We start from the raw sequence: 57,489 nt of genomic DNA on the forward strand, positions 1-57,489 counted from the left end.
TCGGCCGGGACGTCCACGAGGACCGTCGGCGCGAAGAAGTGGCCGGGTGCGGCGGGCAGCTCGGCGCGGTGGCTGACGCGCGCGCCGGCCCGCACCGCCTCGTCCACCACAAGGCCCAGGGTCTCGACCGCCGTGGTGGAGATGAGGGGGCCGACCGTGGCGCCGCTGCGTGCCGGACCGACGGTCAGCCGCTCGACCTCGGCGCCGAGGCGCTCGACGAACGCGTCCACGACGTCGGCGTGCACGTAGAAGCGGTTCGCCGCCGTGCAGGCCTGGCCGCCACCGCGGAACTTCGCGACCATCGCGCCGGCCACGGCCGCGTCGACGTCGGCGTCGTCCGCCACGACGAACGGGGCGTTGCCGCCCAGCTCCATCGACGCGTTCACGACGCGCTCGGCGGCCTGGCCCAGCAGGATCGAGCCGACGCGGGTGGACCCGGTGAACGAGATCTTGCGGACCCGCGGGTCGGCGAGCCAGTGACCCACGACCCCGGCGGCGTCGGTCGTCGGCACCACGTTCACGACGCCGTCGGGCACGCCGGCCTCGGTCAGCAGACGGGCGACGGCCAGGGCCGTCAGCGGCGTCTCGGCGGCGGGCTTGAGCACCACCGTGCAGCCGGCTGCGAGGGCCGGCGCGATCTTGCGCGTGGCCATCGCGGCCGGGAAGTTCCACGGCGTCACGAGCGCGGCCACGCCGACGGGTCGGTGCGTCACGATCGTGCGCGTGCCACCGGCGGGGGAGGAGCCGTAGTCGCCGTGAGGGCGCACCGCCTCCTCGGCGAACCAGCGGAAGAACTCGGCGGCGTAGACGACCTCGCCGCGCGCGTCGGTGACGGACTTGCCGTTCTCGCTGACGATGAGGTCGGCCAGCCGGTCGGTGTCGCGGATCATCAGCTCGAACGCCCGGTGCAGCACCACCGACCGCTCGCGCGGCGACGTGCGACGCCACGCCACGAAGGCGTCCGCGGCGGCGTCGACGGCCGCGGTGGCGTCGCCCAGGTCGCCGTCGGACACCTGGGCGACGACCGAGAGGTCGGCCGGGTCCACGACGTCGAAGGACCCCGAGCCCCCGGCCCGCCAGACGCCACCCACGAGCACGCCACGGGTCGGGTCGAGGGCCTCGACGTGGGCGGACGTGACCTGCACGCTCATCGGGTCTGCCCGGACCGCGGCGCGGCCGCGAAGGCCGCCTCCAGCACGTCGAGGCCCTCGCCGAGCAGGTCGTCGCCGATGGCCAGCGGCGGGAGGAAGCGCAGCACGTTGCCGTAGGTGCCGCAGGTCAGCACGATGACGCCCTCGGCGTGGGCGGCCGACGCCACGGCCTTGGCGAGGTCGGGGTCAGGGTCGGTCGTGCCCGGCCTCACCAGCTCGACGGCGATCATCGCGCCACGGCCGCGCACGTCACCGAGCCGGTCGTCGCGCGCCTGCAGGGCTCGGAGCCGCTCCGTCATGAGCGTCCCCACCTCGCGGGCCCGCTCGACGAGTCCCTCGGCCTCGATGGTCTCGATCGCGGCCAGCGCCGCGGCGCAGGCGAGCGGGTTGCCGCCGTAGGTGCCGCCGAGCCCGGCGACGTGCGCGGCGTCCATGATCTCGGCGCGGCCCGTCACCGCCGACAGCGGCAGGCCGCCGGCGATGCCCTTGGCCGTGACGATCAGGTCGGGGACCACGCCCTCGTGGTCGCAGGCGAACAGGTCGCCCGTGCGCGCGAAGCCGGTCTGCACCTCGTCGGCCACGAACACCACGTCGTTCGCGCGGCACCACGCGGCCAGTGCGGGGAGGAAGCCCGGCGCCGGCTCGATGAAGCCACCCTCGCCCTGGACGGGCTCGATGACGATCGCGGCGAGGTTGGCGGCTCCCACCTGCTTCTCGACCACGTCGAGCGCGCGGGCGGCCGCGGTCGCTCCGTCGAGGTCGCCGTCGCGGAACGGGTAGGAGAGCGGGGCGCGGTAGACCTCGGAGGCGAACGGGCCGAAGCCGTGCTTGTACGGCATCGACTTCGCGGTCATGGCCATCGTGAGGTTCGTGCGGCCGTGGTAGGCGTGGTCGAACACGACGACGGCCTGCCGCTTGGTGTGGGCGCGGGCGATCTTGACGGCGTTCTCGACCGCCTCGGCGCCGGAGTTGAACAGGGCGGTGCGCTTGACGTGGTCGCCCGGGGTGAGCCGGTTGAGCGCCTCCGCGACGGCCACGTAGCCCTCGTAGGGCGTGACCATGAAGCAGGTGTGCGTGAACGCGGCGACCTGCTCCTGCACGGCCGCCACGACGCGCGGCGCACTGTTGCCGACCGTGGTCACGGCGATGCCGGACCCCAGGTCGATGAGGCTGTTGCCGTCGACGTCCACGACGATGCCGCCCCCGGCCTCGACGGCGAAGACGGGCATGGTCGTGCCCACGCCGGCGGCGACTGCGGCGTGCTTGCGGGCCATCAGCTCGCGCGAGCGCGGTCCGGGCAGCTCGGTGGCCAGGTGGCGCTTCTGGACGACGGGCGGTCGCACGGACATGGGTTCCTCCTGGGACGCGGTGACCACGCCAGTCTCCCGCCGGTCACATCATGCCGTCCAATGCCGATGTCGGATCAAGTCGATGTCTCACAGGCATATGATGGGCGGATGGAGCTGCGCACCCTCACGTACTTCGTCGCGGTGGTCGACGCGGGGACCGTGAGCGCGGCGGCGGACCGCGTGCGGGTGACCCAGCCGTCGCTCTCGCGACAGGTCCGCCAGCTCGAGCGCGACCTGGGTGTCGACCTGTTCGAGCGGCACGGCGGAAGGCTGGTGCTGTCCTCCGCGGGTCGCAGCCTGCTGCCGCTGGCCCGCGACGTCCTGGCCTCGGCCGACGCCCTGCGCACCGCTGCCCGGGTGCGGGCCGAGGGCGGTCTGGACCGCGTGACCATCGCCGCGCCCGCCACCACGCTCACCGACGTCGTGTCACCCTTCCTCGCGAGCCTCGCCCCCGACGACCCGACGCCGTCGGTGGTCGAGACCGACCCGCTCGACGTCGACGAGGCGCTGCGTCGGGGTGCCGACCTCGTGGTGACCACCCGACGCCCGCGCCGACCGCTGCGCTCGGCCGCGCTTCCGGAGCTGCCGGTGTGGGCGTTCGTGCCGGCCGACCACCCGTGGGGCGACCGCGAAAGGGTCGGGCTCGCCGAGCTGCTCGAGCAGGTCGTGGTCACCGTGCCCCGGACGTTCGCGGCCCGGCAGGTGCTCGACGCGGTGGTCGAGCGCGAGCAGCGCTGGCCGGCGTCGCTCGTGGAGGCGAGCAGCGGCACCGTGGCGCAGGCGCTCGCCGCCGCTGGTCGCGGCGTGGCGGTGGTCTCCGACGACAGCAGGTACGGCCTGCACGGACTGCGTGTCCGGGCCGGGGGAGCCGACCTCACGGTCCGGCTGTTCGTGGCCTGGTCCTCGACGCATCCCGCGCAGGAGACGCTCGCCGCCCTGGCCGACCGTCTGCGGACCTTCGTCGTGGACGCCTACCCGGGCGCGGGTCCCGCCTGATCACAGTTCCGAGCTTCCAGTGCCCGGCGCGGGTCAGACCAGCACCGTGAAGGGCAGTCCCGGGCACGGGACCTGCGCCGTGAAGTCGCCGCGGTCGACCGGCTCGCCGGCGAACAGGTGCACGTGCGAGGACAGGACCACGCGGTCGTGGTCGTTCACGAGCGTCGCGTCGGCGGCGCGGAAGACCTCGAGCAGCGACCGCTCGACGGTCTCGGCCAGCACGTCCGCCCCCATGACCCCGAGCATGCGCCCGTCCCGCTCCACCGGGACCGTCGAGGTGAGCATGAACTCGTCGGTGCACACGTAGTCGATGTACGGACCGGTCACGTGCGACGCGTGGGTGCGCTGCGGGGTGCGGAACCACTCCTGGCGGCTGTAGTCCGTCGACTGCACGAGGGCGATGGAGTCGGGGATGAGCCCCTGGTCGTCGCCCTGCCACCACGCGAGCAGGTAGGTCTCGTCGGTGAGGATCCCCGGTGACACGACGAAGCCGGCGCCCACGGTGTGCGGGTCGGCGAGCACCTCGAGGGCGTGGGGGCGCGACGCGGTGAGCACCCGTGCCGCGTCGACGGGGCCGTCGAAGAGCGGGGCCAGGGCCTCGCCGCTCTCGCGCAGCGTCACCAGCAGCGGGTGGAACAGGTCCTCGACGGCCTGCACGCAGGCGGCGACCTGCGGGGGCACCGCGGTGTCGGGGCCCGGTGCCTGGGCATCCGGGCGTTGCGCGTCCGAGTGCTGGGCGTCGGAGTGCTGGGACATAGCGCTCACCTGATCCTTGCGTGGAGCTCGGCGAGCTCGCCGAGCAGTCGTCGCACCCGGGCGCGCACCACGCGTCGGGCCTCGTTCCCGTCGTGGCTCGCGATAGCGGCGAGCAGGGCTGCGTGGTGGTCGCGCAGGGCGGCCTGCTGGTCCGCGTGCCCGAACCCGAGTCGCAGGAGCCCGCCGAACTCCATCTCCAGGCGCATCACGTCGCGGGCCAGGTGGGCCGAGTGCGAGAGCGCCGCCACGGCGAGGTTGAGCTCGGTGTCGACGTGGCGCCACGTGGCCGCGTCGTCGGTGTCGTCGGGGGGCAGGATCGCCCGCAGGTCCTCGATCTCCTCGACGTTGGCCCGCTCGGCGGCCAGCTCGGCACAGCCGCTCAGCACCGTGGCGTAGTGGATGCCGTGGTCGGCGATGTCGACGCGGGTCATGGCGGCCACGCGACGCTCGAGGACGTCGTCGGCCGCGCCGACGGGGCGGGTGACGAACGAGCCGCCGCCGCGCCCGCGCGTGGTGGTGACGAGGCCCTGCGCGCGCAGCGACACGAGCGCCTCGCGCGCCGTGACGGTGGCGACCCCGAGCATGCTCGCCAGCTCGGACTCGCTGGGCAGTCGCTCACCGTCCTCGAGGATCCCCGAGCGGATCGCCTGCGCCAGGCGCTGCTCCACGCGGACCGCGCGGCCGAGCTCGCCGATCGGCGCGAACACGGCGGTCCGCGCCCGGGTCGAGCGTCGACGGACGGCGGCCATGGATCTCCTCGTGTCCTCGGACCGGCCGGGCTGCCGGTGCGCACATGTTTACCGGATCGTGACACGAAGGTGTGGACATTTAACATCCAAGACCATATGTTTTGCGGCGGAAGGTGATCCGCACCACTCCTCCCGACCGTCAGGACGGACGGGGAGAACCCGTCGAAGGAGCCCGATGACCGGCACCGGCGCCACCCCCGCGATCCGACTGAGCGGCCTGCAGAAGCACTTCGGCGAGGTCAGGGCCGTCGACGGCGTGGACCTGGAGATCGCCGACGGCGAGTTCTTCTCGATGCTGGGTCCGTCGGGGTCCGGCAAGACCACGGTGCTGCGTCTCGTGGCCGGCTTCGAGCAGCCGACCGCGGGCTCGATCGAGCTCGGCGGCCGCGACGTCACCGGCTCGGCGCCCTTCGAGCGCGACGTCAACACCGTGTTCCAGGACTACGCGCTGTTCCCGCACATGAGCGTGCTCGAGAACGTGGCCTACGGACTGCGGGTGCGTGGCGTCGACCGCCGCGAGCGCCGGTCCCGTGCGCTCGAGGCCCTCGAGACGGTGCGCCTGCAGCACGTGGCCGACCGTCGCCCCACGCAGCTCTCGGGCGGCCAGCGCCAGCGCGTGGCCCTGGCCCGGGCCGTCGTGGTCCGCCCGAAGGTGCTCCTGCTCGACGAGCCCCTCGGCGCCCTCGACCTCAAGCTCCGCGAGCAGATGCAGGTGGAGCTCAAGCAGCTGCAGCGCGAGCTCGGCATCACCTTCGTCTTCGTCACCCACGACCAGGAGGAGGCGCTCACGCTCAGCGACCGCGTCGCCGTCTTCAACGAGGGGCGGATCGTGCAGCTGGGCAGCCCCCGGGACGTCTACGAGACCCCGGTCGACGAGTACGTCGCGTCGTTCGTCGGCACGTCGAACCTCTTCGACCCCGACGCCTCGCGCACCGTCCTCGGACGGGAGGGTCGCTACGCGCTGCGGCCGGAGAAGATCCACCTCGCGGCCTCCGGCACCGCGAGCGACCCGGTCGACGGTCGCGACAGCGTCCGCGGCGTCGTCGCCGAGACCATCTACCTCGGCATCGGTCGGCGCGTCGTCGTCGACACCGAGCAGGGCGCCCGTCTGGTCGTCCTCGAGCCCTCCACCGCCCTGGCGGCGGTCGAGCGGGGCGACGCCGTCGTCGCCTCGTGGCGCCACGACGACCTCGTGACGCTCACCTGATCCCCCCACCACACCCACAGAAGAGAACGGAATCCGAGATGATCCCCACGACCAGCAGAGGCCGCGTCGGCGCCATCGCCGCCGCCGTCACCTGCAGCCTCGCTCTCGCCGCCTGTGGCGGGGGCTCCGACGACGACGCCGCCACGGGTGCACCCACGAAGCTCGGCAAGACCGAGGGCCAGGTCTCGATCCTGGCGTGGCCCGGCTACGTCGAGGACGGCAGCAACGACCCCGACGCCGACTGGGTCACCTCCTTCGAGGAGGAGACCGGCTGCAAGGTCACGAGCAAGGTCTACGGCACGTCCGACGAGGCGTTCAACCTCGCCAAGTCCGGCGACTACGACGTCGTCGCCGCGTCCGGCGACCTCACGCTGCGCATGATCGCCGCCAAGGCGGCCGCCGAGGTCAACACCGACCTGGTGCCGAACTACGAGAAGGTCTTCGACTTCCTCAAGGACCAGGAGTGGAACACCGTCGACGGCAAGAACTACGGCGTCCCGCACGGCTACGGCGCCAACCTGCTCATGTACAACGCCGACGTCGTGAAGGACGAGCCGACGTCGTGGGACGTCGTGTTCGACAAGTCCTCGCAGTACAAGGGCAAGGTCACGGCCTACGACTCGCCGATCTACATCGCCGACGCCGCCATGTACCTCATGTCGACGCAGCCGGAGCTGAAGATCGAGAACCCCTACGCCCTCGACGAGAAGCAGCTGGCCGCCGCGGTCGACCTGCTCAAGGGCCAGCGCACCAACGTCGGCGAGTACTGGTCGGACTACCTCAAGGAGGCCTCGGCCTTCAAGACCGGCGACTCCGTGGTGGGCACCACCTGGCAGGTCATCGCGAACACGATCGACCAGGACAACGTGAAGGTCACGGTGCCGAAGGAGGGCGTCACGGGCTGGAACGACACCTGGATGATCGCCGCCAAGGCCAAGAACCCCAACTGCGCCTACAAGTGGCTCGACCACATCGAGGACCCGGAGACCAACGCGCAGGCCACCGAGTACTTCGGCGAGTCGCCGAACAGCGAGGAGGCGTGCGACTTCGCGAGCGAGGGCTTCTGCGAGACGTACCACGCCGGCGACAAGGCCTACTCGGACAAGATCTGGTACTGGCGCACGCCGATCGCCGAGTGCCTCGACGGCCGCACGGACGTCGAGTGCACCGACTACTCGGACTGGACCAAGGCCTGGACCGAGATCAAGGGCTGACGTGACCCAGTCGACCACGTCCGAGGTGGCCGTCCCGTCCCTGTCCGGGACCGGGGCGGCCACCCGCCGGGCCTCCTCCTTCCTCGCCACGCGGCCGCGGCTGAGGCTCGGGCTGTTCCTGACCGCGCCGCTGACCTGGCTCGTGCTCGTCTACGTGGTGGCGCTCTCGGCGCTGCTCGTGACGGCGCTGTGGTCGGTCGACAGCTTCACCGGTGAGATCGACCGCGGCCTCACCCTCGACAACCTGCGCGAGGTCGTCACCAACTCGCTCTACCGCACGGTCACGCTGCGCACGCTCGGTGTCGCGGCCCTGGTGACGGTCGTCGACGTCGCGATCGCGCTGCCGATCGCCTTCTACATGGCCAAGGTCGCGTCGCCGCGTGCCCGACGTCTGCTGGTGGTCGCGGTCCTGACGCCCCTGTGGGCGAGCTACCTCGTCAAGGCGTTCGCCTGGCGGTCGCTGCTCAGCGAGGGCGGCCTCGTCGACTGGGTGCTGAACCCGTTCGGCGGCCAGACGCCCGGCTACGGGCTGACCGCCGTCGTGCTCACGCAGGCCTACATCTGGCTGCCGTACGTCATCCTGCCGATCTTCGCCGGCATGGAGCGCGTCCCCGACTCGATGCTGGAGGCCGCGGGCGACCTCGGCGCCTCGGCGGGCACCACCGTCCGGACCGTCGTGATGCCCCTGCTGCTGCCCTCGGTCGCCGCGGGCTCGATCTTCAGCTTCTCCCTCACCCTGGGCGACTACATCAGCGTCAACATCGTGGGCGGTGCCAACCAGATGCTCGGCAACCTGGTCTACACGAACGTCGGCGCGGCCAACAACCTGCCGCTCGCCGCCGCGATCGCCCTCATCCCCATCGTCGTCATGCTCGGGTACCTCGCGGCGGTCCGCCGCACGGGCGCCCTGGACACCCTCTAGGAGCGCGTCGTGACCCTCAGTCCTCTCGCGCGCCGTCTGCTGCTCGGCGTGACCGGCCTCGTGCTGGTGCTCATGTACGCGCCGCTGCTGGTCGTGGTGGCCAACTCCTTCAACCCCGACCCGTCGATGACGTGGCCGCCCGAGGGGTTCACCACCCAGTGGTGGGTGCGCGCGTTCCACAGCGCGGGCGCCCGCGACGCGGTGCTCACGAGCGTGCAGGTGGCGCTCGCCTCGACCGCCGTGGCGCTGCTGCTCGGCACGCTCATGGCCTTCGCGCTGCAGCGGTTCGCGTTCTTCGGGCGCAACACGGTGAACCTGCTCGTGATCCTGCCGATCGCCCTGCCCGGCATCGTCACCGGCGTGGCGCTGAACAACGCCTTCCGCGGGATCCTGGCCATCGAGCTGGGCGTGGCCACGCTGATCGTCGCGCACGCCACGTTCTGCATCGTCACGGTGTTCAACAACGTCATCGCCCGGCTGCGCCGCATGGGCGGCAACCTGGAGGAGGCCTCGGCCGACCTGGGCGCGGGTCTCTGGACGACGTTCCGACTCGTCACGTTCCCGCAGCTGCGCTCGGCGCTGCTCGCCGGTGGCCTCCTCGCCTTCGCGCTGAGCTTCGACGAGATCATCGTGACCACCTTCACGGCCGGGCCCGGCACCACGACCCTGCCGATCTGGATCCTCAACAACCTGTTCCGTCCCAACCAGGCGCCCGTCGTCGCGGTCGTGGCCGTGGTGCTGATCGTCGTCTCCGTGGTGCCGATCTGGATCGCGCAGCGCATCGCCGGCGAGGCGGAGACGGTTCGATGAGCGGCGCACCCGTGCCGCCGCTCGTCCCCGGGCCGAGGACCCGCGCACCGCGTAACGTCGGACTCCCGACCTCACGACCAGCCACCACCGTCCGCCCCTGATCGAAGGAGCCCCCGATGAGCCTCTACGCCGTCACGAACCCCGCCACCGGCGAGGTCGTCCAGGAGTACCCCACCGCCAGCGACGCCGACGTCGAGAACGCGGTCACGGCCGCCCACGAGGCGTTCCGCACGTGGTCGCGGTCCTCCACCGTGGCCGAGCGGGCCGAGCTGGTGCGCCGCGTCGGCGCGCTGCACCACGAGCGTCGCGACGAGCTCGCCGCCATCATCCAGCGCGAGATGGGCAAGCCGCTCGAGGAGTGCCTGGGCGAGGTCGACTTCTGCACCGCCATCTACGACTTCTACGCCGACAACGCCGAGGCGTTCATGGCCGACGAGCCGCTCGAGCTGCTCGAGGGCGAGGGATCGGCCGTCGTGAAGCGCACGGCCGTGGGCGTGCTGCTCGGCATCATGCCGTGGAACTTCCCGTACTACCAGATCGCACGCTTCGCGGGCCCCAACCTCGCGACCGGCAACACGATCGTCCTCAAGCACGCACCGCAGTGCCCGGAGTCCGCCGCGGCGCTCGAGCGGATCTTCCTCGACGCCGGCTTCCCCGAGGGTGCCTACGTCAACGTCTACGCCACGAACGAGCAGGTCGCCGACGTCATCGCCGACCCGCGGGTCCAGGGCGTCTCGCTCACCGGGTCCGAGCGCGCCGGTGCGGCGGTGGCCGAGATCGCCGGTCGCCACCTCAAGAAGGTCGTCCTCGAGCTCGGCGGGTCCGACCCGTTCGTGGTGCTGGGCACCTCCGACCTCGACGACACGGTCGACAAGGCCGTGGCGGCGCGGCTCGACAACACCGGCCAGGCCTGCAACGCGGGCAAGCGGTTCATCGTCGTCGAGGACCTCTACGACTCGTTCGTCGAGAAGTTCACCGCCAAGATGCTCGCGGCCGCCGAGGGCATCGCGCCGCTGTCGTCCGTGGCCGCGGCCGAGCGGCTGGCCGACCAGGTGGAGCGTGCCGTCGAGCAGGGTGCGCACCTGGAGAGCGCGGGGGAGCGCGACGGCGCCCACTTCCCGCCCGGTGTGCTCACGGGCGTGAAGCCCGGTGACGACGCCTTCCACGAGGAGCTGTTCGGCCCGGTCGGCATCGTGTTCAAGGTCGGGTCGGAGCAGGAGGCCGTGGAGCTCGCGAACGACACCCCGTTCGGTCTCGGCTCCTACGTGTTCACCGACGACGCCGACCAGGCCCAGCGGGTGGCCGACCGCATCGAGGCCGGCATGGTCTTCGTCAACGGCGTCGGCGCCGAGGGTGCCGAGCTGCCGTTCGGCGGCGTCAAGCGGTCCGGGTTCGGCCGCGAGCTCGGACGCTTCGGCATGGACGAGTTCGTCAACAAGAAGCTCATCCGCACGGTCGGCTGAGCACCGGACCTCGACGAGGTGGGCGGTCCCGCGTCATGGACGGGGTCCTGCTCCGTCCCAGTAGGTGCCGGTCCCGCTCGGCAACAGGGCGGGCGGGGCCGGCACCCCGGGCCACGGCAGCGTCGCCGCGACGGGCGTGATCGGCCCGGACTAGGCTGGCGGCCGTGGCCTACGACGCGCTGTTCTCGACGGTCTTCGCCCGCATGGATCCCGAGGTCGCGCACGAGCAGGCGTTTCGGGCGATCCGGCTCGGGGGTCGCCTCGCCGCTCCGCTCACGTCGGTGCCCCCGGCGCCCCGCACCGTGATGGGGGTGGAGTTCCCGAACGCGTTCGGGCTGGCGGCGGGCTTCGACAAGAACGCCCGCGCCGTCCCGGGTCTGCTGGGGCTGGGCTTCGGGCACGTCGAGGTCGGGACGGTCACGGCGCGCCCGCAGCCGGGCAACCCACGGCCGCGCCTGTTCCGGCTGCTCGAGGACGAGGCGATCGTGAACCGGATGGGGTTCAACAACGACGGTGCGGCCGTGGTGGCGTCCCGCCTGCACCGGCTGCGCCGCACCCGTGCGGGCGCCGACGCGGTGATCGGCGTCAACATCGGCAAGACGAAGGTCGTGCCGGCGGCCGAGGCCGTGGCCGACTACGTGGAGAGCGCCCGCCTGCTCGCCCCGTACGCGAGCTACCTCGTGGTCAACGTCTCGAGCCCGAACACCCCGGGCCTGCGCGACCTGCAGGCCGTCGACTCCCTGCGGCCCATCCTCGAGGCCGTCCGCGAGGTCACGGAGCGCGGCACCCCCGGCGGGGGTGCCGGGCCGTGGGCGGCGAACGGGCCCGGCGGGGGTGCCGGGCCGTGGGCGGCGGACGGGCCCGGCGGGGGTGCCGGGCCGTGGGCGGCGAACGGCAGGGTCCCGTTGGTGGTCAAGATCGCGCCGGACCTCGCCGACGCCGACGTCGACGCGGTGGCCGACCTGGCTCTCGAGCTGGGGCTGGACGGCATCAGCGCCACCAACACGACGATCGCGCGCCCGGACTCGTTGCGCACGCCCCGGGCGACGGTCGAGGCGGCCGGGGCCGGTGGCCTGTCGGGGCCGGTCCTGGCGGACCGATCGACCGAGGTGCTGCGCCGTCTGAGGGGGCGTGTGGGCGACCGGCTGGCCCTGGTCGGCGTCGGTGGCGTCACCACGCCGCAGGACGTCCGCGACCGCCTCGACGCGGGTGCGGACCTGGTGCAGGCGTACACCGGATTCGTCTACGGCGGGCCGCTGTGGCCGGCCCGTCTGGCCCGCGCTTCCAGGCTCTGAGCGACCTCGGCGGGGAAGGGGGACCCCCCGATTTCGTCCTGCGCCGACCATTGGGTACTGTTGGCTGTCGGCTTGCCCCTTTAGCTCAGTCGGCAGAGCGTTTCCATGGTAAGGAAAAGGTCTACGGTTCGATTCCGTAAAGGGGCTCTGAGAGACGGGGAGACTCGTCCCCTCGCGGCTGGGTAGCTCAGGTGGTTAGAGCACACGACTCATAATCGTGGTGTCGCGGGTTCGAGTCCCGCCCCAGCTACCGAAGACCGCACGTGCACGGCATCACCCCCAGACCAGAAGAGGCAGACCAGTGGCGAGCAAGAGCTCCGACGTTCGACCCAAGATCACCTTGGCTTGCACCGAGTGCAAGGAGCGCAACTACATCACGAAGAAGAACCGTCGCAACGATCCCGATCGTCTCGACCTCAAGAAGTTCTGCCCGCGCTGCAAGACCCACCAGGTCCACCGCGAGACGCGCTGAGCCTCCTGCACCACCGTCACGAGACCCCCGGCCGCACGGCCGGGGGTCTCGTGCGTCCTGGTCCGGTGCGTCACCTACCTCCGACGGCTGTGGGAGCGGGTCCTAGGCTCGACGCATGGATCTCGCGCAGCTGACCACCCTGCGCCTCGGGGGGCCGGCGCGCGACGTCGTCGAGGCCACCACCGAGCAGGAGCTCGTCGACGCGGTGCGGACGGCCGACGACGCCGGCGTCCCGCTCCTGCTGGTCGCGGGCGGGAGCAACCTCGTGGTCGGCGACACCGGCTTCGAGGGGACCGTCGTGCTCGTGCGCACGACAGGACGCCAGGTCGACGCCGACGCCTGCAGCGGCGCCATGGTCACCGTCCAGGCGGGGGAGTCGTGGGACGCGCTCGTCGCGGTGGCCGTCGAGTCCGGCTGGGTCGGGCTGGAGGCGTTGTCGGGCATCCCCGGGTCCGTGGGGGCCACGCCCATCCAGAACGTCGGTGCCTACGGCCAGGAGGTCGCGCAGACCATCGCCTCGGTGCGGGTCTACGACCGCACCGAGCAGCGGGTGCGCACCCTGTTCGCCGTCGACTGCGGGTTCGGCTACCGGCACAGTCGCTTCAAGGCCGAGCCCGGCCGGTTCGTGGTGCTCGCCGTGGCGTTCCAGCTGCGTCTGGGCGACCTGTCTGCGCCCATCGCGTACGCCGAGCTGGCCACCCGCCTGGGCGTCGACGTGGGCGACCGCGCCCCCCTGGCCGACGTCCGTGGGGCGGTGCTCGCGCTGCGGACCGCGAAGGGCATGGTGCTCGACGCCGACGACCACGACACGTGGAGCGCGGGGTCGTTCTTCACCAACCCCGTCCTCGACGCCGACGCGGCCGCGCGTCTGCCCGAGGGGGCCCCGCGGTTCCCGCAGGCCGACGGCACCGTCAAGACGAGCGCGGCATGGCTCATCCAGGCCGCCGGGTTCGAGCGCGGTCACACGGTGGCCGGTGGGCGGGCCGCGGTCTCCTCCAAGCACACCCTGGCCCTCACGAACCGCGGCGACGCCACGTGCGAGGACCTGCTCGCCCTGGCCCGGGAGGTGCGCGACGGCGTGCGCGACGCCTTCGGCATCACCCTCGTGCCGGAACCCGTGCTCGTCGGCTGCACCCTCTGAGCCGGCCTCGTGGACGCACGGTGCGTGCGTGGGCGTCAGTACCCCGTGTCCGCGGAGAGCTGCAGGTGGGCCCGTACGGCGAAGCCCACCAGGACGAGCAGGCCGACGACGACCAGTGCCGTGGCGAGCGCGCCGAGGACCATGCCGGCCGTGGCCTGTCGACGGCCGACCCACCGCGCGGGATCGCGGTCGATCTCGCGACGCGTCGAGACCCCCAGGTGCCAGACGTACGGGCCGAGCAGGGCGGGCAGCACGAACACGGCCCCGACGAGGGACAGCAGGCCCAGCACGTAGGCCCGGTCCGCGCCGGGGTGGACGGTGTGGACGGTGGGCCCGGGGTGGCCGAGGTCCGGCACGTCGATGCCGCTCACGACGTCCGCCACCGGTCGACGTCGGCCAGGGCCGCGGCCTTGAGGTCGTCGGGGGCGTGCGAGCGGCGCAGCGACATCGCGGCGAGGTCGGCCAGCTCGTCGTCGCTGAAGTCCTGCGCGGCGCGCAGCACGTTGTACTGACCGGCCAGGCGCGAGCCGAAGAGCAACGGGTCGTCGGCGCCGAGCGCGACGTCGACGCCGGCCTCGACGAGGGTGCGCACCGGCACCTCCTCGAGCGTGGCGTACACGCCGAGCGCCACGTTGGAGGTGGGGCACACCTCGAGGGCCACGCCGGCCTCGGCGACCCGCTCCAGCACCGCCGGGTCCTCGCTCGAGCGCACGCCGTGGCCCAGGCGGGTGGGGTGCAGGTGGTCGAGGCACTGCGCCACGTGGGCCGGTCCGCGCAGCTCACCGCCGTGGGGCACGAGCGAGAGCCCGGCCCGCTCGGCGATCGCGAAGGCCGGGGCGAAGGCGGCCGTGTCGCCCCGCCGCTCGTCGTTCGAGAGCCCGAAGCCGACCACGCCGCGTCCGGCGTACTGCCCGGCCAGGCGCGCCAGCGTGCGGGCGTCGAGGGGGTGGCGGGTGCGGTTCGCGGCCACCACGACCGCCATGCCGGTGCCCACGCGCTCTCCGGCGTCACGGGCGGCGTCGATCACGAGGTCGGTGAAGGCGGTGATGCCACCGAACCGGGCGCCGTAGCCCGACGGGTCGACCTGGATCTCGGTCCACACCGCACCGTCGCGGGCGTCGTCCTCGGCCGCCTCCAGGACCAGGCGCCGCACGTCGTCCTCCGTGCGCAGGACCGAGCGGGCCACGTCGTACAGCCGCTGGAACCGGAACCAGCCCTTCTCGTCCGTGGCCACGAGCTGGGGCGGCCACTCCTCGACGAGGGCCGGCGGCAGCCGGATGCCGTCGCGCTCGGCGAGCTCCACCAGGGTCGTGTGGCGCATCGACCCGGTGAAGTGCAGGTGCAGGTGCGCCTTGGGCAGCGTGGCGACGGACCTCACGGGGTGAGGGCCTCCGCCACGTACGAGCGGGCGCCGCGGGCCTCGAGCCCGGCCCGGACCCGCTCGATGGTGCGAGGACGCACCAGCACGTGGAACAGCATGGAGGGCACCCCGACGACGACGGCGAGGACGAACGGCCACGGCCCCTCGTCGAGGACGAACGACAGCGCCAGCGCGGCGATCAGCGGGGCCTCCGTCAGGACGAAGCGCAGGATCATCGTGGTCTGGAACGCCTGCACCGAGGCGCGCCGGGCGGCGGTCTCGTCGAGGCCGGGCTCCAGCGCGGCCACGCGGTAGCCGATCGTCTGCGCGGCGAGGAAGCCGAGCACCACGGCACCGAGGGCGGCGGCCGCGCCGACCACCGAGAGCTCGCCCTGGTCGGGAGGCAGCACGAACAGGATCGCGACCAGCACGATGAGGGGCGAGGTGCCCAACGTGAGCGCGAGGACCCGCAGCGAGCGGCCGGGGGACGGGGCGGGCTGGGCGACGCTCATGGCGTCACCGTATCGGCCGGTGCCGACCCCGCGCCCGTCCACCGCCGGGTGCGTCGCGCGTGCGCCGGGAGGGGGCCGCGGCTACTGCGAGGCGCGGGCGGCACGCTCGACCGCGTCGGCCACGCGGTGGTGGACCTCCGGGTGGAAGACGCTCGGCACGATGTAGTCGGCGTTGAGCTCGTCGTCCTCGACGCACGCCGCGATGGCCTCGGCCGCCGCCAGGAGCACCGGCACGTCGATGCCGTGGCTGTGCGCGTCGAGCAGCCCGCGGAAGATCCCCGGGAACGCCAGCACGTTGTTGATCTGGTTCGGGTAGTCCGACCGACCGGTGGCGACCACGCGCGCGTGCTCGCGGGCGAGGGCCGGGTCGATCTCCGGGTCGGGGTTGGCGAGGGCGAACACCACGGCGTCGTCGGCCATCGTCGCCACGTCGGCGGCACCGAGCAGGCGGGGCGCGCTGACGCCGATGAACACGTCGGCGTCGACGAGGGCGTCCTTCAGGGTGCCCGAGACGCCACGCGGGTTGGTGTTCTCCCCGATCCAGGCGAGCGTGGGGTCGGTGTCGCCGCGCTCCGTGGAGACGATGCCGTCGACGTCGCACACGACCACGTCGCGCAGGCCTGCCCCGAGGAGCAGCCGCAGGATCGCGGTGCCGGCGGCGCCGGCACCCACCAGCACCACGCGCACGTCCTCGAGCGACTTCTCGACCACGCGCAGGGCGTTGCGCAGCGCGGCCAGCACCACGATGGCGGTGCCGTGCTGGTCGTCGTGGAAGACGGGGATGTCGAGCCGCTCGCGCAGGCGTGCCTCGATCTCGAAGCACCGCGGCGCCGAGATGTCCTCGAGGTTGATGCCGGCGAACCCGGGGGCCACGGCGGCGACGGTCTCCACGATCTGGTCCACGTCCTGGGTGTCCAGGCACAGCGGCCAGGCGTCGATGCCGCCGAAGGTCTTGAACAGGGCCGCCTTGCCCTCCATGACCGGCAGGGCCGCGTGCGGGCCGATGTTGCCGAGACCGAGCACGGCCGAGCCGTCGGTGACCACGGCCACGCTGTTGCGCTTGATGGTCAGGCGCCGCGCGTCCTCGCGGTCGGCCGCGATCGCCTGGCAGATGCGGGCGACGCCGGGGGTGTAGACCATCGACAGGTCGTCGCGGTTGCGCAGCGCGTGCTTGGACGCGGTCTCGATGACCCCGCCGAGGTGCATGAGGAAGGTGCGGTCGGAGACCTTCTTGACGGCGACGTCGGGGATCGCCCGCAGCCCCTCGACGATGCGGTCGGCGTGGGCGGTGTCGCCGGCGGCGATGGTCAGGTCGATGCGCAGGGCGTCGGCGCGCGACGCGGCCACGTCGAGCGCGGTCACGATGCCACCGCTGGACTCCACCGTGGTCGTCAGGTGGCTCACGGCGGTACCGCCGGCCGGCACCTCGAGGCGCACCGTGATGGAGTGGGACACGTTCGGGGCGGGGGACGCGCCGACGGCACTTTCGGTCGTGGAATGGCTCACGATCCTCTGTTCTACGGGACCGGACCGGTTACCCGCGAGTCGTGCACATTGAGTTCACGCCGCCCGGCGGGGGTGCCGGGCCGTGGGCGGCGGAAAGCCCGGCGGGGGTGCCGGGCCGTGGGCGGCGGAGGACCGGAGCGGCGAGGCCTGGGTCGGGGGCGGGAGGGACCCCTGCCGGTCGGTTCGACTCGACCGGTGCGCACCCCGTACACTGGACGGACCGGTGAGATCTCACTCTGTTTCGTCATGCCCTCGTGTCCTGCACGCAGGACGGGGGAGACGGGCCGAAGCGCCGGTGGACGGCACTAGCTCAACTGGCAGAGCATCGGTCTCCAAAACCGAAGGTTGGGGGTTCAAGTCCCTCGTGCCGTGCCAGCACCATCACCACATCGCACCATCCAGACCAGCACGACCAACGAAGGGGACACCGTGAGCGATCGCCACGAGACGTCGGCCACGAAGGAACGGCGCACGTCGCCGTTGACCTTCTACCGGCAGGTCGTCGCGGAGCTGCGGAAGGTCGTGTGGCCCACGCGGCCGCAGGTCGTCAACTACTTCTTCGTCGTGCTCGTCTTCGTCCTGATCATGATGGCGTTCGTCGCCGGCCTGGACTACGGGTTCGGCAAGGCGATGTTCGCCGTGTTCGCGTGAACTGCAGAGGAAACCAGTGACTGAACAGTCCCCCGAGACGAGCAACGTCGAGGTCGAGGAGCTCTCCGACGTCGAGGCGACGGACGAGTCCGCCGCGTCGACCGACGAGGCCCCCGAGGTCGAGGACGCGCCCGAGGGCGCCGACGAGACCGTCGACGCCGACCAGGCCGCCGAGGCCGAGGTCGACGCCGAGCTCGACGCCGACGTCCCTGCCGACGAGACCGGTGACGGTGAAGAGGCCGGCGAGGACGCCCCCGTCGACGCGCTCGCGGAGTTCCGCGAGCGGCTCTACAGCCAGTTCGGCGACTGGTACGTCGTGCACACCTACTCCGGCATGGAGAAGCGTGTGAAGGCGAACCTCGAGAACCGCATCACCTCGCTCAACGCCGAGGACTACATCTTCGAGATCGTCGTCCCCACCGAGGAGGTCGCCGAGATCAAGAACGGGCAGCGCAAGCTCGTCAAGCGCACCGTGCTCCCCGGCTACGTCCTGGTCCGCATGGACCTCACCGACGAGTCGTGGGGCGTCGTGCGCCACACCCCGTCGGTCACCGGCTTCGTGGGCAACTCCCACCAGCCGGTGCCCCTCAGCCTCGCCGAGGTCGAGCAGATGCTCGCCCCGGCGGTGGAGGCCGAGGTCGCCCAGCAGGCGGCCGACGCCCCCGAGCAGCAGCAGACCGCATCGTCCCCCAAGGTCGAGTTCGCCGACTTCACGACGGGTGACTCCGTCATGGTCGTCGACGGTCCGTTCGCCACGCTCCACGCGACGATCACGGAGATCAACCTCGACGCGCAGAGGGTCAAGGCCCTCGTCGAGATCTTCGGTCGCGAGACCCCGGTCGAGCTGAGCTTCACCCAGATCCAGAAGGTCTGAGCCGGCTCCTCCGGCCTGCACCACCCATCCACAGAAGGACCCGAAGAACAATGCCTCCCAAGAAGAAGGTCGCCGCACTCGTCAAGGTGCAGCTCAACGCCGGCATGGCGAACCCGGCGCCCCCCGTCGGTACCGCGCTCGGCCCGCACGGCGTGAACATCATGGAGTTCTGCAAGGCGTACAACGCCGCCACGGAGTCCATGCGCGGCAACGTCGTCCCCGTCGAGATCACGATCTACGAGGACCGCTCGTTCACGTTCGTGACCAAGACGCCGCCGGCCGCCGAGCTGATCAAGAAGGCCGCCGGTCTGTCCAAGGGCTCGTCCACGCCGCACACCGACAAGGTCGGCAAGCTCAGCAAGGACCAGATCCGCGAGATCGCCACGACCAAGCTGCCTGACCTGAACGCGAACGACCTCGACCAGGCCATGAAGATCGTCGAGGGGACCGCCCGCTCCATGGGCGTCACCACCGACTGACACACCCACCCCGACCAGCAACACGTGGCAGGGCCGGCTGGGCCCGCGAGACCACACCTGGTGCACACCGAAGGAAGCCAGACATGACACAGCACAGCAAGGCGTACCGCGCCGTCGCCGAGAAGATCGACAAGGACGCCGTCTACACCCCGCTCGAGGCCACCACGCTGGCCAAGGAGTCGGGCAGCAAGAACTACGACTCCACGGTCGACGTCTCCGTCCGCCTCGGCGTCGACCCCCGCAAGGCCGACCAGATGGTGCGCGGCACCGTCAACCTGCCCCACGGCACCGGCAAGACCGCCCGGGTCCTGGTCTTCGCGACCGGCGCCAACGCCGACGCCGCCCGTGAGGCCGGAGCCGACCACGTGGGTGCCGACGAGCTCGTCGACAAGGTCAACGAGGGCTGGCTCGACTTCGACGCCGTCGTCGCGACGCCCGACATGATGGGCAAGGTCGGTCGTCTCGGCCGCGTCCTCGGCCCGCGCAACCTGATGCCGAACCCGAAGACCGGCACGGTGACCACCGACGTCGCCAAGGCCGTCGGCGACATCAAGGGCGGCAAGGTCCAGTTCCGCGTCGACCGTCACGCCAACCTGCACTTCGTGATCGGCAAGGCCTCGTTCTCGGCCGAGCAGCTCGCCGAGAACTACGGCGCGGCCCTCGAGGAGATCCTGCGTCTCAAGCCGGCCAGCTCCAAGGGTCGGTACCTGAAGAAGATCACCGTCTCCACGACGAACGGCCCGGGTGTCCCCGTCGACACGACGCACCTGCGGAACTTCACGTCGGCCGACGAGGCCTGAGCCTCCAGCCGACACCGGACCCCCTCCGCCCCTCGGGCGGAGGGGGTTCGTGCGTCCGGGGGCGCGACCTCAGTGGTGGGGCAGGATCAGCATCACGCGTGACTGCGGTGCGTCCTGCACGGTGACGTAGCCGCCCACCGACTCGGCGGTCACGGCAGCCTCGGCCAGGCCGCCGTCGGACCCGGCGTCGCCGTGCAGCACGCCGCTCGGCAGGCGGCGCGGTCCCTGGTCGGTCACGCGCACGCGCAGCACGGTGCGCAACGCCGACACGTCGACGGTGACCGTGCCCGTGCCGTGGTCGGTCGCCTGTGCCAGCAAGGCGTCGACGACCTGCTGCACCGGCTCGGGGGCCACCCTGGCCGGCACGGGCGCCCGCGACGTGAGGACGAGATCGCGACCCTGCTCGGACAGCCGGTTCCGCCAGCGCTCGGCGACGGTGGACGTGAGGTCCACGAGGTCCACGGCGACCTCGTCGTCGAGGGCGTCGTCGCGACGCTCCTCGAGCAGCTCGGTGACCGCGACGCCCAGTCGGTCCACGGCGGCGATCGCGCGGGTCAGCTCCGCTGCCACCTCGGGCGGCACCTGCTTCCAGAGCGTGAGGTCCTCCAGCGAGAGGCGCAGGGCGGTGATGGGCGTGCGGAGCTCGTGCGAGGCGGTCACGGCGAGCGAGCGCTCACGCTCCAGCAGGACGTCGAGCCGGCGACCGGTGTCGCGCAGCGCACGGCCCAGCTCGTCGGCCTCCCGGACCCGGTAGCGGGGGACCGGCGTGTCGAAGCGGCCCGCGCCGATCTCGGCGGCCACGATCGACAGCTCGCCGAAGGGCCGGGCGAAGCGACGTGCCATGACCACCGCCACGACGCCCGCGACCGCGGCCAGCGCGAGGGAGAGCAGGACCAGCGGCAGGACTCCGGCCGACACGCGGTCGGTCATCGACCGACCGGAGAGGCTGAGGGTCACGCTGCCCCCACCGTCGACCGCCCGGGTGCTGCGCGGGCCGTCGACGGTCACCGTCCCTGCGGTGATGCGCTCGCCGGCGGGGGGCTGGTAGACCACGCGCTCGTCGTCCTGCAGCAGGGACGTGACGTAGTCCTGGTCGACGGTGGCTCCCGCGGTCAGCCGGGCGCCCACCGCGGCCGCCACCAGGGCGGCGGTGCGATCGGCGCGCTCGCGCTCCTGGTCCTGCACGACGTCGGCGACCACGTAGGACGCCGCGACGGCGAACAGCGCCAGCACGAGCAGGGTCAGCCCGACGAACGTCGCGACCAGGCGGTCACGCATCCGCGGCGTCGATCTCCCAGCGGAAGCCGACGCCCCGCACGGTGACGACACGGCCCGGCGCGTCGGCGTCCTCGAGCTTCTGGCGCAACCGACCGATCGTGGTGTCGAGCGTCTTGGTGGAGCCGAACCAGTTCTCGTCCCACACCTCGTCCATCACGTGCTCGCGCGTGACGACGCTGCCGCCGGCGGCCTCGACCAGCGCCAGCACGTCGAACTCCTTGACCGTCAACATGAGCTCGGAGTCGCCCACCCAGGCGCGCCGGGTGTCGCGGTCGACGCGAACCCCGCCGGTCGGGGACGACGCGGGAGGCGCGGGGGCGACCTCGGGTCCTGGCCGGGCGCTGCGCCGCAGCAGGGCCCGGACCCGGGCGAGCAGCTCGGCCAGGGCGAAGGGCTTGGCGAGATAGTCGTCCGCGCCGACGTCCAGACCGACGACGCGGTCGAGCTCCCCACCGCGGGCGGTCAGGATCATGATGCCGCCCTCGAACCCGTCCGCCCGGGCCCTCCGGCAGACCTCGAGCCCGTCGAGGTCGGGCAGGCCGAGGTCGAGCAGCACCAGGTCGACGCCGCCGACGGCCAGCCGCACCAGGGCCTCGGTGCCGGTGGCCACGCGCTCGACCAGGTGCTCCTCGCGCTCCAGCGTGCGGATCAGGGGAGCGGCGATCTGGTCGTCGTCCTCGACGATCAAGAGAGTGTGAGACACCTCATCGAGCATAGAGGTCACCTGCGGGCGCGCGCTCCGGCTCGGGTGCCACCACCAGGGTCAGGACCACCGCGGCCGCCAGCGCAAGTGCGACCACCGTGACGTCGACCGGGTGCGGTGTCGAGCCGGGAGGACCCACGGTGCTCGCGAGCACGACGCCCGTCCCCGTCGCCAGGGCCACCGCGGCCGCGGCCACCCGCGACTCGATGCACCGGGCCGTGCCCAGGCGGGCCGCCGAGAGGAGCGCGATGCCGGCCAGGACCCCCAGCAGCACCGACGCGTACGGCTCGTGCGCGGTGGACGCAGCTGCCCGCGCGAGCAGCAGACCGAGCAGCGCCGTGCCTGCAGGGGCGAGGTGCGACGACCCGGGGCGCATCATCAGAAGTCCCGGTCGGCCGTGCCGGTCTCGACGGCCGGGGCCGCCGAGCACTTCTGGCCCGACACGTCGGTGGCGGTCGCGGACGGCGTCCACACCATGGTGGGCGTGCCGCTCACGGTGCGCAGCCCCGATCCCGAGGTCACGGCACCGATCCTCACGGTCACGACCGTGCGGGTCGAGGTGCCGACGGTCACGGTCGTGGCCGTCATGCTGCCGGCCCACTGGACGGTCTTGCCGCTCTTGACGTAGTCCGCCTTGAGGTTGACGGCGCCGAGGTTCGCCCCGGTCACGTCGATCGTGTCGTCCTTGGCGCCGCCACCGGCGAGGTTGCCGTCGCGCAGCCGGACGGTGACGGCCCTGGCGGTGCCGTCCCATCCGGCGACCACGGAGGCGAGGTCGAGCTTCTCGCTGTAGGTGAAGGTGACGGTGTCCCCGTTGTCGACCCGGCCCACGGTGCCGCCGCCGTTGGCGGACTGCACGTCGAGCGCACGCACCGGGCTGTTGTCGACGAGTCGGGCACCCACGACGGCGGAGGTCGTCGTGGTGCCGCGGACGTCGATGAGCTGGGCGCGCAGGTCGTAGCTGCCGTCGCCGACCGTCCTGGTGTCGAAGGCGCAGGTGTAGGGAGCGGTGGTGTCGGTGCACACGTCGGTCCACGTCGATCCGCCGGCCGGCGCGCGCTGGATCCGGACCGAGGTGATCCCGGCGGAGGCGTTGGCGGCGGCGGTCAGGGTGACGGTGCCGGTGAGGTACTGGCCGGGGTCCGCCAGGGAAACCGACGAGACCGTGTTGTCCACGACCCGGTTGGCGACGGTGGTCGAGGTGGTCTGCAGACCGGCCGCATCGGTGGCGACGGCCCGGAAGGCGTAGGTGCCGCCGGTCAGTGCGGTGGTGTCGTAGCGGCACGACCACGGCGCGGAGGTCACGGTGCACAGCGTCTTCCACGTGCCGGTGGTGCCCTGGGAGTACTGCAGCTCGACCGTCTCGACACCCGAGCCCGCGTCGGTCGCCGTGGCGGCGAAGGTGCGGGTGCCGCTCAGCGGCGTGCCCGGGTCGGTCATCGTGACGGCGGGCCTGGTGTTGTCGACGAGGACGTCGGTCTGGACCGTCGACGCGGAGCCGGAGTAGGTGGCGCGCAGGTCGTACGTGCCGTCGGGCACCGACGCGGTGCTCCACTGGCAGGTGGACGCCGTGTTGATCAGCAGGAAGGCGCTGCACGCCGTCGTCCACCGGGTCGTCCCGGCCGGTGCGTACTCGAGGCGGACGGAGCCGAAGCCGATGCCCGCGTTGTAGACGGTCATCGATGCGGTCGTGGTCCCGGTCAGGACCTCGCCGAGGGGCGCCAGGACGACCGCGAAGGTGTTGGCGACGTAGGTCCGCACGACCTCGGACGTGGTGCTGTAGCCCGCCTTGTCGGTGGCGATGGCCCGCAGGTCGTACGGACCGTCCGGGGTCGCGCCGCTCGTCCGGGTGTCCCACGAGCAGGAGTAGGGGGCGGTGGCGTCGGTGCACAGCGTGGTCCAGCTCGAGGCGTCGGCGGGCTGGTACTGCAGGACCACCTGGGCGACGCCCGACTGGGCGTCGCTCGCGGTGGCGGTGATCGTCGTGGTGCCGTTGACGGTGCCACCGGCCGGCTGCGTGACCGCGACCGTCGGCGGCGTCCAGTCCGACGCGGCCGACACGGTGCCGACCGGGTTGACGGTGCGGGCCGAGAAGCTGGCCGAGGAGAAGCCGGTCACGGAGAACGCGAGCGCGGCCAGGAGGACGACGACGCCCGCCAGCGGTGCGCGGCCCCGCAGGGGCGACGGTGCTCGGTGACGGGCGTTCATGCTCATGTCCTCAACGGTAGGGAGGTCGACTCCACGGGGACCCCACGCGAAGGTCACACGACCTCCACGGAACCGGTCAGGAGTGGACGGGCACGGGGACGGGGAGCTGGACGGGGACCAGCGGGGCGATCGGCTGGAGGGCCGGCTGGACGACCGGCTGGGCAGGCGCCTCGGCGCGGTCGCGACGTCGTCCGCCGCTGCGCAGGGCGCCGACCAGCTCGACGGCGCTGACGAGGGCGATGAGGCCGGCCGGCACGCCGATCACGAGCAGGCGTGTGTCGCGGTCGGCGAGCGCCACGAGCGCCCAGCCGACGTGCGGCACGTGGAACTCGACCACGGGCTGGTCCGGCGCGGTGAGCGAGAAGGACCAGGGGTCGGGCTGCGGGTTGGCGTCGCCCTGGGTGCGGAACAGGGGTGCGCCGCTCTCGGAGGTGGCGATGTCGATGATGCGGTGCGTCACCAGGTTGGTGACGCCGCTGTCGGCCGGAGGCTGGTAGGTGATGACGTCGCCCACGGCGAGGTCGGCGACGGGGACGTCCTTCTCGAAGGCGATCGCGCCCTTCTCGATCGAGCCGGACATGGACCCGCCGGTGATGACGTAGCGCTCGTAGCCGAGCAGCGTGGGGGCGAGGTAGGCGAGGCCGGCCAGCGTCGCCACGAGCAGGAGGGAGCTGACCAGGAGCGAGCCGAGCCGGCGGCCGAGGGCCTGTGCGGGTCGACGGTGCTGGGTGCTGCTCATGGTGGTCTCCTTCTCCTGCTCGTGGCGAGCGGTGCGTGGTCGTCCGTGTCCTCGACGGAGGACCCCCGCCGTGGTGCTGCCGGTCGCGGGTCGCGTTCCCCCCTCCGGAGCGCGGCCCATCCCTGGTGACCGGTGGTGGATGCCCGGACGTCGACTTCGCGAGGTCGACGACCAGGGCACGGTCACTGGTTGGTGGTGGTGGCCGAGAGCTGCGTGGAGTCCCAGCTGTACGCGGCGGAGGCGGTCTTGCCCTGCTGCGTGTTGTCGGCGGTGTCGGCGAGGCGCACCGAGAAGGTGTAGTTGCTCACGACGCCGGGCTCGACCGTGCCCAGGGTGTTCTTCTTGCCGTCGACGAGGCCGCCGAAGTTGCCGCTGTAGACCTGGGTGCCCGAGGTCGTGTTGGTGATGGTGAGCGTCAGGGCGTCGTCGGCGAACTGGTTCGTCGAGGTGGTCTCGGTCAGGCTGAACGCGGCCGGCAGCGAGCCGGTGTTGGTGATGGTCAGGCTGCCGTTGACGACGTCGCCGGGCTTGATGTTGGTGAGGTTGAAGACCGCGGCGTTGCTCTTGGAGTTGGTGTGCGACAGCGTGCCGGAGGTCACCGAGCTGATGGTGTTGGCCGTGCTCGAGGTGAACGTGGCGCCCGAGCCGATGGCGACGGCGCCGGCGGCGAGGAGCGTGGCGAGGGGGACGAGGACCTTCTTGGTGTTCATGGGGATTCTTCCTGTGTGGACCGGTGGGGCTCGACCGTGGTCGAGGTGATGGCTACGACGCTACGGAGCCCAGATCCACACGAGTCCCCCACGAGCTCCCCACGAGATCCACATCTCGGAACTCCCCGCCGGCTACCTCGCTGGGAGCTCGAACCACACTGCGGCGCCGCCGGTGGGCGACTCGTCCACGCCCACCCGGCCCCCGTGCGCATGGACCAGGCGACGCGTGGTGGCCAGGCCGATGCCGTGCCCGCCGGGGTCGTCGCCGCGGTCGTACAGGTCGAAGACCGCGCTCCGGCGAGAGGGCTCGATGCCGCGCCCGTTGTCGGCCACGACGACCCGCCAGGCGTCGCCGCGTCGCTCGGCGCTCACGACCACCTGGGCGGGCACGCCCTCGCGGGTGAACTTGAGCGCGTTGGTCAGCAGGTTGAGCACGACGGAGTAGAGCATGTCGGCGTCGACGGCCATGGTGGGCAGCGCCTCGACGGTGATCGTGGCGTCGCCGCGGCGCACCACGGGCTCCAGGTCCGCGAGGGCCAGCGTGAACACGTGCTCCAGGGGCGTCTCGACGAGCGACAGCCGTCCGCCGCGCACCGCGAAGTCGAGCATCTCCTCGATCATGCGGTTCATGCGTCGGCCCGCCTCCGACACGGCGCGCACGACGGCGCCGAGGTCGTCGTGGGTGACCACCACGGGCTCGGTCTCGAGCAGCTCGGCGTTGGCGAGGATGGCGGTGAGCGGGCTGCGGAGGTCGTGGCTGACCTGACCCGCGAAGAGCGCCAGGTGGTGGTTGGCCCGCTCCAGCTCGCGGGTGCGCAGACGCAGCTCGAGGACGTCCATCACCTGCCCGGCCACGGTGCGCAACGAGACCTCCTGCGCGGGCGTCAGGGTGCGTGCGGTCTCGTCGAACAGGCACAGCCGGCCGAGGTGCACGTCGTCGGGCGTGATCAACGGCGCCGACGCGTAGAAGCGCACGGCGCCGATGTCGCCGGTGACGAACGGGTTGGTGCGGAACCGCTCGTCCTGCGTCGCGTCGGGCACGACCACGTTCCCGGTCTCGGTCATCACGGCAGCGCACATGGAGTCCGAACGGGAGCAGACGGACGGCTCGATGCCGGCCGTCGCGACGATCTGGTGCTGCTGGTTGCGCGTGATGATGTTGATGGCTGCGCTGGGCACGTCGCACGCCTGCGCGACGAGGTCGACGAGCGCCTGCAGGTCGCGGCCCACGGGCTCGCTGAGCACGGCGTAGCGCTCCAGCTCGAGCTCCTGCTGCTCGATCGTTCCCCCGACGACGGTGCTCACCGGACCTCCTCGATCGCTTCGACCGACCATGTCACATCTGGCGCGTCCCGGCGCGGCCCGCCGCCGCGGCGATCCGTGCCGGTCGCCGGACGGACGTACGGAATTGGCCGACCGGACGCCGGATCGGACGAAGTGAGAGGTATGATCCAAACATGAACCTGCGCCTCAAGAAGTCCGCCGCCGCGGTGGCCATCGTCCTGACCGCCGGCCTCGGCCTCGCCGCCTGTGGTGGTGGTGACGACTCCTCCAGCGCCAAGGGAGACACGTCCTCGGTCGGTGAGAAGGCCGACACCGAGCTCACCCAGGAGAACTTCTTCACGGAGGTGACCAAGGCCCAGCAGGACGCCAAGACCAGCCACGTCGAGATGGCGTTCGGCGTCGGTGGCCAGGACATCAAGGCCTCCGGCGACGTGTCGACCGGCAAGTCCGCTGCCGACTCCGCCATGAGCATGACCATGACGCTCGGCGCCCAGGGCGAGATGGAGATGCGCCTCATCGACGGCGTGCTCTACATGAACATGGGCTCGATGACGCAGAACAAGTTCACGAAGATCGACCTCAACGACAAGGACAACCCGCTCGGCGAGCAGTACGGCGGTCTCCTCGACAGCGTCGACCCCTCCAAGCAGATCGAGCAGATGCAGGAGGCCGTCACCGGCTTCGAGCAGAAGGGCGACGCGGAGAAGCTCGACGGCGTCGAGGCCACCCCGTACGTCGTGACCGTGGACTCCAGCAAGCTCACCGAGCAGCTGGGTGCCACCGGCCAGGACGCCGCGCAGGTCCCCGACACCCTCACGTACACGATGTACATCGGTCCGGACAACCTGCCGCGTCGCATCCTCATGGACGTCGCGGGCACGAAGATGACCATGGACTACACCAAGTGGGGCGAGGACGTCACCATCGAGGCGCCGGCGAAGGACCAGATCTCCGACGTCGACCTCTCCCAGATGGGCGGTGCCTGAGTCCGAGCGGGCCCACCCGGCACCTGCCGGGTGACGCCGCTCGACCAGCGCTCCGCACGAGCCCCCGTCGCACCGATTTGGTGCGGCGGGGGCTCGTGCGTAGACTGACCACGCCGAAGACCGCTGGCCGGGCCCCGCAAGGGGCCCGCGAAGTGCCTCGAACGAGGCGGCCCGCGCAGGTGTCCTTCAGAGGTGGGTCCGTCAGGACCTCCCGACGACGTGCACCGCAGCGCGTGCGTCGGTCGAGGCAACGACCACCAGAAGGAGACCCATGGCAAGCCCGGACAAGGTTGCTGCCGTCGCCGAGCTCACGCAGAGCCTGCGCGACTCCGACGGCATCGTCCTCACCGAGTACCGCGGTCTCACCGTGAAGCAGCTGCAGGAACTGCGGCGCTCGCTCGGTGAGGGTGCGAGCTATGCCGTCGCCAAGAACACGCTGACGAGGATCGCGGCCAAGGAGGCCGGGGTCGACCTGTCGGACGACCTGCTCACCGGCCCGACCGCCATCGCCTTCATCAAGGGCGACGTCGTCGAGGCCGCCAAGGGTCTGCGTGACTTCGCGAAGGCGAACACCACCCTCGTCATCAAGGGAGGCTTCCTCGACGGGAAGTCGCTCGATGCCGACGAGGTCAAGAAGCTGGCGGACCTCGAGTCGCGCGAGGTCCTCCTCGCCAAGCTCGCCGGCGCCATGAAGGGCAGCCTTCAGAACGCCGCGTCCCTCTTCAACGCCCCGCTCGCCCAGACGGCCCGCCTCGTGGCGGCCCTCGAGGCGAAGAAGGCCGAAGAGGCTCCCGCCGACGCTTCCACCGACACTGCTGCCGAGGCCCCCGCGGCCGAGGCGGCACCCGAGGTCGAGGCTCCCGCCGAGACCGACTCAACCGAGGGCTGAACGCCCGATCTGATCGGGACCCCCTCGGGGTCTCACCAACGAAAGGACGCCACATCATGGCGAAGCTCAGCACCGACGAGCTGCTCGACGCATTCAAGGAACTGACCCTCATCGAGCTCTCCGAGTTCGTGAAGGCCTTCGAGGAGACCTTCGAGGTCACCGCCGCTGCCCCCGTGGCCGTGGCCGCTGCGGCCCCCGCTGCCGCCGGTGGCGACGCCGGTGGCGACGCCGCCGAGCAGGACGAGTTCGACGTCGTCCTCGAGTCGGCCGGCGACAAGAAGATCCAGGTCATCAAGGAGGTGCGCGGTCTCACGAGCCTCGGCCTGAAGGAGGCCAAGGACCTCGTCGAGGGCGCTCCGAAGCCCGTCCTGGAGAAGGTCGCCAAGGATGCCGCCGAGAAGGCCAAGGAGGCCCTCGAGGCCGCCGGCGCCACCGTCACGCTCAAGTGACCTGGCTGTCAGCCTGACGTCCACGTGACGTCGACGCAGACCCCCGCCGACCCGGTTCCGACCGGCTCGGCGGGGGTCTCGTCATGTCCGGAGGCGGCGATCGCGTCGGCCGTCGCGCTCCGTCGAGGGGGCCGAACGGCAGGGCCCAGGACGTGACCGAGGCCACCTTTGTGACTCGCAGTTGCATGAGGTACGGTCTCTGAGACCTGCGACACGTTACTCGCGGGTCATCACGACGGAGCGAACTCGTAACCGAGTCGCCCGAAATTCGTTAGGCTGGGTGGCCCGGGTCACATCGACTGCGGGCCCGGTACGGGGACCGGCCGAGCTGGAGTGGAGGAGGGGTCCGTGGGCGTCGAGGTCAAGGTCGAGAACCTGACGAAGAGCTTCGGCTCGCAGCTGATCTGGGGCGACGTCTCGTTGACCCTCCCCGCGGGTGAGATCTCCGTGATGCTCGGTCCGTCGGGCACGGGCAAGTCGGTGTTCCTCAAGACGCTGATCGGTCTGCTGAAGCCCGACGAGGGCCACATCTGGATCGAGGGCGTCGACATCGCGACGTGCAAGGAGAAGGACCTCTACGAGATCCGCAAGCTGTTCGGCGTGCTGTTCCAGGACGGCGCCATGTTCGGCTCCATGGACCTCTACGACAACTGCGCCTTCCCGCTGCGCGAGCACACCAAGAAGTCCGAGTCCGAGATCCGCCAGATCGTCATGGACAAGATGGACATCGTCGGCCTGGCCGGTGCGGAGAACAAGCTCCCCGGCGAGATCTCCGGCGGCATGCGCAAGCGTGCCGGCCTGGCCCGTGCACTCGTGCTGGAGCCGGAGATCCTGCTCATCGACGAGCCCGACTCCGGTCTCGACCCGGTGCGCACGGCCTACATCAACCAGCTCTTCATCGACCTGAACGCGCAGATCGACGCGACGTTCCTGATCGTCACCCACGACATCAACTCCACGCGCACGGTGCCCGACAACATCGGCCTGCTCTACCACAAGCACCTGGCGATGTTCGGTCCGCGCGAGATGCTCCTGTCGAGCACCGAGCCGGTGGTCGCGCAGTTCCTCAACGCCCAGCGCGTCGGTCCCATCGGCATGTCCGAGGAGAAGGACGCCGACGAGCTCGCCGCGGAGTCCGAGATCGAGATGCCGCCCCTGCCGCCCATCCCGCGCCAGCTCGAGCCCTCCGACGGCCGTCCGCGCACCGCGCAGCGCGAGCCGGGTGCCTGGTGCCGCGACAACGGCATCACGCCCCCGCCCGGGTCGTTCGACGAGAACATGAGCCTCGCTCCGGGCAGCACCGCGTGAGCGCAACCAAGATCGCGGCGCCCGCACGGATCGCAGGTGGCCTCTTCGCCTTCATGCTCGACGTCACCGTCGCGCTGTTCCGGCGACCCTTCCAGCTCAAGGAGTTCCTGACCCAGGCCTGGTTCATCGTCACCGTGACGATCGTGCCGACGGCCCTGGTCTCGATCCCCTTCGGTGCCGTCATCGCCCTCCAGGTCGGCGGGCTCATCAAGCAGTTCGGTGCGCAGTCGTTCACCGGCTCCGCCGCGGTGCTGGCCGTCGTGCGCGAGGCCGGGCCCATCGCCACCGCGCTGCTCATCGCCGGTGCCGCAGGCTCGGCCATCGCGGCCGACTTCGGCTCGCGGAAGATCCGCGAGGAGCTCGACGCCATGATGGTGCTGGGCATCGACCCCATCCAGCGTCTCGTCGTGCCTCGCGTGCTCGCGGCCATGCTCATCGCCGTCTTCCTCAACGGCCTGGTGACGATCGTCGGTGTCGCCGGCGGCTACGTGTTCAACGTCGTGCTGCAGGACGGCACACCAGGGGCCTATCTGGCCTCGTTCACGGCCCTGGCCCAGCTGCCCGACATGTACCAAGGCATGGTGAAGGCCGTCATCTTCGGCTACATCGCGGCCATCGTGGCCGCCTACAAGGGGATGAACGCCAAGGGCGGCCCGAAGGGCGTGGGCGACGCGGTCAACGAGGCCGTCGTCATCACCTTCCTGCTGCTGTTCATCGTGAACTTCTTCGTGTCGTCCATCTACATCCAGCTCGTCCCACCGAAGGGGATGTGACATGGCGACGAAGATCAGTGCCGTCTACGAGCGCCCCGCGGCAGCGCTGGAGGGCCTCGGCACCCAGCTGCTGTTCTACCTGCGCGTCCTGCGGGCCATCCCGTTCACGATCAAGAACTACAGCCGCGAGATCCTGCGCCTGCTGGCCGAGGTCGCGCTCGGCTCCGGCGCCCTCGCCGTCATCGGCGGAACCGTCGGCGTCATCGTGGCCATGTGCTTCTTCACCGGCACCGAGGTCGGCATCCAGGGCTTCGCCGCGCTTGACCAGCTCGGCACCGCTGCACTGTCCGGCTTCGTCTCGGCCTACTTCAACACGCGCGAGATCGCGCCGATCGTCGCCGGCATCGCGCTCGCCGCGACCGTCGGCTGCGGCTTCACCGCCCAGCTCGGCGCCATGCGGATCTCCGAGGAGGTCGACGCGCTCGAGGTCATGGCCGTGCCGTCGATGCAGTTCCTCGTCACCACGCGCGTGCTGGCCGGGCTCATCGCCGTGGTCCCGCTCTACGTCGTCGGCCTGCTGTCGTCCTACTTCGCGACCAGATTGACGATCACGCAGTTCCTCGGGCAGAGCACCGGAACCTACGACCACTACTTCTCGACGTTCCTGCCACCGGGTGACGTGCTGTGGTCGTTCGGCAAGGTGCTGATCTTCGCCGTCGTGGTGATCCTGATCCACTGCTACTACGGCTACTACGCCTCCGGCGGACCCGCGGGCGTGGGTGTGGCCGTGGGCCGCGCCGTCCGTACGTCGATCGTCGCCGTCAACGTCGTCGACCTGCTCGCCTCCATGGCGATCTGGGGCACGACTGTCACCGTCAGATTGGCGGGTTGACGATGGCTGCCACTCCCTTCGCCGAGCGCCCCACGAGCCTGAAGCTCCTCGGGGCCGGTCTCGTCGTCCTCATGGCCTTCTTCGTCTGGCTGACGTTCGCGTTCTTCTCCAAGACCTTCGTGGCCACCGACGACGTCACCGTCGACACCGGCAAGGCCGGCCTGAACCTGCCGCAGGCCGCCGACGTCAAGCTGCGCGGCATGATCGTGGGCGAGGTCAAGGACGTCGAGCCGCGCGACGGCGGCGTGCGACTCGTGCTCGGTCTCAAGCCCGACCTGATCGGCCAGGTGCCGGCCGACGTCACCGCGGAGATCGTGCCCAAGACCCTGTTCGGCGAGAAGTACGTCGCGCTGATCCCCGCCGACGACGCGGGCAGCGAGCGGCTGAAGGCCGGCGACACGATCCAGCGCGCCGAGGTGCCGATCGAGGTCGAGGAGCTGCTCAACGACCTCTACCCGCTGTTGCAGGCCGTGGAACCGGCCGAGCTGTCGTACACGCTCACGGCGGTCTCCCAGGCGCTCGAGGGACGCGGTGAGAAGCTCGGCGAGACCCTCGTGTCGGCCAACGAGTACCTCACGGCACTCAACCCCGACGTCCCGACGCTCGTCGACGACCTCACCAAGCTCGGCACCGTCTCCGACGGCTACGCCGCGCAGATGCCCACCCTCGGGCGCCTGCTGAAGAACACGGTCGTCACCGGCAACACGGTGGTCGCCAAGCGCACGCAGCTCGCGGCGTTCTTCGACGAGGGCACCCGGCTCGCGAACACGCTGACCGACTTCGTCGACGCCAACGGCGAGAACCTCGAGGTGCTCGCGAAGCAGAACCGTGAGCTGCTCGGCGTGACCGCCGACTACGCCAGCACCTTCCCCTGCTTCACCGGCGGCATGGCCACCGTGCTGCCGAAGCTCGACAGCGTCCTGCGCAACAACACCGTGCACATCGACCTGGAGCTCCTGGCCGAGCAGCCCACCGGCTACCAGCTGGGGGAGAACGCCGTGGTGCCCGACAACAAGACCCTCGACGAGGCCGAGCAGACCGACCCGAACAAGGTGAAGTACATCGACGCGCCGGACAAGGACAACGGTCGGCTCCCCAACACCCTGGGCGCCGTGTGCGAGGACCTCAAGGTCTTCAAGAAGAACGCCAACGACCCGAGCAAGTGGCCCTACAACCAGGCCGACCCGTTCCAGGTCGCTCCGGAGATCTACAAGCTCGTGGGCGTCGAGAACAGCCACAACGGCAAGTTCGGCAGCGAGGCGGACTTCGATCGCGCGGCCGTGGCCAACCTCGACTCGGCCGGCTTCTGGAACCCCAGCCTGGCCGACACCGACAGCGCCCAGCAGCGTGACGACGTGCGCCAGATGGCCGCCGCCGTGGCCGGTGTCGACGCCGACCGCGTCCCCGACGCCGCCTCGCTCCTGCTCAGCCCGATCCTGCGCGGCACGGAGGTGACCATTCGATGAGCAAGGCTCTGGACCGCGAGTCCATCTCCGCGATCGTCAAGCTGTCGATCTTCTTCGTCGTCACCGGTGCGGCCACGTTCCTGCTGATGCTGACCCTCAGCGGGGCCAACCTCGGCAGCAGCAACGAGTACAAGGCCGTCTTCTCCGACGTCACCGGCGTGGCCAAGGGCGACGACGTCCGCATCGCCGGCGTCTCCGTCGGGTCGATCAAGAAGGTCGAGATCCACGACACCGACGAGGCCATCATCACCTTCTCGGTGCGCACCTCGACCCCGCTCACCCGGGACACCAACGCGCAGCTGCGGTTCCGCAACCTCGTCGGCCAGCGCTACCTGGCGCTCTTCCAGGGCGGCGAGGGCGGCACCGCACGTCTGGCCCCGGGCTCGACCATCCCGCAGGACCGCACCGAGGAGGCACTCGACCTCAACGTGCTGCTCAACGGCTTCAAGCCCGTCTTCCAGGCGCTGTCGCCGTCGGACACCAACAAGTTCGCCTTCGAGATCGTCCAGACCCTGCAGGGCGAGGCCGGCAACGTCCAGAGCCTGCTGGCCCGCACCGCGTCGCTGACCAGCACGCTCGCCGACCGCGACGAGCTCATCGGCGACGTCGTGGTGAACCTGTCCGACGTGCTCGACACGATCGGCAGCCGCGACCAGCAGCTCACGGCCACGATCGACACCCTCCAGCAGTTCGTGACCGGTCTGAAGGGCGATCGTGAGGCGATCCTCGGCTCGCTCGACTCCATCTCCGACCTCACCACCGAGACCTCCAACCTGCTCGTGGAGGGCCGGCCCGACCTCACGGCCGACGTCAAGCAACTGCGCCGCCTGACCAAGAACCTGTCGAGCGAGCGCAACCTCAAGACCATCGAGGAAGCCGTGCAGATCCTGCCCATCAAGATGGAGAAGCTGGGCAACCTGACCTCCAACGGCAGCGTGTTCAACTTCTACGTCTGCGAGCTGAACGTCGACGTCTCCCAGCTCACCGGGACGCCGCTCGACGGCCTGCTCGACGGCCTGATCAGCGAGCTGGGCGCCGTCCAGGCCGGCGGCGACCGTTGCCGTACCGGCAACGGCGAGTACGGGAAGGCCGCGTCATGAAGCCCTTCCGCGAACGCAATCCCGTCATCATCGGCCTGATCGGCTTCTCCCTGATCGCGCTGCTGCTCGTCGCGGCCTTCCGCGCCGACCGGCTCCCGATCATCGGCGCCGGCGACACGTACCACGCCGAGTTCTCCGAGATCGGCGGCCTCAAGGACGGCAACGAGGTCCGCGTGGCCGGCGTGCCGGTCGGCAAGGTGCGTGGCATCGAGCTCGCCGGCAACAAGGTCAAGGTCACGTTCAAGGTCGACAAGGGCACGCGGCTGGGCCGCGAGACGGGTGCGGAGGTCCGCATCCGCACGCTCCTCGGCGCGCAGTTCCTGGCGCTCACGCCCTCGGGCTCGGGCCGTCTCGAGAAGGGCACCACGATCCCGGTGTCCCGCACGGTGCCGCCGTACGACGTGGTGCAGGCCTTCTCCGACCTCAGCACCACCACCGACGCGCTCGACGTCGGCCAGATCTCCGACGCGCTCGAGACGCTGTCCGACGTCGCTGCCCAGACCCCCGAGGAGTTCCGCGGCGCGATCCAGGGGGTCTCGGACCTCTCGCGCAACCTCGCGGCCCGCGACGACCAGATCAACACCCTGCTGGTGAACCTCAAGAAGGTCACAGGGGTCATCAACTCGCGCGACGACGAGCTCGTCCAGCTGGTGAAGGACTCCTCGGTGCTCTTCGACGCCGTCACCGAGCGCCGCGAGGCCATCCACCGCCTGCTCGTCTCGACGCAACAGATCTCCGAGCAGCTCAGCGCCCTCGTGGACGACACGGAGGCCGACCTCAAGCCCGCCCTCAGGCAGCTGCGCGCCGTCACGACCATGCTGGCGCGCAACGAGCAGAGCCTCGACCGCGCCCTCACCGTGATGCCCGGCTTCCTGCGGGTCTTCGCCAACGCCCTGGGCAACGGTCCGTGGTTCGAGACCTACGTCAAGATCGGAGGTGCCGGATGACCAGGCTCGCCGGCGCCGCCCGCATCCTCACCGTGCTCGTCGCCCTCGTCCTCGTCGTGGGACTGGTGATCGTCTTCGGCCAGCGCGACGCGAAGAACACGATCACGGTCGACTTCGCCCAGACCAACTCGCTGTACGAGGGTTCGGACGTCCGCATCCTCGGCGTGGCCGTCGGCACCGTCGACCGGCTCGTCCCGCGCGGCGAGACCGTGCGCGCGACGATCTCCTACGACGCCGACGTCAAGCTGCCGGCCGACGTCAAGGCCGTCGTGGTCTCGCCGTCGATCGTGGGGGACCGGTTCGTGCAGCTGGCACCGGCCTACGACGGTGGCCAGGTGCTGGCGGACGGCGCCCGGCTGGGCGTCGACCGCACCGCCGTGCCGGTGGAGCTCGACCAGATCTACAAGTCGCTCGACGACCTGTCGGTGGCCCTGGGTCCCGAGGGCGCCAACAAGGACGGTGCCGTGAGCAACCTGGTGAAGGACACCGCGGCACAGCTCGACGGTCAGGGCACCCAGCTCAACGAGACGCTGCGCAACTTCGGCAAGCTCAGCCAGACGCTCTCCGACAACAAGGACGAGCTGTTCGGCAGCATGCGCGAGGTCGACCAGTTCGTGCAGCTGCTCCAGACCAACGACCAGGCGGTCCGCGACTTCTTCGACAGCACGGCGGAGGTCTCCACCGTGCTCGAGGGTGAGCGCGAGGACCTGCAGGCCACGGTGAAGGCGCTGGCCAAGGCCCTCGTCGAGGTGCGCGGGCTCGTCAAGGACAACCGCTCGGAGCTGCGCGGCAACGTCAAGCAGCTCGCGACGATCGCCGAGGTGCTGGGTGACCACCAGAAGGACCTCGAGGAGTTCACCGTGAGCGGCCCCACGGCGCTGTCGAACGTCGCGCTGTCCTACAACGGTGACTCCGGCACGCTCGACAACCACGCCGACGTGCTCGGTCTCGTGCTCGGGGCCGCCGAGAACCCCGGCGACCTCCTGTGCAACCTCAGCGAGCAGCTCCCGGTCGACCTCAACGGACCCTGCGAGGACGTGCTCGGCCCGATCCTCGACGGGATCGTCTCGCCGATCATCGGCGGGCTCCCGCTCCCGCGTGCCGCCGTGGCGAACGCGGCGGCGGCCGAGCCCACGTCGCCGGACCGCACGGACACGTCCCTCTCCCAGATGCTGGCGGTGGACCGATGAGCACCCGGACCATGAACGCCTCCACGCGACGACGCCCCTGGCGGACCGTGGCCGTCGGCGCGGCGAGCACCCTGCTGCTCTCGGGCTGCTCGTTCTCGCCCTACGAGCTCCCGCTGCCCGGCGGCGCGGACCTCGGGTCCGACCCGTACACCGTCACGGTGCAGTTCCGCGACGTCCTCGACCTGGTGCCCCAGAGTGCCGTCCGGGTCGACGACATCGCGGTCGGCAAGGTCACCAAGATCCGGCTCGACGGCTGGACGGCCACCGCCACGCTCAAGATCAACCGCGACGTGGAGCTGCCCGACAACGCCGAGGCGCAGATCCGCCAGACGAGCCTGCTGGGCGAGAAGTTCGTGTCGCTCGCCCCGCCGACCACCGGCGGTGTGGGCCAGCTCGGCAACGGCGACCGCATCCCGCTCGAGCGCTCGGGGCGCAACCCCGACATCGAGGAGGTGCTGGGCGCTGCGTCCCTGCTGCTCAACGGCGGCGGGCTCGAGAAGACCAACACCATCGTCAAGGAGCTCAACAAGACGCTCGACGGCAACGAGCCGGAGATCAAGCAGCTCCTGCAGAGCACCACGACGTTCGTCGGCCAGCTCGACGACAACAAGGCCGACATCCTCACCGCGCTCGAGAAGGTCGACAACCTCGCCCGGGCCACGCAGGACCAGGAGGGCGCCATCACCGCCGCACTCGACGACCTGCCCGAGGCCCTGCGGGTGCTGAACGCCCAGCGCGACGACCTCGTCGGCCTGCTCACCTCGCTCGACCGGCTCAGCGGCACCGCGACCGGGGTCATCCGCCGGTCGAAGGACGACACGCTGGCGGTGCTGCGCGACCTCGAGCCGACGCTGCGCGAGCTGGCGAACGCCGGCGACGACCTCGCGACCGCGAGCCAGCTGATCTTCAGCTTCCCGTTCACCGACGCGATCGTCGGCGGCAGCCCCGCCCGTGCGAGCAACCCCTGCACGGCCTACAACCCCGACGACGCCTCCACGCAGAACGACGCGACCGTCCGTCAGGACGTGGCCGACGGCGCCTGCTACGGCGACTTCATGAACCTCGACATCAACCTGTCGCTGAACACCAACCAGCTCACGAGCCTGGTCCAGGGCCTGCTGTCGCTCGGCAACACGCTCGTCCCGGCCGGGGCCACCGCCGAGGCGCCCGCGGAGGGCGAGACGGCGGCGACGGACCCGGCGGGCCAGCTCGTCGACCTGGTCGAGGGCCTCACGTCACTGCCCACCGACGGGGGCCTCGGGTCGCTCACCGGCTCCACGCCGAGGCCCAGCGCCTCGCCGTCCGCAGGGTCGAGCAGCTCGGGCCAGGGCGGTTCGAGCCAGGGCGGATCGGGTGGGAGCGGCATCTGCGCGCTCCTCGGCAACTGCCGGGTCACCACCACGAGCCAGCTGATGGCCGAGCAGACCGAGGACGTCGGCCGGCTCGTTCTCGGACCGGTGGTGTCGCGATGATCACCAGGCTCACCAAGATCCAGCTCGTCATCTTCGCCATCATCGTGGCGGTCGGTGCGACCTTCGTCGGCGGCAAGTACGCCCAGCTCGACCGGCTCTTCATCGACCGGACCTTCCCGGTCACGGCCGACTTCGCCGACTCCGGCGGCATCTTCGCCGGCGCCGAGGTGACCTACCGCGGCATCGCGGTCGGCAAGGTCAAGCAGCTGAAGTTCACCGACGACGGCGTGGACGTGATCCTCGACATCGAGAAGAGCGCCCCCAAGATCTCCGACGACGTGGTCGCCACCGTGGCCAACAAGTCGGCCATCGGCGAGCAGTACGTCGACCTGTCGCCGCGCTCCAACCAGGCTCCGTACCTCAAGGCCGGCGCCGTCATCCCGCGGTCGGACACGAACATCCCGATCTCCACCACGACGCTGCTGCTCAACCTGAACTCGCTGGTCTCCAGCATCGACACCGGCAGCCTCAAGACCGTGGTCGACGAGCTCGGCGCCGCCTTCGAGGGGACCGCGCCCGACCTGGAGCGCATCCTCGACACGTCGTCGGAGTTCATCGAGGCCGCCCAGGAGAACCTCGGCGTGACCCAGAGCCTCATCCGCAACTCCTCGGGAGTCCTGCAGACCCAGATCGACAAGCAGCCGCAGCTCGCGACGTTCGCCGAGAACCTCGCGCTGCTCTCGGACACGCTGGTCGACGCGGACCCGGACCTGCGACGTCTGGTCGACGAGGGCGCGCCGAGCGCGGCGCTGGTCAACGACGTCGTGGAGGAGAACGCAGCCGAGCTGCAGACGATCTTCGCCGACCTGCGCTCGGCCACCGAGCCGCTCGCGCGCAACGCCAAGTCGCTGCGGGTGCTGGCGATCCTCTACCCGTACCTGCTCGAGGGCTCGTTCAGCGTGGTCGCCCCGGCCAAGCAGGCCGAGGGCGAGTTCGACGCCACGTTCGGCCTGGTCATCACCAACCCGGCCGACCCGGCCGCGATCAAGCCGTGCGACGAGGACGACAACGGACAGCGCCCGCGCCGTGAGCCGCAGGAGCTCTACGACATGCAGTTCGACCTTGAGGCCGGCTGTATCGTCAAGGACAAGGTCCCGCGCGGGCCCGACAAGACCGTCATCAACCGTGACCGGGCCGCCGTGGGAACCGGGGCGGACGCCGCCGGAAAGGACTCGTGGAAGTGGCTCCTGCTCGGACCGGCGACCAGCTGACCGCGCACCGCACCTCCCGCACCCTCGTCGTGCTCGCCGTCCTCGGCGTGCTCGTGGGGGTCGCGGGCCTGGTGGTGCCGCGTGTGCTCGGCGACGGTGGCGAGGACTCGGACCGCGCCGCCGTGGCGGCGCGGGTCAACGACTTCGCCACGGTGTACAACACCTACGACGTCGCCGACCTGCCGGGCTACCAGGAGCGCATGAAGCCGCTGCTGACCCCGGGCTACTTCACCGAGTTCGAGCGGATCACCAGTGCCGTCTTCGGGGCCCTCGAGTCCAAGGACCAGAAGAGCGGCGACGCCAACGTGCTCGGGGTCGCCGTCGACAGCATCGACGACGACTCGGCCGTGGCCATCGTCGCCGTCGACGCCTCGATCACGACGTCGGCGGACGAGGCAGCCGTGCAGCGTCGCTTCCGCTGGAAGGTCACGCTCACGCGCAGCGGCGACGACTGGCTCGTGAGCCAGTTCGAGACCGTCGTGCCGCTCGACGCGACCACGGGCGAGCCCGGCACCGACGAGGGCGCCACCCCGGCGCCGAGCGCCACCCCGAGCGCCGGCGCGGAGCCCCAGGAGACGCCGGAGGCCGACCAGTGAGCACCCACGACGGATCCTCCAGGCGCCGCCGCATCGCCGGCGAGAGCAAGCCGAGCGACGCGCCCCGCCCCGGACCGGCCAAGAAGGTCGTCAAGAAGCCTGTCGCGCGCCCCGGCACGCCCCCGACGTCGACGCCCGGCTCGACCCCGCGCGAGGAGCCGGCCACGCCCGTCGAGGAGTCGACCACTGGTCCTGCTGCCCCCGAGGCGACCCCGACCGAGGACCGCGACACCGGCGCCGCCGACGCCGAGCAGGTCGGGACCGGCGCGGACCAGGACCACGACGAGGACCGTGTCGCCGCGCCGCGCGTGGCTCCGCGGGTCGCGCGTCGTCAGGACCGTGCCGCCGCAGCCGCGGCCACCGACGGGGAGCCCACGTCGGAGACCGCGTCGGCCGTGCCGGCGGAGCCGAGCGGTCCGCGTGGCCGTCTCCCGCTCGGTCGGGTCCTGCTGCTCGCCATGGTGGTGGGCGCGCTCGTGTTCGGCGCGTTCTTCGGGTACCGCGGCGTCGCCGAGTGGCGCCAGACGCACGGCGTGGACGGCGCGCACGAGCAGGCGGCCGAGACCGCGGCGTCCGCGGCGGAGACGATCTTCACCTATCGCTACGACCAGCTCGACCAGTACCTCGAGGACTCCAAGGACGTCATGACGCCCTCGTTCGCGAAGGACTTCGAGACCATCTCGCCGGCCCTCAACGACCTGGCCCCGCAGCGCAAGATCCAGGTCGAGGCCACGACCCGTGACTCCGCCGCGCTGCCGTGCGGGGACGACTGCACCCGGAGCGAGGCGAAGGTCCTGCTCTTCGTCGACCAGGCCCGGCTCGCCGACGGGTCGCAGGTGCCGACGGTCTTCGGCAACCGTGTCGAGCTCACCATGGTCGAGCGCGACGGCCGCTGGCTCGTCGACGACATCCAGGCGCTCTGAACCGACGCCCGCCATCGGGCGACGGCGCTTCGCCCGGTGCCGACCGGGCACCTGGCGTCGTCGAGAATCCCTGGCATTGCAGTCCCAACACGCTGCTCCGCGTACGAGCGGCCGAATACTCTGAACCATACCGGCCGTCTTGTCAAGGACCAGGCTTGCGTGCGTGTGGGCCCGGGGGCTAGACTGATTCTTCGCGCCCACCTCGTCGCCCTCGTTGCCCCTTGACTGGGGGCGTCAGTCATGCGCGCAGTCCATCACGTGACACCCCTTTGCGAGCCTTTGGAAGGACCCCTCTTGGCCGCCTCGCGCACCGCCGCCGCACCTGTCCAGAACACCGGGGACAAGAACGCCCCCCGCCGCATCTCCTTCGCCAAGATCTCCGAACCGCTCGAGGTTCCCGAGCTCCTGGCCCTGCAGACCGACAGCTTCGACTGGCTGATCGGCAGCGAGAAGTGGAAGGCCGAGGTCGAGGCATCCCTCGCTGCCGGCCGCACCGACATCTCCACGAAGTCCGGTCTGGAGGAGATCTTCGAGGAGATCTCGCCCATCGAGGACTTCTCCGAGACGATGAGCCTGTCGTTCCGCGACCACCGGTTCGAGCCGCCGAAGTACTCGGTGGAGGATTGCAAGGACCGCGACGTCACCTACGCCGCCCCGCTGTTCGTGACCGCCGAGTTCATGAACAACGAGACCGGCGAGATCAAGAGCCAGACCGTCTTCATGGGTGAGTTCCCGCTCATGACCGGCAAGGGCACCTTCGTCATCAACGGCACCGAGCGTGTCGTCGTCAGCCAGCTCGTCCGCTCGCCGGGTGTCTACTTCGAGCGCACGCCCGACAAGACGTCCGACAAGGACATCTACACCGCGAAGGTCATCCCGTCGCGTGGCGCCTGGCTGGAGTTCGAGGTCGACAAGCGCGACCTCGTCGGCGTCCGTCTGGACCGCAAGCGCAAGCAGAGCGTCACCGTGCTGCTCAAGGCCCTCGGCTTCACCGAGGCGCAGATCCTCGAGGAGTTCGGCCAGTACGAGTCGATCCGCCTCACGCTGGAGAAGGACAACGTCCAGACCCAGGACGAGGCGCTGCTCGACATCTACCGCAAGCTGCGTCCGGGCGAGCCGCCGTCGCGCGAGGCCGCCCAGAACCTGCTCGACAACTACTACTTCAACACGAAGCGGTACGACCTCGCGAAGGTCGGTCGTCACAAGGTCAACAAGAAGCTGGGCGCGGACGAGGCCTTCGACCAGCAGACGCTGACCATCGACGACGTCGTCGCGACCATCAAGTACGTGGTGGCGCTGCACGCCGGCGAGACCGAGCTCGAGACGCCCGTGGGCTCCACGATCGTCGAGGCCGACGACATCGACCACTTCGGCAACCGTCGCATCCGCACGGTCGGCGAGCTGATCCAGAACCAGCTCCGCACGGGCCTGGCCCGCATGGAGCGCGTCGTGCGTGAGCGCATGACCACCCAGGACGTCGAGGCCATCACGCCGCAGACGCTCATCAACATCCGTCCGGTCGTGGCGGCGCTGAAGGAGTTCTTCGGCACGAGCCAGCTGTCGCAGTTCATGGACCAGAACAACCCGCTGGCGGGCCTGACGCACAAGCGTCGTCTGAACGCCCTCGGCCCGGGTGGTCTGTCCCGTGAGCGCGCCGGCTACGAGGTCCGCGACGTCCACCCGTCGCACTACGGCCGCATGTGCCCGATCGAGACGCCGGAAGGCCCGAACATCGGCCTCATCGGCTCGCTCGCCTCCTACGGTCGGATCAACGCGTTCGGCTTCATCGAGTCGCCGTACCGCAAGGTCGTCGACGGCACGGTCACCGAGCAGATCGACTACCTGACCGCCACGGACGAGGACCGCTACATCATCGCCCAGGCGAACTCGCCGCTCACCGACGACAGCACGTTCGTCGACGACGCCGTGCTGGTGCGCCAGCGCGGTGGCGAGGCCGAGCTCCGTCCGGCCGCCGACGTCGACTACATGGACGTCTCGCCGCGCCAGATGGTGTCGGTCGCGACCGCGCTGATCCCGTTCCTCGAGCACGACGACGCCAACCGTGCGCTCATGGGCGCCAACATGCAGCGTCAGGCCGTGCCGCTGGTGCGCAACGACGCCCCGCTCGTCGGTACCGGCATGGAGTTCCGTGCCGCCGTCGACGCCGGCGACGTCACGATCGCCAAGAAGGCAGGTGTGGTCAAGGAGGTCTCGGCCGACATGGTCGAGATCATGGAGGACGAGGGCACGTACACCACGTACCGCCTGGCCAAGTTCCGCCGCTCCAACCACGGCACCTGCACGAACCAGCGCCCCCTCGTCGCCGAGGGCCAGCGCGTCGAGGTCGGCACCCCGCTGGCCGACGGTCCGTGCACCGACGAGGGCGAGATGGCCCTGGGCACCAACCTGCTCGTGGCCTTCATGCCCTGGCAGGGCCACAACTACGAGGACGCGATCATCCTCAGCCAGCGCGTCGTGCAGGACGACCTGCTCACCTCGATCCACATCGAGGAGCACGAGGTCGACGCGCGCGACACCAAGCTGGGCCCGGAGGAGATCACCCGCGACATCCCGAACGTCAGCGAGGAGATGCTGGCCGACCTCGACGAGCGCGGCATCATCCGCATCGGCGCCGAGGTCGGCAACGGCGACATCCTCGTCGGCAAGGTCACGCCCAAGGGCGAGACCGAGCTGACGCCGGAGGAGCGCCTGCTGCGCGCCATCTTCGGCGAGAAGGCGCGCGAGGTCCGCGACACGTCGCTCAAGGTCCCCCACGGCGAGTCCGGCACCGTCATCGGCGTCCGCGTGTTCGACGCGGCCGACGGCGACGAGCTGAGCCCCGGCGTGAACCAGCTGGTGCGCGTGTACGTGGCGCAGAAGCGCAAGATCTCCGACGGCGACAAGCTGGCCGGACGTCACGGCAACAAGGGCGTCATCTCCAAGATCCTGCCCATCGAGGACATGCCGTTCCTCGAGGACGGGACGCCGGTCGACATCGTGCTGAACCCGCTGGGCGTGCCCGGCCGCATGAACGTCGGCCAGGTGCTGGAGATCCACCTCGGGTGGGTCGCCAAGGCCGGCTGGGACATCAAGGACATGAAGGACGAGTGGGCCGACCGGCTGCGCGCCATCGGCGCCGACCGGGCACCCTCGAACTCCAACATCGCGACGCCCGTCTTCGACGGTGCCCGCGAGGACGAGATCCAGGGCCTGCTCGCCTCGACCCTGCCCAACCGCGACGGCGAGCGCATGGTCGGCCCCGACGGCAAGGCGGTGCTCTTCGACGGTCGTACCGGCGAGAAGTTCCCCGACCCGATCAGCGTCGGCTACATGTACATCCTGAAGCTGCACCACCTGGTCGACGACAAGATCCACGCCCGCTCGACCGGTCCGTACTCGATGATCACCCAGCAGCCGCTCGGCGGCAAGGCCCAGTTCGGTGGCCAGCGCTTCGGTGAGATGGAGGTCTGGGCCCTCGAGGCCTACGGTGCCGCATACGCGCTGCAGGAGCTCCTGACGATCAAGTCCGACGACATCGTGGGCCGCGTGAAGGTCTACGAGGCCATCGTCAAGGGCGAGAACGTGCCCGAGCCCGGCATCCCGGAGTCCTTCAAGGTGCTCGTCAAGGAGATGCAGTCGCTGTGCCTGAACGTCGAGGTCCTCTCGGCCGACGGCTCGAGGGTCGAGATGCGCGACGCGGAGGAAGACCTCTTCCGCGCCGCCGAGGAGCTCGGCATCGACCTGTCGCGTCGCGAGCCCTCCAGCGTCGAAGAAGTGTGAGCCCCTGGGGCGCCGCCTCGGCGGCGCCCCACCCTCACTCCCCGCTCTACACAGAACTTTCGAAACGTAAGGGAAAGAAGACAACGTGCTCGACGTGAACTTCTTCGATCAGCTCAAGATCGGCCTCGCCACCGCGGACGACATCCGTCAGTGGTCGTTCGGCGAGGTCAAGAAGCCTGAGACGATCAACTACCGCACGCTCAAGCCTGAGCGTGACGGCCTCTTCTGCGAGAAGATCTTCGGTCCCACCCGGGACTGGGAGTGCTACTGCGGCAAGTACAAGCGCGTGCGCTTCAAGGGCATCATCTGCGAGCGCTGCGGCGTCGAGGTGACCCGTTCGAAGGTCCGTCGCGAGCGCATGGGCCACATCGAGCTCGCCGCTCCCGTCACCCACATCTGGTACTTCAAGGGTGTCCCCAGCCGTCTGGGCTACCTGCTCGACCTCGCCCCGAAGGACCTCGAGAAGGTCATCTACTTCGCGGCCTACATGATCACCCGCGTCGACGAGGACGCGCGTCACCGCGACCTGTCGTCCCTGGAGTCGAAGATCGGCCTCGAGGTCGAGCAGCTCGAGACCCGTCGCGACAACGAGGTCAACGAGCGTCTGCAGAAGCTCGAGGAGGACCTCAAGGCCCTCGAGGCCGAGGGTGCCAAGGCCGACGCCAAGCGCAAGGTCAAGGACGCCGCCGAGCGTGAGGCCAAGCAGCGTCGTGACCGCATCCAGCGCGAGATCGACCGCCTGAACGAGGTCTGGGACCGCTTCAAGAACCTCAAGGTCCAGGACCTCGAGGGCGACGAGATGCTCTACCGCGAGATGACGTACCGCTTCGGTGCGTACTTCGAGGGGTACATGGGCGCCGCCGCCATCCAGAAGCGCCTGCAGTCGTTCGACCTCGACGCCGAGGCCGAGTCGCTGCGTGAGATCATCGCCACCGGCAAGGGCCAGAAGAAGACCCGTGCGCTCAAGCGCCTCAAGGTCGTCTCCGCCTTCCTCGGCAGCAGCAACCACCCCGAGGGCATGGTCCTCGACGCCGTCCCGGTGATCCCGCCGGAGCTGCGTCCGATGGTCCAGCTCGACGGTGGCCGCTTCGCGACGAGCGACCTCAACGACCTGTACCGCCGCGTCATCAACCGCAACAACCGCCTCAAGCGACTGCTCGACCTCGGCGCGCCCGAGATCATCGTCAACAACGAGAAGCGGATGCTGCAGGAGGCCGTCGACTCGCTGTTCGACAACGGCCGTCGTGGCCGTCCCGTCACGGGACCGGGCAACCGTCCGCTCAAGTCCATCTCGGACATGCTCAAGGGCAAGCAGGGTCGGTTCCGTCAGAACCTGCTCGGCAAGCGCGTCGACTACTCCGGCCGTTCGGTCATCGTGGTCGGCCCGCAGCTCAAGCTGCACCAGTGCGGTCTGCCCAAGCAGATGGCGATCGAGCTGTTCAAGCCGTTCGTCATGAAGCGTCTGGTCGACCTCAACCACGCGCAGAACATCAAGAGCGCCAAGCGCATGGTCGAGCGCGGAGTCCGGGCCGAGGTCTGGGACGTGCTCGAGGAGGTCATCACCGAGCACCCCGTGCTGCTCAACCGTGCACCCACCCTGCACCGTCTGGGCATCCAGGCGTTCGAGCCGCAGCTCATCGAGGGCAAGGCCATCCAGATCCACCCGCTCGTCTGCTCGGCCTTCAACGCCGACTTCGACGGTGACCAGATGGCCGTGCACCTGCCGCTGAGCGCCGAGGCGCAGGCCGAGGCCCGCATCCTCATGCTGAGCACGAACAACATCCTGAAGCCGTCCGACGGCCGTCCGGTCACCATGCCGACCCAGGACATGATCATCGGCCTGTACTTCCTCACGCTCGAGCGTGAGGGGCACGTGGGCGAGGGTCGTGCGTTCAGCTCGGTCTCCGAGGCGGTCATGGCGTTCGACCGCCACGAGATCACCCTGCAGAGCAAGGTGCGCATCCGCATCCCGGGCGTCGACGGAACGGTCGAGTCGCGCGAGACCACGCTGGGTCGCGCCATCTTCAACCAGGCGCTGCCGGACGACTACGCGTACGTGAACTACCAGGTCGGCAAGAAGGAGCTCGGGGTCATCGTCAACGACCTCGCCGAGCGCTACAGCAAGATCGACGTGGGCGTCGCGCTCGACAACCTCAAGGAGACCGGTTTCCACTGGGCCACGCGCTCGGGCGTCACCATCTCCATCGAGGACGTCGTCACGCCGGAGAACAAGCAGGAGATCCTCACCAAGTACGAGGGTCAGGCTGCCAAGGTCCAGCAGCAGTTCGACCGCGGTCTCATCACCGAGGACGAGCGGCGTCAGGAGCTCATCGAGATCTGGACCCAGGCCACGGCCGAGGTCTCCAGCGAGATGGAGAAGAAGTTCACGGCCGACGCCGACAACCCGATCTGGATGATGGTCCACTCCGGCGCGCGAGGCAACATGATGCAGGTGCGTCAGATCGCCGCCATGCGTGGCCTCGTGGCCAACCCGAAGGGCGAGATCATCCCGCGCCCGATCAAGGCGAACTTCCGTGAGGGCCTGAGCGTCGTCGAGTACTTCATCGCGACGCACGGTGCCCGCAAGGGCCTGGCCGACACCGCCCTGCGCACGGCCGACTCCGGCTACCTGACGCGTCGACTCGTCGACGTCAGCCAGGACGTGATCATCCGCGAGGAGGACTGCGGCACCGAGCGTGGTCTTCCCAAGGTGATCGCGACCCGCCTGGACGACGGCACGTTCGTGCCGGCCGAGAACGTCGAGACCTCGGCGTACTCGCGCAGCGCGGCCACCCAGATCACGCACCCGGAGACGGGTGAGGTGCTCGTGGAGGCCGGCGGCGACCTCGGCGACGTCGAGATCAGCCAGCTCGTCGTGGCCGGTGTGGAGTCCATCCGGGTCCGCACGGTGCTCACGTGCGAGGCGGCGGCCGGTACCTGTGCCAAGTGCTACGGCCGTTCGCTGGCCACCGGCAAGCTCGTCGACATCGGCGAGGCGGTCGGCACCATCGCCGCCCAGTCGATCGGTGAGCCCGGCACGCAGCTGACCATGCGTACCTTCCACACCGGTGGTGTGGCCGGTGACGACATCACGCACGGTCTGCCGCGCGTGGTCGAGCTGTTCGAGGCACGCCAGCCCAAGGGTCGCGCTCCCATCACGGAGTCGGCCGGACGGGTGCGCATCGACGACACCGACAAGACCCGCAAGCTCGTCGTCGTCCCCGACGACGGGTCCGAGGAGCAGGAGTACCCGGTCAGCAAGCGTTCGCGCCTGCTCATCGAGGACGGCTCCCACGTCGAGGTCGGCGACCAGCTCACGCACGGCACGCCGGACCCGCAGGAGGTCCTGCGCATCCTCGGTGTCCGTCGGGCGCAGGAGCACCTCGTGGACGAGGTCCAGGAGGTCTACCGCAGCCAGGGCGTGGCGATCCACGACAAGCACATCGAGATCATCGTGCGGCAGATGCTGCGTCGGGTGACGGTCATCGAGCAGGGTGACTCCAACCTGATCCCCGGTGACCTGGCCGATCGCGCGACGTTCGAGTCCGAGAACCGTCGGGTCGTCGCCGAGGGCGGCACCCCGGCCTCGGGCCGTCCGGTGCTGATGGGCATCACGAAGGCCTCGCTGGCCGTCGAGTCGTGGCTGTCGGCCGCCTCCTTCCAGGAGACGACCCGCGTCCTCACCGACGCGGCGATCCACGGCAAGTCGGACTCGCTGCGTGGCCTGAAGGAGAACATCATCATCGGCAAGCTCATCCCGGCAGGCACCGGTCTCGACCGGTACCGCAACATCCGGGTCGAGCCCACCGAGGAGGCACGCCAGGCGGCGTACGCCGTCACGGGCTACGAGTCCTACGACTACGGCTTCGGCTCCGCCGACGGCCAGCCCGTCCAGCTCGACGACTACGACTTCACGTCGTACGAGTCCTGAGCGACTGACACCCCGACGGCCCCGGACCTCACGGTCCGGGGCCGTCGGCGTTCGGGCGGACGACGTGGCGGTGCGCTGTCGCCGTTCGTCCCGACCCGCCGGTGCGCTCTCGCAGGGGGCCGCGACCTTGCCTGTGCGCTGCCTCGGCCAGCGCTCGGCGCGGTCTTCGAAAGGGCCTCGACCGGGCGGCTGGGCAGGACCTTCGTCGGGTTCTCGGGCTGTCGTCGGGCCTCGGGGACGCAGGATGCTGCGTTCGTGCGCGGGAGATCGAACGGTTCTGCGTTCGTGACGGGATCCGGTCGCGAACGCAGCATCGTTCGGTCCTTCGCGCGCAACTGCAGAATCCTGCGTCACCCCACGCCCGGACCGGATCCGCGCAGGCAGCGCACACGTAGGTCGAGACCCGCCGCCGGCAGCGCGCCGACTCAGCCCGCCGTGGCCGCCTTCTTCTCGGCCGCCTTCGCGTCCGCCTCGGGACGGAACAACCAGGTCAGGCGCGGCTCGAAGATGGGACGGAAGACGGTGGAGACGAGCTTGGTCATCAGCAGGTTGGCCACCACGACGGCCACCACCATCGTGAGGGCCGCGGCGGGGGCGCCGTACCGGTCGATCCGGTCGAAGACCTCGAACTGGTACCGCAGGACCAGGATGATGTAGCCGTGGAGGAGGTAGCAGTAGAAGGTGCGGCTGCCCATGAGCGTCGTCCACGAGCGGCGACGCGGCACGAGCGAGAGGGCCGCGAACGTGAGCACGAGGCCCACCACCAACAGCTCGGCGCGCTGCGTGATCCCCTCGAGCGGGGTGGCGCCCAGCGGGTCCTCGTCGTAGCGCTGCTTCCAGAGCAGCCAGTCGAGCGTCCAGTCGGCCGAGTACAGGTAGCAGACCACGAAGCTGCCGGCGAGCAGCAGCGCCGACGCGATGCGGATGCGGGTGTCGGCCAGCCGCTCGAAGCGCTCGCGACTCATGTGCAGCCCGATCACGTAGAAGGGCAGGAACCCGAGGATCTTCGGCAGCGCGAGCACGTTCGGCACCTCGATGAGGCCCACGAGCAGGGAGATCGCGATCGAGGTGGTGATCGGGTACTTCAGCGCCCGCCAGATCGGGGTCGTGAGCCGCCACACGAACAGCGCCGCCATGAACCAGGCCAGCCACTGGGGCGAGAGGAACATGTAGGGGTCCGGCTCGTCGGTGTAGTGACGCGTGATCATCTGCATCGAGATCTCGACGATCAGGTACGGGACGACGAGGGTGCTGACGATCCGCCGCACCTGACGGGCGTCGCCCATGTACCGGCGCGCGGTGTATCCGGAGATCAGGATGAAGAACGGCATGTGGAACGCGTAGATCCACACGTAGACGCCGCGGGCGGAGTCCATCGCCACGAACTGCGTCAGGGAGTGCCCGATCACGACGAGCAGCATCACCCAGTACCGTGCGTTGTCGAGGTAGGCGACACGCTCCTTGGGAGCGGCGGTCGTCATGGGCAACGGGTCGAGAGCGCTCATCGTGGATGAACTCTAGTGGAGCGGGCAAGGGGGAGCCGATGACGAGCAGCCAGGACGCCCGTCGCACGCAGCGACTGGGTGCCTACGCGGTCGTGGTCGTCGACGACGAGCACGGCGTGCCGCACCTGCTGCTGACCCGGGTCTCGCCGTCCGGCTACCCCGCGGGGTGGTGGGCGCTGCCCGGCGGCGGCGTCGAGCACGGCGAGTCGCCGCACGACGCCGTGCTGCGCGAGCTGCACGAGGAGACGGGTCTCGCCGCGACCACCAGCCGCCTGGTCGACGTCCACGACGTGCACACCGTGGCGCCGGGGCGCGACGACCGGTTCGAGGACTACCACGGCGTCCACCTGCTGTACGCCGTCACCGTCGAGGGGGCAGGGCCCGGTCGACCGCTGCCCGAGCCTCGGGTCGTCGAGGTCGACGGCACCGCCGATGTCGCGGCCTGGCTCCCGCTCGACCACGTCGACGACGGAGAACGCCGGCTGCTGCCCGCCGTCCAGCACGCGCTCGATCACCTCGAGCAGTATCGGTAGCGGGCAGTACCGGTAGCGAGCCGGGACGATCAGGGCTTGGCGGGCGCGGGCGTGTAGAAGAGCATCGCGTAGCTCCCGCGGGCCGACAGCACGAAGGTCGCGCGGGCGCGGCTCCCGTCCTCGCCGCGCGCCGAGTACGTCGTGCTGATCTCGTTGAGGTCCTCCACCACGTCCTTCGTGGGGGTTCCGACGCTGGCGGCGAAGTCCTCGGCGATCGCGTCGGCCTCGCGCACCCGGTCGGCCACGACGGCCGCGAAGCGCGGTCGGTCGCCGCTCAGCAGGAGGGTCCCGGTGGACGGGACGGTCCAGCGTCCGTCGAGCAGGGGTTCGCTGCCCTCGGCCTCGACGTCCATGCTCGGCCAGATGAGCCCGGACCGGTCCTCGCCCTCGACGTCGCGGGGAACCTCGGCCGAGGAGGCGCGGGGCTCCAGCTGACCGCTGCGGGGATCACCCAGGTACTCGGCGCGCACGGTCATGACGGGACGGCGGTCGCTGGCCGGGTAGGCGGTACGGGTGGCCACGTCGCCGGGGTCGGCAGTGATGGTGATGCGGATGTCGCGGTCGTCGGCGGTGGCGCCGCGCGCGGAGACCGTGCAGCCGGTGATCCGCTTGCCCTCGGCCCTGCAGTACTGCGAGAGGTCGTCCTCGACGAGGTTGGCATCGGGGATGACGGCGTTGACCTGGGCGATCAGCCGCCGCAGTACGAGCGTCGGGTCCCCGTCGACGCGCAGCAGCGAGATCGTGACGTCGGGGCGAGGTGCGTCGTCGATCAGGGCGAAGGTGTCGTCGCTGGGGCGCGTCGCGGGCGTCTCGCTCTCGCTCGGCGTGGGCTCGGGCGTCTCGGCGGCGTCCTCGTCGCCCTCGGCCTCGGCCGCCTCCCTCTGGGCCTCGGCCGCGTCGAGCTGCGGCTGGTAGGCCTCGATGAGTGCGGGGCTGCGGTAGCGCACGAGCGGGCCGAGCTGCGCGGCGCCGGAGGGCACCTCCAGCCCGTAGGAGATCGGGCTCTGCGGCCCGGACTCGTGCTCGGTGACGTCGACGCCGGCGGAGGCCTGGGCGCTCGGGTCGGCACTCGGGTCGACGTCGGACTGGGACCGGGTCTCGCACGCGCCGAGGGTGAGCACGCCGACGAGGGCGAGCAGGGTCGCGGTCCGTCTCATGGGTCTCCTCGGGGCTGGGTCGAGCCCGGTGCGGGGGCGTGCCTCGACCGGTCCGGAGCGCGAACCGGTCCGTTCCATCCTGCCGCAGGCGCACAACGGTGCGCCTCCCAGGTCGACGCAGGCGCGGTAGGTTGGCGCGTCAGGTCCGGACACGGGGCGAGGAGGCGACGCGATGACCGCGCGCACGACGACCGCGGAGCGGGTGTTCGCCCGCCTGCGGGAGGAGATCCTGACCGGTCGGATGGCTCCGGGGTCCCAGCACTCGATCTACCGGCTCGCCGACGAGCTCGAGGTCTCCCGCACCCCCGTGCGCGAGGCGGTGCTCCGCCTGGCCGACGCCGGGCTCGTCACGGTCGAGCGCAACCGGGGGCTCCGGGTACGGGGCGTCACGGTGCAGGACGTGCTGGAGGTCTTCGACCTGCGCCTGCTGCTGGAGGTCCCGGCCGCGGCGTTCGCCGCACGGCACGCCGACGCCGACCAGTGCGCCGCTCTGGAGGGTCACCTGGCGGCGATGGAGCAGGCGGCCCGGGACGGGGACGAGCAGGCGTTCGACGGCCACGACCGGGCCCTGCACGCCGCCCTGCACGCGGTGAGCGGCAACAGCAGGCTGGGGGAGGAGGTGCTGGCGCTGCGCGCCTCCATCCAGGCGCGAGGAGCGGTGACCCTGCACCGGTCGCGTGGTGCGCAGGAGATCCTCGAGGAGCACACGCCCATCGTCGAGGCGGTCGTCGCCGGCGACGTCCGGAGCGCGGCGGTGCTCATGCGCGACCACCTCGTGCACACCGCCGAGCTGCTCGCGCGCCAGCTGGACCCGGAGGTCGACGTCGCGGCCTGGAGGACGCGGACGGCCTCGTTCGTCGTCAGTAGCATGCTACTGTCGGACGACATCTCCCGATCATCGGATCCCGGCCGGCAGGAGCGGACATGAGCCACGGTGCGAGCGGGTTCGCCCCCGACCATCCCGAGACCGTCTTCACCTACGGTGCTCCCGGCCTCAAGCTGGGCGTCGGCGCCCGCCACGAGCTCGGCCACGACCTCGCCGTGCTGGGCGCGCGCCGGGTGCTGCTGGTGACCGACCCCGGCGTGGCCGCCACCGGGGCGCCCGCCGAGATCGCCGAGCGCGTCGGTCGCGACGGGATCGACGTCGTGACCTTCGACCGGAGTCGGGTGGAGCCCACCGACGCGAGCCTGCTCGAGGCCATCTCCTTCGCCCGCGAGAACGGCCCGTTCGACGCTGTGCTCGCGGTCGGTGGCGGCAGCAGCATCGACACCGCCAAGGCCGTCGACCTGATGCTCACCAACGACGGCGAGCTCATGGACTACGTGAACGCCCCCGTCGGCGGCGGTCGCGCCCCGGCCAACCCGCTGCTTCCCCTCGTGGCCGTGCCGACCACGACCGGGACGGGCAGCGAGAGCACGACCATCTGCGTCCTCGACGTGGTGAGCCAGCACGTCAAGACCGGCATCTCCCACCCCCGGCTGCGGCCGACCCTGGCCGTCGTGGACCCCGAGCTGACCCTGACCCAGCCGGCGAACGTGACCGCCGCGTCCGGGCTCGACATCCTGTGCCACGCGCTGGAGAGCTACACGGCTCGGCCCTACGCGTCCTACGAGGCCAAGACCGCCGACCAGCGGGTGCCCTACTGCGGCTCGAACCCGATCTCCGACGTCTGGTCCGAGCGCGCGCTCGCCCTCATGGCCACGTCCTTCCGCCGCGCCGTGACCCACGGCGGCGACCTCGAGGCGCGCACGCAGGTGGCCACGGCCGCCACCTTCGCCGGGCTCGGGTTCGGCAACGCGGGCGTGCACATCCCGCACGCGAACGCCTACCCGATCGCCGGACAGGTCCGCGAGTTCCGTCCCGACCACTACCCGGCCGACGACGGCGCCTCCGGCCACGCCGGCCTCGTGCCGCACGGCATGGCGGTGTCCCTCACCGCACCCGCCGCGTTCCGGTTCACCTTCGACGCCGCCCCCGACCGCCACGTGCGCGCCGCCCGCCTGCTCGACCCCGACGCCGTCATGACCGACGACCCGGCCGACCTGCTGCCGCAGGTGCTCACGGCGGTCATGCGCGACGTCGGCATCCCCGCCGGCCTCGCCGCCGTCGGGTTCGGCGCCGCCGACCTCGACCCGCTCGTCGACGGCGCCATGAAGCAGCAGCGCCTCCTCGCCACGGCCCCGCGCGAGGTCACCGAGGACGACGTCGCGGGGATCCTCGACGCCTCGCTCGAGCTGTGGTGAGCCTCGAGGCACCGCCGACGGCCGGGAGCGCCTCCGCGACCGACGTGGTGGCCGAGCTGCGCCGCCGCGGCGTCGCCAACGTCGACGACTCGACCACCACGCGTGCGCTCTACAGCACCGACGCCTCGCTCTACCGCGTCGTGCCGCAGGTGGTCGTGCGGCCGCGCGAGGTCGACGAGGTGCTCGCCGTCCTCGACGCGTCGCGCGCCACCGGGGTGCCCGTCACGTCCCGCGGCGCCGGCACCTCCATCGCCGGCAACGCCGTCGGCACCGGGATCGTGGTCGACTTCGCCAAGCACCTCAACCGGGTGCACGAGGTCGACGCCGAGCGGCGGGTCGCACGGGTCGACCCGGGTGTGGTGCACGCGGCGCTGCAGAAGGTGGCCGCGCCCCAGGGGCTGCGATTCGGGCCCGACCCGTCCACGCACACCCGCTGCACGATCGGCGGCATGATCGGCAACAACGCGTGCGGGAACCGTGCCCTCGGGTACGGCCGCAGCTCCGACAACGTGGCCGCGCTGGACCTCGCCACGGGGACGGGGGAGCGCCTGGTGGTGGGTCGTGACGTCACCGCGACGTCGCCCACCCTGGACCGGCTGCGCGACGTCGTCGCGACCGATCTCGCGACCGTGCGCACCGAGCTCGGCCGCTTCGGCCGCCAGGTCTCCGGCTACAGCCTCGAGCACCTGCTGCCCGAGCGGGGCTTCGACGTCGCGTCCTTCATGGCCGGGTCCGAGGGCACGCTGGGCGTGCTGCTCGGTGCCACCGTCGACCTCGTGGCCACGCCGCGCCACGTGCACCTCGTCGTGCTGGGGTACGGGTCGATGGCCGAGGCCGGGGACGACGTGCCCACCATGCTTCCGCACGGTCCGATCGCCTGCGAGGGCCTCGGCGCCCGGATCATCGAGGTCTACCGGGCCGCCAAGGGTGCCGCGGGCGTGCCCGAGTACCCCCGCGGCGGCGGCTTCCTCTACGTGGAGCTGGCCGGCGACGACCCCGCCGAGCTCGCGGCCCAGGCCGACCGCGTCGTGGCCGACTCGGCCGCGCTGGCGCACCGCCACGTGACGTCGGTGGCCGAGCAGGCAGCGTTCTGGCGGATCCGCGAGGAGGGCGCCGGTCTCGCGTCACGCATCTGGGACCGCCCCGCGCTGTCCGGCTGGGAGGACGCCGCCGTGCCGCCCGCGAGCGTCGGCGCCTACCTGCGCGACTTCGACGCCCTGCTCCGGCAGCACGACCTGCACGGCGAGCCGTACGGCCACCTCGGCGACGGCTGCGTGCACGTGCGGATCGACTTCCCGATCTCCGAGCCCGGTGGTCCGGCCGGGTACCGGGCCTTCATCGAGGACGCCGCCCGCCTGACCGCGTCGCACGGCGGCTCCTTCTCGGGCGAGCACGGCGACGGCCGGGCCCGCTCGGAGCTGCTGCCGCTCATGTACTCCGCCCCGGCGCTGGCGCTCTTCCGCGGGGTCAAGCACGTGCTCGACCCCGACGACCTGCTCAACCCCGGCGTCCTCGTCGACCCCGACCCCATCGACGGTTCGCTCCGCGCGCAGGGCAAGGGCTGGGCAGCCGGCCTCCAGGGCACCCGTCGCGGCCTGCGTCTGCTGCACGACGACGGCGACCTCGGTGCCGCCGTGCACCGCTGCACCGGCGTCGGCAAGTGCCTGGCCGACAACCGGACGTCGAACGGCGTCATGTGCCCCTCGTTCCAGGCCACCCGCGACGAGAAGGACTCCACCCGTGGCCGCGCCCGTGTGCTGCAGGAGATGGTCGACGGACGTCTCGTCACCGGCGGCTACCGCGCTCCCGAGGTGCACGAGGCGCTCGACCTCTGCCTCTCCTGCAAGGGCTGCCTGAGCGACTGCCCCACCGGCATCGACATGGCCACCTACAAGTCCGAGGTGCTGCACCAGACCTACCGGGGGCGGGTCCGTCCCCGCAGCCACTACGTGCTCGGCAAGCTGCCGTTCTGGGCGCGGCTCACCTCTCCGGTGGCTCGCCTGGCGAACCTCGCGCTGCGGGTGCCCGGACTCGCCCACGTGGCGCGCTGGGTGGCGGGCGTCGACCAGCGTCGCAGCCTGCCTGCCTTCGCCACGCAGCGCTTCAGCCGGGCGGCGCGACCGCTGCTCACGACTCGGGCCGAGGCCTCCCGCGACGAGCGACCGCGCGTGGCGATCTGGGCCGACTCCTTCACCGAGTACTTCTCCACGTCGGGCGGCCTCGCCGCCGTCCGGCTCCTGGAGTCGGCCGGCTACCGGGTCGAGGTCGTGCAGAAGCAGTCGTGCTGCGGACTCACGTGGATCACGACCGGCCAGCTCGACACCGCCCGTGAGCTCGTCGAGCGCACCGTTGCCGTGCTGCACGAGTACGTCGCCGCCGGCGTGCCGGTGGTCGGCCTCGAGCCCTCGTGCCTCGCCGTCCTGCGGTCCGACGCCGTGGAGCTGACCGACGACCCGCGGGCCGTCGAGGTCGCGGCCGGCGTCCACACCGTGGCCGAGCTGCTGGCGCGGACCGACGGCTGGGAGCCGCCGGACCTCAGGGGCACCGAGGTCGTCGTCCAGCCGCACTGCCACCAGTCGTCGGTGCTCGGCTTCGAGGCCGACATGGACCTGCTCGGCCGGACCGGGGCCACGGTCACGAGGCTGTCGGGCTGCTGCGGCCTGGCCGGCAACTTCGGGGTCGAGCGTGGCCACTACGAGGTGTCGGTGGCGGTCGCGGAGCAGCAGCTGATGCCCGCCGTCCGCGCGATGGGGGAGGGCGCGGTCGTCCTGGCCGACGGCTTCTCCTGCCGCACCCAGCTCGACGACCTGGCCGGCGTGCCGGCGATCCACCTGACCGAGCTGCTCGCGCCGGGGGAGTAAGCCTCGTCGAGGTGGGTGCCGCAAGGGCCTCGACCGGTGGTCCCGGGTGCGTCCTTGGCCCGGGTTCCCGGGCCGGGCTGGGCTTCGGCGTCGTCGCTCGTGGCCCCGGGCCGTCAGCGGTAGGTGACGCACCGAACCGTCGCGCCGGAGGTAGGTGTCGCACCTGTCGACGGCCCAGATACGTGCGACACCTACCTCCGACGGCCCAGATACGTGCGACACCTACCTCCGACGGCCCAGGTACGTGCGTCACCTACCTCTGACTGCCCGACGCAGCCCGGGGGCCGCGCCGGCCCGGGGCGGGCTGGCCGGTCGAGGCCTCTCGGAGCCCGACCCCGCTCGGCGCCGAGGCAGCGCAGCCGCAGGACGAGTCCGAGCCGACGCAGTCGCAGGACGCGAGCCCGCCGGAGCAGCCCGGCGACGGGGAACTCCGCGATTTGCCCGGGCGTTGTGCGGGAAGGTACTGTTGAGTGCTGTGCCTGGATCTGCCAGGCCGCTGCGCGCATCCCGCCACCCAGCACCAGTTCGGCGGCGAGTGCAGCACGACTCAGAGTCCTTCTCGCCTGAAGAAAGAAGTCCGTAGTGCCCACGATCAACCAGCTGGTCCGCAAGGGCCGCCAGACCAAGGTGACCAAGACCACCACGCCGGCACTCAAGGGCTCGCCCCAGCGCCGCGGTGTCTGCACCCGCGTCTACACCACGACCCC

51 protein-coding genes and 3 tRNA genes (2 of these 54 only partly in view) are annotated in these 57,489 nt (G+C 70.8%); 37 read left to right on the forward strand and 17 right to left on the reverse strand.

Features of this window, described 5'->3' with window-relative positions:
* Positions 1–1,151 carry the 5' portion of an NAD-dependent succinate-semialdehyde dehydrogenase gene (locus tag RQG84_RS13110; protein WP_311210378.1) on the reverse strand. Its footprint begins 319 nt before the window's first position, so 1,151 of the gene's 1,470 nt are visible here — the first part of the coding sequence; its start codon is at positions 1,149–1,151; its stop codon lies off the left edge, out of view.
* Positions 1,148–2,500, reverse strand: a complete 1,353-nt coding sequence (gabT, locus tag RQG84_RS13115; RefSeq protein WP_311210379.1) for a 4-aminobutyrate--2-oxoglutarate transaminase — start codon at positions 2,498–2,500, stop codon at positions 1,148–1,150. The genes RQG84_RS13110 and gabT overlap by 4 nt, the downstream gene beginning before the upstream one ends.
* Before the next feature lie 108 nt (positions 2,501–2,608).
* Here gabT and RQG84_RS13120 point away from each other — a divergent pair, with 108 nt between their 5' ends.
* Entirely contained in the window at positions 2,609–3,496 is an 888-nt protein-coding gene (locus RQG84_RS13120) for a LysR family transcriptional regulator (RefSeq protein ID WP_311210380.1), read from the forward strand.
* Positions 3,497–3,529: 33 nt separating this feature from the next.
* Here RQG84_RS13120 and RQG84_RS13125 read toward each other — a convergent pair whose 3' ends face one another.
* Positions 3,530–4,252: a cache domain-containing protein gene (locus RQG84_RS13125; RefSeq protein WP_396135317.1), complete on the reverse strand. Its 723-nt coding sequence runs from the start codon at positions 4,250–4,252 to the stop codon at positions 3,530–3,532.
* Positions 4,253–4,257: 5 nt separating this feature from the next.
* Complete coding sequence (locus RQG84_RS13130; protein ID WP_311210382.1) at positions 4,258–5,001, reverse strand: GntR family transcriptional regulator; 744 nt, start codon at positions 4,999–5,001, stop codon at positions 4,258–4,260.
* Positions 5,002–5,176: 175 nt separating this feature from the next.
* Between RQG84_RS13130 and RQG84_RS13135 the strand changes: the two genes are divergently transcribed.
* The 10 genes from RQG84_RS13135 (at position 5,177) to RQG84_RS13180 (ending at position 13,525) form a co-directional block, all read left to right on the forward strand.
* Positions 5,177–6,208, forward strand: a complete 1,032-nt coding sequence (locus RQG84_RS13135) for an ABC transporter ATP-binding protein (RefSeq protein ID WP_311210383.1) — start codon at positions 5,177–5,179, stop codon at positions 6,206–6,208.
* Between the two features lie 38 nt (positions 6,209–6,246).
* On the forward strand, positions 6,247–7,422 hold the full coding sequence (locus RQG84_RS13140) for an extracellular solute-binding protein (protein ID WP_311210384.1): 1,176 nt from the start codon (positions 6,247–6,249) through the stop codon (positions 7,420–7,422).
* Position 7,423: 1 nt separating this feature from the next.
* A complete protein-coding gene (locus RQG84_RS13145) occupies positions 7,424–8,344 on the forward strand; it encodes an ABC transporter permease (RefSeq protein ID WP_235493043.1) in 921 nt (306 codons plus the stop codon).
* Between the two features lie 9 nt (positions 8,345–8,353).
* A complete protein-coding gene (locus RQG84_RS13150; protein WP_055964139.1) occupies positions 8,354–9,154 on the forward strand; it encodes an ABC transporter permease in 801 nt (266 codons plus the stop codon).
* Between the two features lie 116 nt (positions 9,155–9,270).
* Entirely contained in the window at positions 9,271–10,617 is a 1,347-nt protein-coding gene (locus tag RQG84_RS13155; RefSeq protein ID WP_311210385.1) for an NAD-dependent succinate-semialdehyde dehydrogenase, read from the forward strand.
* A gap of 164 nt (positions 10,618–10,781) precedes the next feature.
* Entirely contained in the window at positions 10,782–11,912 is a 1,131-nt protein-coding gene (locus RQG84_RS13160; protein ID WP_311210386.1) for a quinone-dependent dihydroorotate dehydrogenase, read from the forward strand.
* 74 nt (positions 11,913–11,986) lie between these two features.
* Positions 11,987–12,059 (forward strand) — tRNA-Thr (locus RQG84_RS13165).
* 29 nt (positions 12,060–12,088) lie between these two features.
* Positions 12,089–12,162: transfer RNA gene (locus RQG84_RS13170), tRNA-Met, on the forward strand.
* Positions 12,163–12,213: 51 nt separating this feature from the next.
* Positions 12,214–12,384: a 50S ribosomal protein L33 gene (rpmG, locus tag RQG84_RS13175; protein WP_055964149.1), complete on the forward strand. Its 171-nt coding sequence runs from the start codon at positions 12,214–12,216 to the stop codon at positions 12,382–12,384.
* Positions 12,385–12,499: 115 nt separating this feature from the next.
* Positions 12,500–13,525, forward strand: coding sequence for a UDP-N-acetylmuramate dehydrogenase (locus RQG84_RS13180; RefSeq protein WP_311210387.1), 1,026 nt, complete (start codon positions 12,500–12,502; stop codon positions 13,523–13,525).
* Between the two features lie 35 nt (positions 13,526–13,560).
* Here the strand turns inward: RQG84_RS13180 and RQG84_RS13185 are convergent, their stop codons facing one another.
* From RQG84_RS13185 to RQG84_RS13200, 4 genes are all read right to left on the reverse strand, one after another.
* Positions 13,561–13,896: a hypothetical protein gene (locus RQG84_RS13185; RefSeq protein WP_311210388.1), complete on the reverse strand. Its 336-nt coding sequence runs from the start codon at positions 13,894–13,896 to the stop codon at positions 13,561–13,563.
* Positions 13,893–14,903: an adenosine deaminase gene (locus tag RQG84_RS13190; RefSeq protein WP_082480234.1), complete on the reverse strand. Its 1,011-nt coding sequence runs from the start codon at positions 14,901–14,903 to the stop codon at positions 13,893–13,895. The genes RQG84_RS13185 and RQG84_RS13190 overlap by 4 nt, the downstream gene beginning before the upstream one ends.
* On the reverse strand, positions 14,900–15,397 hold the full coding sequence (locus RQG84_RS13195; protein WP_311210389.1) for a hypothetical protein: 498 nt from the start codon (positions 15,395–15,397) through the stop codon (positions 14,900–14,902). The genes RQG84_RS13190 and RQG84_RS13195 overlap by 4 nt, the downstream gene beginning before the upstream one ends.
* 81 nt (positions 15,398–15,478) lie before the next feature.
* On the reverse strand, positions 15,479–16,903 hold the full coding sequence (locus RQG84_RS13200) for an NAD-dependent malic enzyme (RefSeq protein WP_055964161.1): 1,425 nt from the start codon (positions 16,901–16,903) through the stop codon (positions 15,479–15,481).
* Between the two features lie 299 nt (positions 16,904–17,202).
* Here RQG84_RS13200 and RQG84_RS13205 point away from each other — a divergent pair.
* From RQG84_RS13205 to rplA, 5 genes are all read left to right on the forward strand, one after another.
* Positions 17,203–17,278 (forward strand) — tRNA-Trp (locus tag RQG84_RS13205).
* 54 nt (positions 17,279–17,332) lie between these two features.
* Positions 17,333–17,554 (forward strand): preprotein translocase subunit SecE, encoded by a 222-nt coding sequence (gene secE / locus RQG84_RS13210; protein ID WP_055964164.1) that lies wholly within the window; start codon positions 17,333–17,335, stop codon positions 17,552–17,554.
* A gap of 16 nt (positions 17,555–17,570) precedes the next feature.
* Complete coding sequence (gene nusG, locus RQG84_RS13215; RefSeq protein ID WP_311210390.1) at positions 17,571–18,428, forward strand: transcription termination/antitermination protein NusG; 858 nt, start codon at positions 17,571–17,573, stop codon at positions 18,426–18,428.
* Positions 18,429–18,478: 50 nt separating this feature from the next.
* Complete coding sequence (gene rplK / locus RQG84_RS13220) at positions 18,479–18,907, forward strand: 50S ribosomal protein L11 (RefSeq protein WP_055964170.1); 429 nt, start codon at positions 18,479–18,481, stop codon at positions 18,905–18,907.
* Positions 18,908–18,990: 83 nt separating this feature from the next.
* Complete coding sequence (gene rplA / locus RQG84_RS13225) at positions 18,991–19,707, forward strand: 50S ribosomal protein L1 (protein WP_055964173.1); 717 nt, start codon at positions 18,991–18,993, stop codon at positions 19,705–19,707.
* A 69-nt stretch (positions 19,708–19,776) separates the two neighbouring features.
* Here rplA and RQG84_RS13230 read toward each other — a convergent pair whose 3' ends face one another.
* The 7 genes from RQG84_RS13230 to RQG84_RS13260 form a co-directional block, all read right to left on the reverse strand.
* Positions 19,777–20,985, reverse strand: coding sequence for a HAMP domain-containing sensor histidine kinase (locus tag RQG84_RS13230; protein ID WP_311210391.1), 1,209 nt, complete (start codon positions 20,983–20,985; stop codon positions 19,777–19,779).
* Positions 20,978–21,700 (reverse strand): response regulator transcription factor, encoded by a 723-nt coding sequence (locus tag RQG84_RS13235; RefSeq protein ID WP_311210392.1) that lies wholly within the window; start codon positions 21,698–21,700, stop codon positions 20,978–20,980. The genes RQG84_RS13230 and RQG84_RS13235 overlap by 8 nt, the downstream gene beginning before the upstream one ends.
* Complete coding sequence (locus tag RQG84_RS13240; RefSeq protein WP_311210393.1) at positions 21,690–22,067, reverse strand: hypothetical protein; 378 nt, start codon at positions 22,065–22,067, stop codon at positions 21,690–21,692. Before RQG84_RS13240 ends, RQG84_RS13235 begins: the two co-directional genes overlap by 11 nt.
* Positions 22,067–23,902, reverse strand: coding sequence for an Ig-like domain-containing protein (locus RQG84_RS13245; RefSeq protein ID WP_311210394.1), 1,836 nt, complete (start codon positions 23,900–23,902; stop codon positions 22,067–22,069). The genes RQG84_RS13240 and RQG84_RS13245 overlap by 1 nt, the downstream gene beginning before the upstream one ends.
* A 70-nt stretch (positions 23,903–23,972) precedes the next feature.
* The gene (locus RQG84_RS13250) at positions 23,973–24,635 is read right to left on the reverse strand and encodes a signal peptidase I (RefSeq protein ID WP_311210395.1); all 663 of its coding nucleotides are present in this window, start codon (positions 24,633–24,635) and stop codon (positions 23,973–23,975) included.
* Between the two features lie 182 nt (positions 24,636–24,817).
* A complete protein-coding gene (locus tag RQG84_RS13255) occupies positions 24,818–25,345 on the reverse strand; it encodes a TasA family protein (RefSeq protein ID WP_055964191.1) in 528 nt (175 codons plus the stop codon).
* A 132-nt stretch (positions 25,346–25,477) separates the two neighbouring features.
* Positions 25,478–26,650 (reverse strand): GAF domain-containing sensor histidine kinase, encoded by a 1,173-nt coding sequence (locus tag RQG84_RS13260; RefSeq protein ID WP_311210396.1) that lies wholly within the window; start codon positions 26,648–26,650, stop codon positions 25,478–25,480.
* A 152-nt stretch (positions 26,651–26,802) separates the two neighbouring features.
* Here RQG84_RS13260 and RQG84_RS13265 point away from each other — a divergent pair, with 152 nt between their 5' ends.
* The 16 genes from RQG84_RS13265 (at position 26,803) to RQG84_RS13340 (ending at position 48,482) form a co-directional block, all read left to right on the forward strand.
* A complete protein-coding gene (locus tag RQG84_RS13265) occupies positions 26,803–27,615 on the forward strand; it encodes a hypothetical protein (RefSeq protein WP_311210397.1) in 813 nt (270 codons plus the stop codon).
* Positions 27,616–27,886: 271 nt separating this feature from the next.
* Positions 27,887–28,504: a 50S ribosomal protein L10 gene (gene rplJ, locus RQG84_RS13270; RefSeq protein ID WP_056573266.1), complete on the forward strand. Its 618-nt coding sequence runs from the start codon at positions 27,887–27,889 to the stop codon at positions 28,502–28,504.
* A gap of 56 nt (positions 28,505–28,560) precedes the next feature.
* The gene (gene rplL, locus RQG84_RS13275) at positions 28,561–28,953 is read left to right on the forward strand and encodes a 50S ribosomal protein L7/L12 (protein WP_055964201.1); all 393 of its coding nucleotides are present in this window, start codon (positions 28,561–28,563) and stop codon (positions 28,951–28,953) included.
* 348 nt (positions 28,954–29,301) lie between these two features.
* Positions 29,302–30,261 carry an ABC transporter ATP-binding protein gene (locus RQG84_RS13280; RefSeq protein WP_311210398.1) on the forward strand — a complete coding sequence of 320 codons (960 nt, stop codon included), beginning with the start codon at positions 29,302–29,304 and terminating at the stop codon, positions 30,259–30,261.
* 53 nt (positions 30,262–30,314) lie between these two features.
* Complete coding sequence (locus tag RQG84_RS13285) at positions 30,315–31,034, forward strand: ABC transporter permease (protein ID WP_082480398.1); 720 nt, start codon at positions 30,315–30,317, stop codon at positions 31,032–31,034.
* A gap of 1 nt (position 31,035) precedes the next feature.
* A complete protein-coding gene (locus RQG84_RS13290) occupies positions 31,036–31,866 on the forward strand; it encodes an ABC transporter permease (RefSeq protein WP_055964208.1) in 831 nt (276 codons plus the stop codon).
* Positions 31,867–31,868: 2 nt separating this feature from the next.
* The gene (locus tag RQG84_RS13295) at positions 31,869–33,332 is read left to right on the forward strand and encodes an MCE family protein (RefSeq protein WP_311210399.1); all 1,464 of its coding nucleotides are present in this window, start codon (positions 31,869–31,871) and stop codon (positions 33,330–33,332) included.
* Positions 33,329–34,432 (forward strand): MCE family protein, encoded by a 1,104-nt coding sequence (locus RQG84_RS13300; RefSeq protein WP_257729592.1) that lies wholly within the window; start codon positions 33,329–33,331, stop codon positions 34,430–34,432. The genes RQG84_RS13295 and RQG84_RS13300 overlap by 4 nt, the downstream gene beginning before the upstream one ends.
* Positions 34,429–35,379 carry an MCE family protein gene (locus RQG84_RS13305; RefSeq protein ID WP_311210400.1) on the forward strand — a complete coding sequence of 317 codons (951 nt, stop codon included), beginning with the start codon at positions 34,429–34,431 and terminating at the stop codon, positions 35,377–35,379. Before RQG84_RS13300 ends, RQG84_RS13305 begins: the two co-directional genes overlap by 4 nt.
* Positions 35,376–36,569 (forward strand): MCE family protein, encoded by a 1,194-nt coding sequence (locus tag RQG84_RS13310; RefSeq protein ID WP_311210401.1) that lies wholly within the window; start codon positions 35,376–35,378, stop codon positions 36,567–36,569. Before RQG84_RS13305 ends, RQG84_RS13310 begins: the two co-directional genes overlap by 4 nt.
* The gene (locus RQG84_RS13315; protein WP_311210402.1) at positions 36,566–38,041 is read left to right on the forward strand and encodes an MCE family protein; all 1,476 of its coding nucleotides are present in this window, start codon (positions 36,566–36,568) and stop codon (positions 38,039–38,041) included. Before RQG84_RS13310 ends, RQG84_RS13315 begins: the two co-directional genes overlap by 4 nt.
* Positions 38,038–39,252: an MlaD family protein gene (locus RQG84_RS13320; protein WP_311210403.1), complete on the forward strand. Its 1,215-nt coding sequence runs from the start codon at positions 38,038–38,040 to the stop codon at positions 39,250–39,252. Before RQG84_RS13315 ends, RQG84_RS13320 begins: the two co-directional genes overlap by 4 nt.
* Positions 39,222–39,848, forward strand: a complete 627-nt coding sequence (locus RQG84_RS13325; RefSeq protein WP_311210404.1) for a hypothetical protein — start codon at positions 39,222–39,224, stop codon at positions 39,846–39,848. The genes RQG84_RS13320 and RQG84_RS13325 overlap by 31 nt, the downstream gene beginning before the upstream one ends.
* Complete coding sequence (locus tag RQG84_RS13330) at positions 39,845–40,771, forward strand: hypothetical protein (RefSeq protein ID WP_311210405.1); 927 nt, start codon at positions 39,845–39,847, stop codon at positions 40,769–40,771. Before RQG84_RS13325 ends, RQG84_RS13330 begins: the two co-directional genes overlap by 4 nt.
* A gap of 294 nt (positions 40,772–41,065) precedes the next feature.
* Complete coding sequence (gene rpoB / locus RQG84_RS13335; protein WP_396135307.1) at positions 41,066–44,551, forward strand: DNA-directed RNA polymerase subunit beta; 3,486 nt, start codon at positions 41,066–41,068, stop codon at positions 44,549–44,551.
* A gap of 85 nt (positions 44,552–44,636) precedes the next feature.
* Positions 44,637–48,482 carry a DNA-directed RNA polymerase subunit beta' gene (locus RQG84_RS13340; protein WP_055964235.1) on the forward strand — a complete coding sequence of 1,282 codons (3,846 nt, stop codon included), beginning with the start codon at positions 44,637–44,639 and terminating at the stop codon, positions 48,480–48,482.
* A gap of 425 nt (positions 48,483–48,907) precedes the next feature.
* On the opposite strand, the gene RQG84_RS13345 is transcribed toward RQG84_RS13340, so the two are convergent.
* On the reverse strand, positions 48,908–49,987 hold the full coding sequence (locus RQG84_RS13345) for an acyltransferase family protein (RefSeq protein ID WP_311210406.1): 1,080 nt from the start codon (positions 49,985–49,987) through the stop codon (positions 48,908–48,910).
* Between the two features lie 38 nt (positions 49,988–50,025).
* On the opposite strand from RQG84_RS13345, the gene RQG84_RS13350 reads away from it, so the two are divergent.
* A complete protein-coding gene (locus RQG84_RS13350) occupies positions 50,026–50,520 on the forward strand; it encodes an NUDIX domain-containing protein (protein ID WP_311210407.1) in 495 nt (164 codons plus the stop codon).
* 29 nt (positions 50,521–50,549) lie between these two features.
* On the opposite strand, the gene RQG84_RS13355 is transcribed toward RQG84_RS13350, so the two are convergent.
* Complete coding sequence (locus RQG84_RS13355) at positions 50,550–51,677, reverse strand: hypothetical protein (protein ID WP_311210408.1); 1,128 nt, start codon at positions 51,675–51,677, stop codon at positions 50,550–50,552.
* Between the two features lie 172 nt (positions 51,678–51,849).
* On the opposite strand from RQG84_RS13355, the gene RQG84_RS13360 reads away from it, so the two are divergent.
* The 4 genes from RQG84_RS13360 to rpsL form a co-directional block, all read left to right on the forward strand.
* On the forward strand, positions 51,850–52,605 hold the full coding sequence (locus RQG84_RS13360; protein ID WP_056573259.1) for a GntR family transcriptional regulator: 756 nt from the start codon (positions 51,850–51,852) through the stop codon (positions 52,603–52,605).
* Positions 52,602–53,921: a hydroxyacid-oxoacid transhydrogenase gene (locus tag RQG84_RS13365; protein ID WP_311210409.1), complete on the forward strand. Its 1,320-nt coding sequence runs from the start codon at positions 52,602–52,604 to the stop codon at positions 53,919–53,921. Before RQG84_RS13360 ends, RQG84_RS13365 begins: the two co-directional genes overlap by 4 nt.
* Positions 53,915–56,782 carry an FAD-linked oxidase C-terminal domain-containing protein gene (locus RQG84_RS13370; RefSeq protein ID WP_311210410.1) on the forward strand — a complete coding sequence of 956 codons (2,868 nt, stop codon included), beginning with the start codon at positions 53,915–53,917 and terminating at the stop codon, positions 56,780–56,782. The genes RQG84_RS13365 and RQG84_RS13370 overlap by 7 nt, the downstream gene beginning before the upstream one ends.
* A gap of 582 nt (positions 56,783–57,364) precedes the next feature.
* A protein-coding gene (gene rpsL / locus RQG84_RS13375; RefSeq protein WP_055964255.1) for a 30S ribosomal protein S12 crosses the window boundary here: on the forward strand, positions 57,365–57,489 show its 5' portion. The gene runs 250 nt beyond the window's last position; the window shows 125 of its 375 coding nt (coding positions 1–125); its start codon is at positions 57,365–57,367; its stop codon lies beyond the right edge, outside the window.

The sequence above is a fragment of the Aeromicrobium sp. WCS2018Hpa-31 genome (assembly GCF_031843905.1).
Lineage (GTDB): Bacteria > Actinomycetota > Actinomycetes > Propionibacteriales > Nocardioidaceae > Aeromicrobium.

Bases quoted from the DNA above. Each gene is read 5' to 3' on its own strand.
- RQG84_RS13255 (WP_055964191.1), bottom strand. From the start codon at position 25,345: ATGAACACCAAGAAGGTCCTCGTCCCCCTCGCCACGCTCCTCGCCGCC.
- RQG84_RS13315 (WP_311210402.1), top strand. From the start codon at position 36,566: ATGAGCACCCGGACCATGAACGCCTCCACGCGACGACGCCCCTGGCGG.
- RQG84_RS13235 (WP_311210392.1), bottom strand. From the start codon at position 21,700: ATGCTCGATGAGGTGTCTCACACTCTCTTGATCGTCGAGGACGACGAC.
- RQG84_RS13230 (WP_311210391.1), bottom strand. From the start codon at position 20,985: ATGCGTGACCGCCTGGTCGCGACGTTCGTCGGGCTGACCCTGCTCGTG.
- RQG84_RS13310 (WP_311210401.1), top strand. From the start codon at position 35,376: ATGACCAGGCTCGCCGGCGCCGCCCGCATCCTCACCGTGCTCGTCGCC.
- RQG84_RS13365 (WP_311210409.1), top strand. From the start codon at position 52,602: ATGAGCCACGGTGCGAGCGGGTTCGCCCCCGACCATCCCGAGACCGTC.
- RQG84_RS13180 (WP_311210387.1), top strand. From the start codon at position 12,500: ATGGATCTCGCGCAGCTGACCACCCTGCGCCTCGGGGGGCCGGCGCGC.
- rplK (WP_055964170.1), top strand. From the start codon at position 18,479: ATGCCTCCCAAGAAGAAGGTCGCCGCACTCGTCAAGGTGCAGCTCAAC.
- RQG84_RS13350 (WP_311210407.1), top strand. From the start codon at position 50,026: ATGACGAGCAGCCAGGACGCCCGTCGCACGCAGCGACTGGGTGCCTAC.
- RQG84_RS13345 (WP_311210406.1), bottom strand. From the start codon at position 49,987: ATGAGCGCTCTCGACCCGTTGCCCATGACGACCGCCGCTCCCAAGGAG.
- RQG84_RS13265 (WP_311210397.1), top strand. From the start codon at position 26,803: ATGAACCTGCGCCTCAAGAAGTCCGCCGCCGCGGTGGCCATCGTCCTG.
- RQG84_RS13290 (WP_055964208.1), top strand. From the start codon at position 31,036: ATGGCGACGAAGATCAGTGCCGTCTACGAGCGCCCCGCGGCAGCGCTG.
- RQG84_RS13300 (WP_257729592.1), top strand. From the start codon at position 33,329: ATGAGCAAGGCTCTGGACCGCGAGTCCATCTCCGCGATCGTCAAGCTG.
- gabT (WP_311210379.1), bottom strand. From the start codon at position 2,500: ATGTCCGTGCGACCGCCCGTCGTCCAGAAGCGCCACCTGGCCACCGAG.
- RQG84_RS13250 (WP_311210395.1), bottom strand. From the start codon at position 24,635: ATGAGCAGCACCCAGCACCGTCGACCCGCACAGGCCCTCGGCCGCCGG.
- RQG84_RS13320 (WP_311210403.1), top strand. From the start codon at position 38,038: ATGATCACCAGGCTCACCAAGATCCAGCTCGTCATCTTCGCCATCATC.
- RQG84_RS13355 (WP_311210408.1), bottom strand. From the start codon at position 51,677: ATGAGACGGACCGCGACCCTGCTCGCCCTCGTCGGCGTGCTCACCCTC.
- RQG84_RS13130 (WP_311210382.1), bottom strand. From the start codon at position 5,001: ATGGCCGCCGTCCGTCGACGCTCGACCCGGGCGCGGACCGCCGTGTTC.
- RQG84_RS13135 (WP_311210383.1), top strand. From the start codon at position 5,177: ATGACCGGCACCGGCGCCACCCCCGCGATCCGACTGAGCGGCCTGCAG.
- rplL (WP_055964201.1), top strand. From the start codon at position 28,561: ATGGCGAAGCTCAGCACCGACGAGCTGCTCGACGCATTCAAGGAACTG.
- RQG84_RS13155 (WP_311210385.1), top strand. From the start codon at position 9,271: ATGAGCCTCTACGCCGTCACGAACCCCGCCACCGGCGAGGTCGTCCAG.
- RQG84_RS13285 (WP_082480398.1), top strand. From the start codon at position 30,315: ATGCTCGACGTCACCGTCGCGCTGTTCCGGCGACCCTTCCAGCTCAAG.
- RQG84_RS13240 (WP_311210393.1), bottom strand. From the start codon at position 22,067: ATGATGCGCCCCGGGTCGTCGCACCTCGCCCCTGCAGGCACGGCGCTG.
- rplA (WP_055964173.1), top strand. From the start codon at position 18,991: ATGACACAGCACAGCAAGGCGTACCGCGCCGTCGCCGAGAAGATCGAC.
- rplJ (WP_056573266.1), top strand. From the start codon at position 27,887: ATGGCAAGCCCGGACAAGGTTGCTGCCGTCGCCGAGCTCACGCAGAGC.
- RQG84_RS13305 (WP_311210400.1), top strand. From the start codon at position 34,429: ATGAAGCCCTTCCGCGAACGCAATCCCGTCATCATCGGCCTGATCGGC.
- RQG84_RS13120 (WP_311210380.1), top strand. From the start codon at position 2,609: ATGGAGCTGCGCACCCTCACGTACTTCGTCGCGGTGGTCGACGCGGGG.
- RQG84_RS13360 (WP_056573259.1), top strand. From the start codon at position 51,850: ATGACCGCGCGCACGACGACCGCGGAGCGGGTGTTCGCCCGCCTGCGG.
- RQG84_RS13245 (WP_311210394.1), bottom strand. From the start codon at position 23,902: ATGAGCATGAACGCCCGTCACCGAGCACCGTCGCCCCTGCGGGGCCGC.
- RQG84_RS13140 (WP_311210384.1), top strand. From the start codon at position 6,247: ATGATCCCCACGACCAGCAGAGGCCGCGTCGGCGCCATCGCCGCCGCC.
- RQG84_RS13295 (WP_311210399.1), top strand. From the start codon at position 31,869: ATGGCTGCCACTCCCTTCGCCGAGCGCCCCACGAGCCTGAAGCTCCTC.
- RQG84_RS13195 (WP_311210389.1), bottom strand. From the start codon at position 15,397: ATGAGCGTCGCCCAGCCCGCCCCGTCCCCCGGCCGCTCGCTGCGGGTC.
- RQG84_RS13125 (WP_396135317.1), bottom strand. From the start codon at position 4,252: ATGTCCCAGCACTCCGACGCCCAGCACTCGGACGCGCAACGCCCGGAT.